The 55,700-nt window shown below is 65.2% G+C and carries 53 protein-coding genes and 1 tRNA gene (1 of these 54 running past the window's edge); 22 read left to right on the top strand and 32 right to left on the bottom strand.

Going from position 1 to position 55,700, the window contains the following annotated elements; all coding sequences use genetic code 11:
- From ACTJK0_RS08290 to ACTJK0_RS08275, 4 genes are all read left to right on the top strand, one after another.
- Positions 1-502, top strand: the 3' portion of a protein-coding gene (locus ACTJK0_RS08290) for an amino acid ABC transporter ATP-binding protein (protein WP_110541198.1). It extends 254 nt beyond the left edge of the window; 502 of the gene's 756 nt are visible here — the last part of the coding sequence; its start codon lies beyond the left edge, outside the window; the stop codon is at positions 500-502.
- Between the two features lie 54 nt (positions 503-556).
- Positions 557-1,459 (top strand): glutamate ABC transporter substrate-binding protein, encoded by a 903-nt coding sequence (locus ACTJK0_RS08285; protein ID WP_110541199.1) that lies wholly within the window; start codon positions 557-559, stop codon positions 1,457-1,459.
- A 63-nt stretch (positions 1,460-1,522) separates the two neighbouring features.
- Positions 1,523-2,170, top strand: coding sequence for an amino acid ABC transporter permease (locus ACTJK0_RS08280; protein WP_110541200.1), 648 nt, complete (start codon positions 1,523-1,525; stop codon positions 2,168-2,170).
- Positions 2,167-3,018 carry an amino acid ABC transporter permease gene (locus tag ACTJK0_RS08275; protein ID WP_110541201.1) on the top strand — a complete coding sequence of 284 codons (852 nt, stop codon included), beginning with the start codon at positions 2,167-2,169 and terminating at the stop codon, positions 3,016-3,018. The genes ACTJK0_RS08280 and ACTJK0_RS08275 overlap by 4 nt, the downstream gene beginning before the upstream one ends.
- Before the next feature lie 98 nt (positions 3,019-3,116).
- Here ACTJK0_RS08275 and dapE read toward each other — a convergent pair whose 3' ends face one another.
- Positions 3,117-4,253 (bottom strand): succinyl-diaminopimelate desuccinylase, encoded by a 1,137-nt coding sequence (gene dapE / locus ACTJK0_RS08270; RefSeq protein WP_440744859.1) that lies wholly within the window; start codon positions 4,251-4,253, stop codon positions 3,117-3,119.
- Between the two features lie 51 nt (positions 4,254-4,304).
- On the opposite strand from dapE, the gene dapD reads away from it, so the two are divergent.
- A complete protein-coding gene (dapD, locus tag ACTJK0_RS08265) occupies positions 4,305-5,333 on the top strand; it encodes a 2,3,4,5-tetrahydropyridine-2,6-dicarboxylate N-succinyltransferase (RefSeq protein ID WP_110541203.1) in 1,029 nt (342 codons plus the stop codon).
- Between the two features lie 22 nt (positions 5,334-5,355).
- A complete protein-coding gene (locus tag ACTJK0_RS08260; RefSeq protein ID WP_440744911.1) occupies positions 5,356-6,213 on the top strand; it encodes a hypothetical protein in 858 nt (285 codons plus the stop codon).
- Positions 6,214-6,242: 29 nt separating this feature from the next.
- On the opposite strand, the gene ACTJK0_RS08255 is transcribed toward ACTJK0_RS08260, so the two are convergent.
- Both ACTJK0_RS08255 and ACTJK0_RS08250 read right to left on the bottom strand, forming a co-directional pair.
- Entirely contained in the window at positions 6,243-6,854 is a 612-nt protein-coding gene (locus ACTJK0_RS08255) for a hypothetical protein (RefSeq protein ID WP_440744858.1), read from the bottom strand.
- 124 nt (positions 6,855-6,978) lie between these two features.
- The gene (locus tag ACTJK0_RS08250) at positions 6,979-7,587 is read right to left on the bottom strand and encodes a TetR/AcrR family transcriptional regulator (protein ID WP_440744857.1); all 609 of its coding nucleotides are present in this window, start codon (positions 7,585-7,587) and stop codon (positions 6,979-6,981) included.
- Between the two features lie 99 nt (positions 7,588-7,686).
- Between ACTJK0_RS08250 and galE the strand changes: the two genes are divergently transcribed.
- Positions 7,687-8,700, top strand: a complete 1,014-nt coding sequence (gene galE, locus ACTJK0_RS08245; protein ID WP_440744856.1) for a UDP-glucose 4-epimerase GalE — start codon at positions 7,687-7,689, stop codon at positions 8,698-8,700.
- A gap of 201 nt (positions 8,701-8,901) precedes the next feature.
- Here galE and ACTJK0_RS08240 read toward each other — a convergent pair whose 3' ends face one another.
- The 3 genes from ACTJK0_RS08240 to fdxA form a co-directional block, all read right to left on the bottom strand.
- On the bottom strand, positions 8,902-10,188 hold the full coding sequence (locus ACTJK0_RS08240; protein ID WP_018768605.1) for a citrate synthase: 1,287 nt from the start codon (positions 10,186-10,188) through the stop codon (positions 8,902-8,904).
- A 238-nt stretch (positions 10,189-10,426) separates the two neighbouring features.
- A complete protein-coding gene (gene dapC, locus ACTJK0_RS08235; protein WP_440744855.1) occupies positions 10,427-11,578 on the bottom strand; it encodes a succinyldiaminopimelate transaminase in 1,152 nt (383 codons plus the stop codon).
- 11 nt (positions 11,579-11,589) lie between these two features.
- A complete protein-coding gene (gene fdxA, locus ACTJK0_RS08230; protein ID WP_013601705.1) occupies positions 11,590-11,916 on the bottom strand; it encodes a ferredoxin in 327 nt (108 codons plus the stop codon).
- 136 nt (positions 11,917-12,052) lie between these two features.
- Here fdxA and ACTJK0_RS08225 point away from each other — a divergent pair, with 136 nt between their 5' ends.
- Complete coding sequence (locus ACTJK0_RS08225; RefSeq protein ID WP_110541208.1) at positions 12,053-12,292, top strand: putative acetyltransferase; 240 nt, start codon at positions 12,053-12,055, stop codon at positions 12,290-12,292.
- Between the two features lie 123 nt (positions 12,293-12,415).
- Here ACTJK0_RS08225 and typA read toward each other — a convergent pair whose 3' ends face one another.
- Entirely contained in the window at positions 12,416-14,344 is a 1,929-nt protein-coding gene (typA, locus tag ACTJK0_RS08220) for a translational GTPase TypA (RefSeq protein WP_440744854.1), read from the bottom strand.
- A 269-nt stretch (positions 14,345-14,613) separates the two neighbouring features.
- Here typA and ACTJK0_RS08215 point away from each other — a divergent pair, with 269 nt between their 5' ends.
- Positions 14,614-15,516 (top strand): SGNH/GDSL hydrolase family protein, encoded by a 903-nt coding sequence (locus ACTJK0_RS08215; RefSeq protein ID WP_440744853.1) that lies wholly within the window; start codon positions 14,614-14,616, stop codon positions 15,514-15,516.
- A 94-nt stretch (positions 15,517-15,610) separates the two neighbouring features.
- On the opposite strand, the gene ACTJK0_RS08210 is transcribed toward ACTJK0_RS08215, so the two are convergent.
- The 5 genes from ACTJK0_RS08210 to ACTJK0_RS08190 form a co-directional block, all read right to left on the bottom strand.
- Positions 15,611-17,317: a dipeptide ABC transporter ATP-binding protein gene (locus tag ACTJK0_RS08210; RefSeq protein WP_440744852.1), complete on the bottom strand. Its 1,707-nt coding sequence runs from the start codon at positions 17,315-17,317 to the stop codon at positions 15,611-15,613.
- An 11-nt stretch (positions 17,318-17,328) separates the two neighbouring features.
- Positions 17,329-18,273, bottom strand: coding sequence for an ABC transporter permease (locus ACTJK0_RS08205; protein ID WP_440744851.1), 945 nt, complete (start codon positions 18,271-18,273; stop codon positions 17,329-17,331).
- The gene (locus ACTJK0_RS08200; protein ID WP_440744850.1) at positions 18,263-19,192 is read right to left on the bottom strand and encodes an ABC transporter permease; all 930 of its coding nucleotides are present in this window, start codon (positions 19,190-19,192) and stop codon (positions 18,263-18,265) included. Before ACTJK0_RS08200 ends, ACTJK0_RS08205 begins: the two co-directional genes overlap by 11 nt.
- 121 nt (positions 19,193-19,313) lie before the next feature.
- Positions 19,314-20,999, bottom strand: coding sequence for a peptide ABC transporter substrate-binding protein (locus tag ACTJK0_RS08195; RefSeq protein ID WP_440744849.1), 1,686 nt, complete (start codon positions 20,997-20,999; stop codon positions 19,314-19,316).
- Between the two features lie 286 nt (positions 21,000-21,285).
- The gene (locus ACTJK0_RS08190; protein ID WP_440744848.1) at positions 21,286-23,046 is read right to left on the bottom strand and encodes an ABC transporter family substrate-binding protein; all 1,761 of its coding nucleotides are present in this window, start codon (positions 23,044-23,046) and stop codon (positions 21,286-21,288) included.
- Positions 23,047-23,190: 144 nt separating this feature from the next.
- On the opposite strand from ACTJK0_RS08190, the gene ACTJK0_RS08185 reads away from it, so the two are divergent.
- Positions 23,191-23,742: a DUF3090 domain-containing protein gene (locus tag ACTJK0_RS08185; RefSeq protein ID WP_440744847.1), complete on the top strand. Its 552-nt coding sequence runs from the start codon at positions 23,191-23,193 to the stop codon at positions 23,740-23,742.
- Positions 23,743-23,811: 69 nt separating this feature from the next.
- Here ACTJK0_RS08185 and ychF read toward each other — a convergent pair whose 3' ends face one another.
- Positions 23,812-24,897 (bottom strand): redox-regulated ATPase YchF, encoded by a 1,086-nt coding sequence (ychF, locus tag ACTJK0_RS08180; protein ID WP_440744846.1) that lies wholly within the window; start codon positions 24,895-24,897, stop codon positions 23,812-23,814.
- Positions 24,898-24,987: 90 nt separating this feature from the next.
- On the opposite strand from ychF, the gene ACTJK0_RS08175 reads away from it, so the two are divergent.
- Complete coding sequence (locus ACTJK0_RS08175; protein WP_440744845.1) at positions 24,988-26,220, top strand: DNA recombination protein RmuC; 1,233 nt, start codon at positions 24,988-24,990, stop codon at positions 26,218-26,220.
- A gap of 131 nt (positions 26,221-26,351) precedes the next feature.
- On the opposite strand, the gene ACTJK0_RS08170 is transcribed toward ACTJK0_RS08175, so the two are convergent.
- Positions 26,352-27,431, bottom strand: a complete 1,080-nt coding sequence (locus ACTJK0_RS08170; RefSeq protein WP_110541218.1) for a 4-hydroxy-3-methylbut-2-enyl diphosphate reductase — start codon at positions 27,429-27,431, stop codon at positions 26,352-26,354.
- Positions 27,432-27,440: 9 nt separating this feature from the next.
- Positions 27,441-28,292 (bottom strand): hypothetical protein, encoded by an 852-nt coding sequence (locus tag ACTJK0_RS08165; RefSeq protein WP_440744844.1) that lies wholly within the window; start codon positions 28,290-28,292, stop codon positions 27,441-27,443.
- A 160-nt stretch (positions 28,293-28,452) separates the two neighbouring features.
- Between ACTJK0_RS08165 and xseA the strand changes: the two genes are divergently transcribed.
- On the top strand, positions 28,453-29,799 hold the full coding sequence (gene xseA, locus ACTJK0_RS08160; RefSeq protein WP_440744843.1) for an exodeoxyribonuclease VII large subunit: 1,347 nt from the start codon (positions 28,453-28,455) through the stop codon (positions 29,797-29,799).
- Entirely contained in the window at positions 29,796-30,014 is a 219-nt protein-coding gene (locus ACTJK0_RS08155) for an exodeoxyribonuclease VII small subunit (protein ID WP_440744842.1), read from the top strand. Before xseA ends, ACTJK0_RS08155 begins: the two co-directional genes overlap by 4 nt.
- A gap of 64 nt (positions 30,015-30,078) precedes the next feature.
- On the opposite strand, the gene ACTJK0_RS08150 is transcribed toward ACTJK0_RS08155, so the two are convergent.
- The 6 genes from ACTJK0_RS08150 to ACTJK0_RS08125 all read right to left on the bottom strand — a co-directional run bounded on the left by ACTJK0_RS08150 (position 30,079) and on the right by ACTJK0_RS08125 (position 35,861).
- On the bottom strand, positions 30,079-30,933 hold the full coding sequence (locus ACTJK0_RS08150; RefSeq protein ID WP_110541222.1) for a polyphosphate kinase 2 family protein: 855 nt from the start codon (positions 30,931-30,933) through the stop codon (positions 30,079-30,081).
- 51 nt (positions 30,934-30,984) lie between these two features.
- The gene (locus ACTJK0_RS08145; protein ID WP_110541223.1) at positions 30,985-32,205 is read right to left on the bottom strand and encodes a pyridoxal phosphate-dependent aminotransferase; all 1,221 of its coding nucleotides are present in this window, start codon (positions 32,203-32,205) and stop codon (positions 30,985-30,987) included.
- Between the two features lie 140 nt (positions 32,206-32,345).
- Positions 32,346-33,308, bottom strand: coding sequence for an ABC transporter substrate-binding protein (locus tag ACTJK0_RS08140; RefSeq protein ID WP_110541224.1), 963 nt, complete (start codon positions 33,306-33,308; stop codon positions 32,346-32,348).
- On the bottom strand, positions 33,305-34,051 hold the full coding sequence (locus ACTJK0_RS08135) for an ABC transporter permease (RefSeq protein ID WP_110541225.1): 747 nt from the start codon (positions 34,049-34,051) through the stop codon (positions 33,305-33,307). Before ACTJK0_RS08135 ends, ACTJK0_RS08140 begins: the two co-directional genes overlap by 4 nt.
- Entirely contained in the window at positions 34,048-34,761 is a 714-nt protein-coding gene (locus ACTJK0_RS08130; protein ID WP_440744841.1) for an ABC transporter permease, read from the bottom strand. Before ACTJK0_RS08130 ends, ACTJK0_RS08135 begins: the two co-directional genes overlap by 4 nt.
- On the bottom strand, positions 34,761-35,861 hold the full coding sequence (locus ACTJK0_RS08125) for an ABC transporter ATP-binding protein (protein WP_440744840.1): 1,101 nt from the start codon (positions 35,859-35,861) through the stop codon (positions 34,761-34,763). Before ACTJK0_RS08125 ends, ACTJK0_RS08130 begins: the two co-directional genes overlap by 1 nt.
- Positions 35,862-36,081: 220 nt before the next feature.
- On the opposite strand from ACTJK0_RS08125, the gene ACTJK0_RS08120 reads away from it, so the two are divergent.
- Entirely contained in the window at positions 36,082-37,101 is a 1,020-nt protein-coding gene (locus tag ACTJK0_RS08120; protein WP_440744839.1) for a pirin family protein, read from the top strand.
- A 9-nt stretch (positions 37,102-37,110) separates the two neighbouring features.
- Here the strand turns inward: ACTJK0_RS08120 and ACTJK0_RS08115 are convergent, their stop codons facing one another.
- Both ACTJK0_RS08115 and ACTJK0_RS08110 read right to left on the bottom strand, forming a co-directional pair.
- A complete protein-coding gene (locus tag ACTJK0_RS08115; RefSeq protein WP_440744838.1) occupies positions 37,111-38,061 on the bottom strand; it encodes an N-acetylglucosamine kinase in 951 nt (316 codons plus the stop codon).
- Between the two features lie 121 nt (positions 38,062-38,182).
- Positions 38,183-39,157 carry a LysR family transcriptional regulator gene (locus ACTJK0_RS08110; RefSeq protein ID WP_440744837.1) on the bottom strand — a complete coding sequence of 325 codons (975 nt, stop codon included), beginning with the start codon at positions 39,155-39,157 and terminating at the stop codon, positions 38,183-38,185.
- 94 nt (positions 39,158-39,251) lie between these two features.
- Between ACTJK0_RS08110 and ACTJK0_RS08105 the strand changes: the two genes are divergently transcribed.
- Complete coding sequence (locus ACTJK0_RS08105) at positions 39,252-40,487, top strand: MFS transporter (protein WP_440744836.1); 1,236 nt, start codon at positions 39,252-39,254, stop codon at positions 40,485-40,487.
- 135 nt (positions 40,488-40,622) lie between these two features.
- Complete coding sequence (locus ACTJK0_RS08100) at positions 40,623-41,126, top strand: Lrp/AsnC family transcriptional regulator (RefSeq protein ID WP_043452765.1); 504 nt, start codon at positions 40,623-40,625, stop codon at positions 41,124-41,126.
- Positions 41,127-41,149: 23 nt separating this feature from the next.
- On the opposite strand, the gene ACTJK0_RS08095 is transcribed toward ACTJK0_RS08100, so the two are convergent.
- Positions 41,150-42,403: an MFS transporter gene (locus tag ACTJK0_RS08095; protein WP_440744835.1), complete on the bottom strand. Its 1,254-nt coding sequence runs from the start codon at positions 42,401-42,403 to the stop codon at positions 41,150-41,152.
- A 169-nt stretch (positions 42,404-42,572) separates the two neighbouring features.
- Between ACTJK0_RS08095 and ACTJK0_RS08090 the strand changes: the two genes are divergently transcribed.
- Complete coding sequence (locus ACTJK0_RS08090) at positions 42,573-43,064, top strand: Lrp/AsnC family transcriptional regulator (protein WP_440744834.1); 492 nt, start codon at positions 42,573-42,575, stop codon at positions 43,062-43,064.
- Positions 43,065-44,060, top strand: coding sequence for a magnesium/cobalt transporter CorA (gene corA, locus ACTJK0_RS08085; RefSeq protein ID WP_110541233.1), 996 nt, complete (start codon positions 43,065-43,067; stop codon positions 44,058-44,060). It abuts the gene before it with no gap.
- Positions 44,061-44,156: 96 nt separating this feature from the next.
- Here corA and ACTJK0_RS08080 read toward each other — a convergent pair whose 3' ends face one another.
- The 3 genes from ACTJK0_RS08080 to ACTJK0_RS08070 form a co-directional block, all read right to left on the bottom strand.
- Positions 44,157-44,309 carry an LPXTG cell wall anchor domain-containing protein gene (locus ACTJK0_RS08080; RefSeq protein WP_110541234.1) on the bottom strand — a complete coding sequence of 51 codons (153 nt, stop codon included), beginning with the start codon at positions 44,307-44,309 and terminating at the stop codon, positions 44,157-44,159.
- Between the two features lie 118 nt (positions 44,310-44,427).
- Positions 44,428-46,905: a PEP/pyruvate-binding domain-containing protein gene (locus ACTJK0_RS08075; protein WP_440744833.1), complete on the bottom strand. Its 2,478-nt coding sequence runs from the start codon at positions 46,903-46,905 to the stop codon at positions 44,428-44,430.
- Between the two features lie 763 nt (positions 46,906-47,668).
- A complete protein-coding gene (locus ACTJK0_RS08070; protein WP_440744832.1) occupies positions 47,669-47,941 on the bottom strand; it encodes a hypothetical protein in 273 nt (90 codons plus the stop codon).
- 289 nt (positions 47,942-48,230) lie between these two features.
- On the opposite strand from ACTJK0_RS08070, the gene ACTJK0_RS08065 reads away from it, so the two are divergent.
- Both ACTJK0_RS08065 and ACTJK0_RS08060 read left to right on the top strand, forming a co-directional pair.
- Positions 48,231-48,974, top strand: a complete 744-nt coding sequence (locus ACTJK0_RS08065; protein ID WP_440744831.1) for a hypothetical protein — start codon at positions 48,231-48,233, stop codon at positions 48,972-48,974.
- 346 nt (positions 48,975-49,320) lie between these two features.
- Positions 49,321-49,935: a carbonic anhydrase gene (locus tag ACTJK0_RS08060; protein WP_440744830.1), complete on the top strand. Its 615-nt coding sequence runs from the start codon at positions 49,321-49,323 to the stop codon at positions 49,933-49,935.
- 188 nt (positions 49,936-50,123) lie between these two features.
- Here the strand turns inward: ACTJK0_RS08060 and ACTJK0_RS08055 are convergent.
- The 4 genes from ACTJK0_RS08055 to galU form a co-directional block, all read right to left on the bottom strand.
- A tRNA-Ala gene (locus ACTJK0_RS08055) sits at positions 50,124-50,196 on the bottom strand.
- Between the two features lie 146 nt (positions 50,197-50,342).
- Positions 50,343-51,239, bottom strand: coding sequence for a hypothetical protein (locus ACTJK0_RS08050; protein WP_440744910.1), 897 nt, complete (start codon positions 51,237-51,239; stop codon positions 50,343-50,345).
- A 63-nt stretch (positions 51,240-51,302) separates the two neighbouring features.
- The gene (locus ACTJK0_RS08045; RefSeq protein WP_440744829.1) at positions 51,303-51,965 is read right to left on the bottom strand and encodes a GNAT family N-acetyltransferase; all 663 of its coding nucleotides are present in this window, start codon (positions 51,963-51,965) and stop codon (positions 51,303-51,305) included.
- Between the two features lie 4 nt (positions 51,966-51,969).
- Positions 51,970-52,875, bottom strand: coding sequence for a UTP--glucose-1-phosphate uridylyltransferase GalU (gene galU / locus ACTJK0_RS08040; protein ID WP_440744828.1), 906 nt, complete (start codon positions 52,873-52,875; stop codon positions 51,970-51,972).
- 103 nt (positions 52,876-52,978) lie between these two features.
- On the opposite strand from galU, the gene ACTJK0_RS08035 reads away from it, so the two are divergent.
- Both ACTJK0_RS08035 and ACTJK0_RS08030 read left to right on the top strand, forming a co-directional pair.
- Positions 52,979-53,599 carry a 5-formyltetrahydrofolate cyclo-ligase gene (locus ACTJK0_RS08035; protein WP_440744827.1) on the top strand — a complete coding sequence of 207 codons (621 nt, stop codon included), beginning with the start codon at positions 52,979-52,981 and terminating at the stop codon, positions 53,597-53,599.
- A gap of 113 nt (positions 53,600-53,712) precedes the next feature.
- On the top strand, positions 53,713-53,985 hold the full coding sequence (locus tag ACTJK0_RS08030; RefSeq protein ID WP_110541243.1) for an FmdB family zinc ribbon protein: 273 nt from the start codon (positions 53,713-53,715) through the stop codon (positions 53,983-53,985).
- A gap of 310 nt (positions 53,986-54,295) precedes the next feature.
- On the opposite strand, the gene ACTJK0_RS08025 is transcribed toward ACTJK0_RS08030, so the two are convergent.
- A complete protein-coding gene (locus tag ACTJK0_RS08025; RefSeq protein WP_223992154.1) occupies positions 54,296-55,402 on the bottom strand; it encodes an IS110 family transposase in 1,107 nt (368 codons plus the stop codon).
- Between the last annotated feature and the right edge of the window lie 298 nt (positions 55,403-55,700).

Here is a 55,700-nt window from a genome sequence, read left to right as displayed (position 1 = left end):
CGCCGACGTCGGAATGGTTTTCCAGTCCTTCAACCTGTTCGCGCACAAGTCCATCCTTGAAAACGTCACGCTTGGACCCATCAAGGTCAAAGGGACGTCGAAGGCGGAAGCTGAAAAGGAGGCCATGGCCCTGCTTGAGCGCGTGGGCGTCGGCCAGCAGGCGCCAAAGCTTCCCGCCCAGCTCTCCGGCGGCCAGCAGCAGCGCGTCGCGATTGCACGTGCCCTGGCAATGAAGCCAAAGGTCATGCTGTTCGACGAGCCCACCTCCGCGCTCGACCCCGAGATGATCAACGAGGTCCTGGACGTCATGGTGCAACTGGCGAAGGAAGGTATGACGATGATCGTGGTCACCCACGAGATGGGCTTCGCCCGCAAGGCCGCGGACCGGGTGGTCTTCATGGCCGACGGCCAGATTGTCGAGGATGAGACGCCCGAGGAGTTCTTCACCAACCCGAAGAGCGACCGCGCCAAGGACTTCCTGTCCAAGCTCCTCACCCACTAAGCACACCGCACCCCATCAGGCCGCCGCGGGCGGCCAACCAATGAAAGGTATCTGATGAAGAATTTCTTTACCCGGAAGAAGCCGCTGTTTGTCGCGGCAACCGCGGCGTTGGCTCTTTCCCTCAGCGCCTGTGGCGGTTCCGGCGGTGGCGGCACGGCTTCCTCCGGCACGGACGAAGCCCCCTACAAGGTGGCTGACAACGTGACCCTCACCGGCAGCCCCACCTACGACGCCATCAAGTCCAGCGGCAAAGTCCGCATCGGCGTCAAGCAGGACCAGCCGGGCCTTGGCTTCAAAGACGCGGCCACCGGCGAATACACGGGCTTCGACATTGAGATCGCCAAGTGGATGGCAGCATCGCTGGGCATGAGCAAGGACAAGATTGAGTTCAAGCCCATTCCGTCCGCCAACCGCGAGTCCGCCATCACCAACGGTGACATCGACTACTACGTGGGCACCTACTCCATCACGGACAAGCGCAAGCAGCTGATCGACTTTGCCGGACCCTACTTCGTCACCGGCCAGGGCCTGCTGGTGAAGAAGGACAACTCCAGCATCAATAGCGAGAAGGACCTCTCCGGCAAGAACGTTTGCTCGGCCACGGGTTCCACTCCGATCCAGAACATCAAGGCGAACTTCCCGGACACCAAGACCACCGAGTTTGATACCTACTCGCAGTGCGTTGAGGCGCTCAAGAGCGGCCAGGTTGACGCGGTCACCACCGACCAGGCCATCCTGCTCGGCTACGCGGCCCAGGAACCGGACAGCCTGAAGGTCGTCGGCCAGCCGTTCACCACTGAGAAGTACGGTGTCGGACTGAAGAAGGGCGACACCGCGCTGCGACAGTTCATGAACAAGACGTTCACGGACGGTAACTCTGTGTGGCAGAAGATCTACGACCAGACGCTGGGCCAGTCGGGCACGAAGGTTGAACAGCCCAAGGTAGAGAACTACTAAAACCAAAGTCGAGGGGGCGGCCATTCAGCCGCCCCCTCTTCCACTGTCGAAAGCGACGATTCTGTGAATACGCTGCTGAACAATTCGGATCTCTTCATTACGGGTTTCCGGAACACACTCATACTTTTCTTCTTCTCGGCGATCTTCGCCCTGGTCCTCGGTACCATCGTTGCCGCGCTTCGGGTCTCCCCCGTTCCGGCCATGCGCGCCACGGCGACCCTTTATGTCAACGTGGTACGCAATACCCCGCTGACGCTGGTTCTCTTCTTCTTCGCCCTCGGGTACCCGAAACTGGGCCTGGTACCGATCGACTTCACCACCGCCGCGATCATTGGCCTGAGCCTCTACACGGCCACGTACGTGGCGGAAGCGGTCCGCTCCGGCATTAACACCGTGCCGGTAGGCCAGGCCGAGGCTGCCCGCGCCATCGGCCTGCCGTTCACCCAAACCCTGACCCTTGTGATCCTGCCGCAGGCTTTCCGCGCCGTCATCCCGCCGATGTTCAGCGTGTTCATCGCCCTGCTCAAGAACACCACGGTCGCCGCCGGTTTCTCGGTCTTTGAAGCCGGCGCCATCCGGGCAAACCTCTCCGAGCGCGGCGAGCCGGCGATGATCGGCCTCCTGTGGGTGGCGCTGGTGTTCATCATCCTTGTCTTCATTCTTTCCGCGCTGCAGCGAAAGCTTGAACAGAAGTGGAAGGTTGCACGATGAGTTCAATCCTTTTTGACGCCCCCGGCCCAAAGGCCCGTGGCCGCTACCGGATCCTCGGCGTCGTCACCGCCCTCGTGATCCTGCTGATCGTTGGATTCGTGGTGCTCCGCTTCGCGGAGAGCGGTCAGTTCGAGGCCAAGAAGTGGCAGCTGTTCACCTTCCCGCTGGTGCAACAAACCATTGCCCAGTCCGTGGGTGCCACATTGGCCGCCTTCGGGACCGCGGCTGTTCTCAGCCTGGTCCTCGGCGTGCTCCTGGCGTTTGGCCGTTTGTCGGACCGCCGCTGGATCAGTGCCCCGTGCTACGGCTTCACTGAACTGTTCCGGGCAGTTCCGCTGCTGATCCTCATGATGATTTTCTACTACGGGCTGCCCACTATCGGCGTCCAGGGAATCACTCCTTTCACCGCAGTGGTTGCGGGCCTGGTGCTGTACAACGGGTCGGTCCTTGCTGAGGTGTTCCGGGCCGGCATCGAGTCCCTGCCGCGGGGCCAGAGTGAAGCCGGGTATGCCATCGGCCTTCCCAAGAGCCAAGTCATGACGAGCATCCTGCTTCCCCAAGCCGTCCGGTCCATGCTTCCGGTCATCATTTCCCAGCTGGTGGTCATCCTGAAGGACACCGCCCTCGGGTTCATCGTCACGTACAACGAGATCCTCTTCCAGGCGAAATACTTTGGCAGCCAGATCCAGTACGGTTCCCCCATTATCCCGGCAGCCATCGTTGCCGCCTTGCTCTACGTGGGGATGTGCCTGATCCTGGCAGCCTTCGCTAAATGGCTGGAGCGCCGGCTCTCCCGGAAGCCGGGCGCAGCCGTGATTCCCGCAGCTGTGGTTCCCGCGGAGGTCTAACCGCAGCCGCGAGCACCAACAACGGGAAGTGNGGGGCACTTCCCGTTGTTACGCGGCTGGGCCAGCGCCGTTCTTGGTCAACCAGCCTCTTAGCGGCCTTACAGAACCAGCCAGCTTTTGAGCGCGTCCAGGCATTTGCGGATGGCATCGGCGTGGACGTGCTCGTTGTCCTTGTGCGCCAGCAGCGCGTCGCCGGGACCAAAGTTCACGGCCGGGATGCCCAGCTCGCTGAAACGCGCGACGTCGGTCCAGCCATATTTGGGCTTGGGCTCGGCTCCGACTGCCGCAACAAAGGAGGCGGCGGCCGGGTGCTGCAGCCCGGGACGGGCTCCCGCGGCGGCATCGGTGCGGACCACGTCGAAGCCCTTCAGCAGCTCCCTGACGTGGGCTTCGGCCTGGTCCGGCGTCTTGTCGGGCGCGAACCGGTAGTTGATTTCCACCACGCAGCGGTCCGGGATGACGTTGCCGGCCGTGCCGCCGTTGATCTTCACCGCGTTCAGGCTCTCGCGGTAGTCCAGGCCGTCCACGTTGATGGTCCGCGGCTCGTAGGCCGCCAGGCGCGCCAGTATGGGCGCTGCGGCGTGGATGGCGTTGCTGCCCATCCACGCACGTGCTGAGTGTGCGGCCTCCCCCAGCGTGGTGGCCTCGAACCGGCTGGTGCCGTTGCAGCCGCCCTCCACGTTGCCGTCCGTCGGCTCCAACAGGATGGCGAAGCTGCCCTGCAGCAGATCCCCGTGGTTCCGGACCAGGCGGCCAAGGCCGCTCTTCACCGCCTCCACTTCCTCGTGGTCGTAGAACACGAAGGTGACGTCCCGCCGGGGCTGGGCGCCGCCGTCGAACAGGCCTGCCGCCAGGGCGAGCTGGACCGCCACGCCGCCCTTCATGTCCGTGGCGCCGCGCCCGTACACGATGCCTTCCCCGGGGACTCCGGACTCCCAGGTGGACGGCACGGTACCCTTGGCGCCCTCAGTCGTCGGCAGTGGAACGGTGTCCAGGTGTCCGGCCAGGATGACGCGCTCATCCAGGCCAAGCTCTGTACGGGCAATGATGGCATCCCCGTCCCGCACCACCGTGAGCTGGGGAACCTTCAGGAGGGCGGCTTCGACGGCGTCGGCAAGCTGTTGCTCATTGCCCGACACGCTGTTGATATCCATCAATGCTGCGGTCAACAACGCCACGTCCTGGCGGAGGTCGAGGGTGGTCACGGCGGGTTGGGGCGCGGTTTCGGCAGTCACGAAGCCAGTCTAGTTCGAACCGGCTGCCCCGCCCTCGATAGACTGGGGGACATGACTGAGACCGCTTCTTCCGCTGTGCCCGAAACCCTGACTTCCTCCGCTGACGACCGTTCCGCCTACGGCTTTGGCGTGGCCACCATCGCCACCTCCGGCGGCGAGGCCACCGTCCTGGACGCCTGGTTCCCCGCACCGGCACTCGGCGTGGCGGCCGAGAACCTCCGCTCCGTGGAGAACGCCGACGAAGCCCTGACCAGTATCGCCGAAAACGGCCGGGACGAAGACCGCGGCACCGAGCAGAAGGTGGTCTTTGTCCAGATCAACCTGGATGAAGCCCCCGCGGACACGGCCGACGCCTACCTCCGGCTGCACCTGCTCTCGCACCGCCTGGTCCGGCCCAACACCATCAACCTGGACGGCATCTTCGGCAAGCTTCCCAACGTCGTGTGGACCAACTTCGGGCCGGCCGCCGTCGAAGGCTTTGAACTGACGCGCGCCAAACTGCGCCGCCGCGGGGCGGTAACGGTCTACGGCATCGACAAGTTCCCGCGCATGGTGGACTACGTGGTCCCCAGCGGTGTCCGCATCGCCGACGCCGACCGGGTCCGCCTCGGCGCGCACCTCGCGGCCGGGACCACCGTCATGCATGAGGGCTTCGTCAACTTCAACGCCGGAACCCTGGGCACCTCCATGGTGGAAGGCCGCATTTCCGCAGGCGTCGTGACCGGCGACGGCAGCGACGTTGGCGGCGGCGCCTCCATCATGGGCACCCTCTCCGGCGGCGGCAAGGAAAAGATCACCATCGGCGAGCGTGTCCTGCTTGGCGCAAACTCAGGTGTGGGCATCAGCATCGGTGACGATTCGGTGGTGGAAGCCGGCCTCTACGTCACGGCCGGCACCCGCGTCCGCGTTCCGGGCCCGAAGGACGAGGTGGGCGAGGACACCACCAGGATCGTCAAGGCTGCCGAGCTTTCCGGCGTGCCCAACCTGCTGTTCCGCCGCAACTCCACCACGGGCGCCGTGGAGGCCCTCCCCCGCAAGGGGCAGACCGTGGAACTGAACGACGCCCTGCACGCCAACTGATTCCTTCGTGGCACCTCTGTCTGTGGCGCGCAGACGCGGCCTGCGCCGCCTGGCGGTGCTGCTGCTCACCCTTGCCCTGCTGGCAGGCGGGATCTACACGGCCGTGTACTTCGTGCAGCGTTCCGAGACACTCGTTTCGGAACGCTGCACGGCGGCAGCAGCAGGCCGGAGCGGGGAACTGGCACCGGATCAGGCAGCCAACGCGGCGCTGATCACCGCCGCAGCCGTCCGGCGTGGACTCCCTCCGCGGGCTGCCACCATCGCCCTGGCTACGGCGATGCAGGAATCCAAGCTGCGCAACATCGAGCACGGAGACCAGGCGGGCCCGGACTCGCGGGGCCTCTTCCAGCAGCGGCCGTCCCAGGGGTGGGGCACCGAGGCGCAGATCATGGATCCGTACTATGCCGTTAACGCCTTCTATGACGCGCTGGTGAAGATCCCGGACTATGAGACGCTGGACATTACCGAGGCCGCCCAGCGGGTCCAGCGGTCCGCCTACCCCAAGGCGTATGCCCAGCACGAGGACATGGGCCGCGCGTTCGCGTCCGGGCTTACCGGGCAGACCCCGGCCGGGGTCCAGTGCACCCTTCGCTCCGCCACGGCCGGCGGGAACTCCGCCACCGTTGCCACTGAGCTGGAGCAGGCGTACGGCGGCGTGGACGCGCAGGTGGACGGCGCGTCCCTGGTAGTGGATGCCGACGGAGCGTTTGCATGGTCGGTTGCCCAGTGGGCGGTGGCCAACGCCAAGGACCTCTCAGTGACCCAAGTGGAGGTTGCCGGCCATACCTGGCAGCGGAACGGCGCGGACGGCTGGAAGGAGTCGGGCGCCGCCGAAGGCCAGGTGCGCATCACCTTGCGCAAGGACGACGGCGGGAGCTGAGTGCCGCCGTCGTCCTGAGGGATGACGCGCTAGACCAGGATCTCGAGCACCGGCTGGACGTAGCTGCGGAACAGTTCCGGCTGCCCCATGAGCTCCTGGCTCATGATGATCTTGTCCGGCTCCAGGTACCAGGCGCGCTGTTCATCCAGCGGCAGCTCGATAATTGTCAGGGTGAAGTCGCGTGAGTTCCTGCCCACTTCCATCAACCTGTCGTCCACCATCTCGCCGAGCAGCTGGTCAGTTCCGGTTGCCACGCGTTCGGCTTCAAGTTCGGCGTACTCGCTCCGCCGTTCCCTGGCCCAGGTGAGGGCAGCGCCGAAGTGGGCGTGCAGCAGCCGCTGGAGGGCTGGCGAGTTGCCGAAGGCTTCAAAGCCGGGCGGCGAAAGTTCCGGCGCCATGTGCGGGTGGGCCTTGACCAGCTGCTCCCACCACGCCTCCCATTCAGTCTTCAGTGCGCTGAGGCCGCCGACGTCGGAGGTCAGGTGGGTGTGGTCGGCCGGCCTGATCTTGGGCGCCGCATGCGAAAGTACGGGGCGGCCAACACCATTGAGGCCGGCGGCGTCCCGGACGTAGAGCGCAATCATCATCGGTCCGGACGTATCGGTGGTGATCTGCCATCCTGAACCGCTTGCGTGCTGCATCCAAAGTCCTTCCCCTGGCCCACTTCTTCCGGGCGCCACGCGCCCGTCCGGCTTACCGGCTATCAGTCTATTCCCGCAGCCTATCCGCGGTAATGCCGGGACGGTGCGAGGATGCAGCAGGTGTTTACCGCACCAGGCCGTCCAGGTGCCGTTCCAGGACGTCCCGGCACATCCTGGCCGTCATCCAGCCCGGTTGCAGCAGGGCATGCATGCACAGGCCGTCCAGCATGGCCAGGAGCCGCTCGGCTTCCAGCACCAGGTTCTCCTGCGGTTCATCACCGGGCAGCACAGCGGCAACCACTGCACCCACGATGGCGGCGACTTCCCGGTGGCTGCGGTCTGCTTCCGCGGCAAGGAACGGCCTGATGCGTGCCGCGTTCTTGAAGGCCAGCCAGGCGCAGGCTTCCACGGCTGATTGCTCGTCGAGGGGCAGCATGCCGCCCAGGAGGGTTAATACCGCCTCCCGCTGCGCGTGGCTGTCGCGGACAGCCTCCCGGACAGGCGGCAGCAAAGCCTCCAGCCGGCCCACCACCCGGTCCACCACCATGCCGAACGTAAACGCCAGGAGTTCCTCGCTGCCCGCAAAGTAATGCCGCACCGAACCCACGGCCAGCCCGGCCTCATCCGCCACTTCCCGCAGGGAGGCCCGCTCCAGCCCATCGACGGCGATAATGCGGAGGACCGCCTGGACTACATCCTGCCGCCTGGCACCGGCGTCTACTATTTTGGGCACCATCCTTATTAGCACACTTGTGCTTCCACTGCCGCGCGCGGTCGCCCGCCATCCGGGACGCAGGGGCGGGGACCGCCTGCCGTGGGATAGCGTTGAGGCATGAAAATCTTGGTTACGGGGGGCACCGGGTATATCGGTTCCCACACTGTTCTTTCCCTGCAGGAAGCCGGCCACGACGTGGTCGTCATCGACAACCTGGTCAACTCCAGCGAGGAATCACTGCGCCGCGTGGCGGAACTCAGCGGCAAGACCGCGGACTTCCATCACGTGGACCTGGTGGACGAGGCCGCCGTCGAAAAGGTCTTTGCCGGCGCGGGCATCGACGCCGTCATCCACTTCGCCGGCCTCAAGGCCGTGGGCGAATCCGTGCAGGAACCGCTGAAGTACTACTACAACAACCTTGTAGGCACCCTGAACCTGATCCGCGTCATGGACCGGCACGACGTCCGGTCCATCGTCTTCAGCTCTTCCGCCACGGTCTATGGCGAGCACAACCCCATCCCTTATGTGGAAAAGATGGAGATCGGGGCCAACAACCCCTACGGCCGCACCAAGGAACAGATCGAAGACATCCTTGCAGACCTGGGCGCAGCCGATCCCCGCTGGCACATAGCACTGCTGCGCTACTTCAACCCGGTGGGCGCCCACCCCTCAGGACGGATCGGCGAAGACCCGCAGGGCATCCCCAACAACCTGGTGCCGTTCATCGCCCAGGTTGCCGTGGGCCGCCGCGAGAAGCTCATGGTGTTCGGCGGCGACTACGACACCCCGGACGGAACCTGCCTGCGCGACTACATCCACGTGGTGGATCTGGCCGAAGGGCATGTCGCGGCGCTGAACCACATCGCGGACCGGACCGGCGTGTTCCGGTGGAACCTTGGCTCGGGGAAGGGCTCCTCCGTCCTTGAGGTCCTGCGTTCCTTCGAGAAGGCCGTGGGCAAGCCCATCCCCTATGAGATCACCGGCCGGCGCGCCGGAGACCTCCCCGCGTTCTGGGCGGACGCCACCTCGGCCCTGGCGGACCTGAGCTGGTCCACCACCAAGACCGTCGACCAGATGTGCGAGGACCACTGGCGCTGGCAGAAGAACAACCCCCAGGGCTACGCCTCCTGACCCTGCCCTCCCCATCGATTGCTCCGTAACGGCCCTATTGAGCCCCAAAAGGGCCGTTATTCAGCAGTGGATGGTGAATAAAACGAAACGGCCGCCCACCTGTGGAAGGTGGGCGGCCGTCGTCGTAATGCCTGTCGGCGGGTGGGCCCGCATCGGCGAGGGACCCGGACCGAGCTTGCGAGGTCCGGGAGCCGGTGGGGATCAGCGGACGGGGTAGTCGCGCTCCGGTTCACCGATGTACAGCTGGCGCGGGCGGCCGATCTTGGTGTTCGGGTCGCTGATCATTTCGCGCCACTGGGCAATCCAACCCGGCAGGCGGCCGATGGCGAACAGCACGGTGAACATCTTCTCCGGGAAGCCCATGGCCTTGTAGATCAGGCCGGTGTAGAAGTCCACGTTCGGGTAGAGCTTGCGCTGGATGAAGTAGTCATCGCTGAGCGCCTTCTCTTCCAGGCGCATGGCGATATCCAGCAGTTCGTCGTTGCCGCCGAGCTTGCTGAGGATCTCGTGGGCCGTGGCCTTAACGATCTTGGCGCGCGGGTCGTAGTTCTTGTAGACCCGGTGTCCGAAGCCCATGAGGCGGACGCCGTCTTCCTTGTTCTTGACCTTCTCCATGTAGTCCTCGGGCTTGAGGCCCTCGGCCTGGATCTGGCGGAGCATCTTCAGCACGGCCTCGTTGGCGCCACCGTGCGCGGGGCCAAAGAGGGCGTTGATGCCGGCCGAGACGGAGGCGAAGAGGTTGGCGTTGGAGGAGCCCACCAGGCGGACGGTGGAGGTCGAGCAGTTCTGCTCGTGGTCTGCGTGCAGGATGAGCAGCAGGTCCAGGGCCTTGACGATGACCGGGTCCAGCTCGTACTGCTCGGCGGGCAGGCCGAAGCTCAGGCGCAGGAAGTTCTCCACCAGGTTCATGGAGTTGTCCGGGTACAGCATGGGCTGGCCGATGGACTTCTTGTGCGCGTAGGCGGCAATAACCGGCAGCTTGGCCATCAGGCGGATGGTGGAAACCTCCACCTGCTCGGCGTTGAACGGGTCCAGCGAGTCCTGGTAGAAGGTGGACAGCGCGGACACGGCCGAGGACAGCACCGGCATGGGGTGCGCGTCGCGCGGGAAGCCGCCGAAGAAGCCCTTGAGCTCCTCGTGCAGCAGGGTGTGGCGCCGGATCTTCTGGTCGAACTCGTCCAGCTCGGTGGGCGTGGGCAGGTTGCCGTAGATCAGCAGGTAGGACACCTCGAGGAAGCTGGAGTGCTGCGCCAGCTGCTCGATGGGATATCCGCGGTAGCGCAGGATGCCGGCATCGCCGTCGATGTAGGTGATCGCCGAGGTGGTTGCTGCGGTGTTCATGAAGCCGGGGTCGAACGTGACAGCGCCAGTCTGCTTCAGCAGCTTGGAGACGTCGTAACCTTCGTTCCCTTCAACAACCTGGATGCGCGGGAGCTTCAGCTCGCCACCTGCATGGAGCAGGGTCGCAGCATTGTTGGTCTCAGTCATGGAGTCCCCTTCATGAGGCGTCTTCGGCCTCTGTCGAAAGCTTGATCCAATATCAGGTGAGCCGCGCACGAAGCCTGAGGAGACAGGTTCCAACACCCGGGCTGCCTTCTTGTAGAAAGCCACCATTGATCGTCACTTAAAAAGTACCGCTCCTTGGCGGGTGTCACTAATCCGAAGGCTTCCAATCCGGCCCAAAACACGCCGGATGTGGGGCGAGTCACACTATTATTACGTGTCCTCAGGAAGAGGATCCGGCAAGCCGTTCAACCGCAGCGTCGATGCGCTCGTCGGATCCGGTCAGCGCCACCCGGACATAGCCGTTGCCGGCGTCACCGTAGAAGACACCGGGGCCCACGACGATGCCAAGGCCGGCCAGCCGCGACACCGTGTCCCAGGTATCCTCACCCGCCGTCGACCACAGGTAGAGGCCGGCGTCTGAATCCTTGATCTGCAGGCCGAAGTCCAGCAGCGCGGGGACCAGCCGTTCCCGCCGGCCCCGGTAGAGGTCCTTCTGGGCTTCCACGTGGGCGTCGTCACCCAGGGCAACCCGCATGGCCTCCTGGACCGGGTAGGGGACGATCATGCCGGCGTGCTTGCGGCTGTTGACCAGGTTTGGCATCAGGTCAGGGTCGCCGGCGACGAAGGCGGCCCGGTAGCCGGCAAGGTTCGACTGCTTGCTCAGGGAGTACACGGCAAGCAGGCCCTGGTGCGAGCCGCCGGCCACACGGGGATCAAGGATGCTGGGGACCCGCTGGCCGCCGCGCTGGATGTCCCAGCTGCCCCAGCCAAGCTCTGCGTAGCATTCGTCCGAGGCCACCACAGCGCCCAGGTCACGCGCCTGGTCAACCAGGGCCTTGAGCGATGCTGCATCGCGGACGCTGCCGGTGGGGTTGCCGGGCGAATTGACCCAGATAAGGCGCACGCGTGAACGCGTGGCATCATCGAGCTCGTCCAGGTTGTCGGTGGCAACGGACGTGACGCCGGCAAGGGTGGCACCGATGTCGTACGTCGGGTAGGCCACCTTGGGGCGGACGACGACGTCTCCGGGCTTGAGGCCCAGCAGCAGCGGCAGCCACGCAACGAGTTCCTTGGACCCCACTGTGGGCATGATGTTCCGGGGATCCAGGCCGGACACGCCGCGCCGGCGCTCGAACCAGCCTGCGATCGCCTTACGGAGCGCCGGAGTGCCGTGAACGGTGGGATAACCGGGAGCATCCGCAGCGGCTTTCAGCGCGTCCTGCACCAGTTGCGGCGTGGGATCAACGGGCGTCCCGATGGAGAGGTTTACGGCTCCCCCGGCATGCTCCGAGGCTTTGGCCAGGTAGGGCGCCATGGCCTCCCACGGGTAGTCGGGCAGGTCCAGGCCAAAGGAATTCACTGCTGCGGTCACTTTCCGTCCGGTCAGTGGTCTTGGTTCTGCGGCGGCAGGGCGGCGATCATGGGGTGGTCCTTGCCCGTGTTGCCGATCTTGGCCGCACCGCCCGGGGAACCGAGGTCGTCGAAGAATTCGACGTTTGCCTTGTAGTAGTCGGCCCATTCCTCCGGGGTGTCATCCTCGTAGTAGATGGCCTCCACGGGGCAGACCGGTTCGCACGCGCCGCAGTCGACGCATTCGTCCGGATGGATGTACAGCGAACGCTCGCCTTCATAGATGCAGTCGACGGGGCATTCCTCAATACATGCCTTGTCCTTAACATCCACACACGGCTGCGCGATTACGTACGTCACGTCCCTGGCCTCTCCACGTTGGGTTCCGGCGTCCCGCCGGCTCTTGCATCCGGCGGCACGGCCGGACTGTTGACATCTGAGCCTATTATCTCCCAGCCCGTTACCGCGAACCTAGCCGGGACCCTAGTATGAACTGGTGAGTCAGCCCGTCCCCGCGCCCGTCCGGTTCCTGTCCTCGGCTGCACCCGGAACCCGGGTAGTGGTGCGCTACCGCCTTGAAGAGGGCTTCACGGACGCCCTGGGCCACCTCCTGGCGTGCGACGCCGGCTCCTGCACCGTCCGGACCCGGCAGGCCGACGTCGTAATTCCGCTCGGGCGTGTTGTGGCCGCCAAGGAAGTCCCGCCCGCTCCCCCGCGCCGCGGGGCGGTGCGCTGACGGCGGTTCCAGCGTGCAGGGGCTGTCCCGGCACCTGGAGTCTCCGATTCATTGCGGAACCTGGAATTTAAACGCAGAATGCCACCGGCATGGGCCGGTGGCATTCTGCGTTATTCGGTGTATTTAGACCTTCGCGCGGGCGCGGTTGGCCTTGGAGCGCTCATTGGTGTCCAGGATGACCTTGCGGATGCGGATGGCCTCCGGGGTCACCTCGACGCACTCGTCCTCACGGGCGAATTCCAGCGATTCCTCGAGGGTGAGCTCGCGCGGCGGGGTGAGGTTCTCGAAGGTGTCCGAGGAAGCGGCACGCATGTTGGTGAGCTTCTTTTCCTTCGTGATGTTGACGTCCATGTCGTCAGCGCGGGAGTTCTCGCCCACGATCATGCCCTCGTACACCTCGGAGGTGGGCTTGACGAAGAAGGAGCCACGTTCCTGCAGGTTGATCATGGCGAACGGCGTCACAACACCGGCGCGGTCGGCGATCATGGAACCGTTGGTGCGGTATTCGATCGGACCGGCCCACGGCTCGTAGCCTTCGGAGATGGAGGCGGCGATGCCGGCACCGCGGGTGTCGGTGAGGAACCGGGTGCGGAAACCGATCAGGCCACGGGCCGGAACGATGAATTCCATCCGGCACCAGCCGGTGCCGTGGTTGGCCATGTTGGTCATCCGGCCCTTGCGGGCTGCCATCAGCTGGGTGACCGCGCCGAGGTATTCCTCGGGCACGTCGATGGTCATGTGCTCCATCGGCTCGTGGACCTTGCCGTCGACGATCCGGGTGACCACCTGAGGCTTGCCCACGGTCAGTTCGAAGCCTTCGCGGCGCATCTGCTCGACCAGGATGGCCAGCGCGAGCTCGCCACGGCCCTGGACTTCCCAGGCGTCCGGGCGCTCGGTGGGGAGCACCCTGATGGAGACGTTACCGATCAGTTCCTTGTCCAGGCGGTCCTTGACCTGGCGCGCGGTGACCTTGGCGCCCTTGACCTTGCCGGCCAGCGGCGAGGTGTTGATACCGATCGTCATGGAGATCGCGGGGTCGTCCACGGTGATCAGCGGCAGGGGCTGCGGGTTCTCGGCGTCGGTCAGGGTCTCACCGATGGTGATGTCCTCGATACCGGCGACGGCGACGATCTCACCGGGGCCGGCGGACTCGGCCGGAACACGGTCCAGGGCCTTGGTGGCCAGCAGTTCAGTGATCTTGACGTTCTTGAGCTCACCGTTGGCGCGCGCCCAGGCAACGGTCTGGCCCTTGCGGAGGGTGCCGTTGTAGATGCGCAGCAGTGCCAGTCGGCCGAGGAACGGGGAGGCATCCAGGTTGGTGACGTGTGCCTGCAGCACACCCTCCGGGTTGTAGGTCGGAGCCGGGATGTGCTCAATGATGGTCTGGAAGAGCGGCTCCAGGTCCTCGTTCTCCGGAGCAGTGCCGTCGGCGGGCTGCTCGAGGGACGCGCGGCCAACCTTGGCGGCGGCGTAGACAACGGGGACTTCGAGGATCTTGTCCAGGTCCAGGTCCGGAACTTCGTCGGCGAGGTCGGAGGCCAGGCCCAGGAGCAGGTCCATGGACTCGTGGACAACCTCTTCGATGCGGGCATCGGGGCGGTCGGTCTTGTTGACCAGCAGGATCACGGGCAGGTGCGCGGCGAGGGCCTTGCGGAGCACGAAGCGGGTTTGCGGCAGCGGACCTTCGGAAGCGTCCACGAGCAGCACGACGCCGTCCACCATGGACAGGCCGCGCTCCACCTCGCCGCCGAAATCGGCGTGGCCGGGGGTGTCGATCACGTTGATGGTGATGGTCTCACCATTGGAGGACGGACCGTTGTAGGCCACCGTGGTGTTCTTGGCCAGGATGGTGATGCCCTTTTCGCGCTCCAGGTCACCGGAGTCCATCACGCGGTCTTCGAGGTGGTTGTGCTCGGCAAAAGAGTTGGTCTGCTTGAGCATGGCGTCGACCAGGGTGGTCTTGCCGTGGTCAACGTGGGCCACAATCGCGACGTTGCGCAGGTCACTGCGCGATGCAGTGGCTACCGCGGTGTTGGTGGTGGTTTCAGACATGCGTAAAGGCTCGATTCAGTGGAGTCAGCTGTTGTATCGCGACATTTCCAACTGGAACGCACGACGGATCCGGCCCTTTGCACAGGGCGCCTTCCATCATTCTAGCCGCTGTGCCATTTATAGGCCTAAAATCCGGCGGCATGGGCGGCAGGCCAGGCCCGGCGATCAGGGGCGGGTGGTCTGCCATGTGACGAATTTCACTCTTTGCCCTGCGTGCGTGGCATGATTGCGGGACACAGCGTCCACCCCTGAGCAAGCCGGAGCCAACAATGCCCCCAGCCAAGGCGAGTCCCCGGGCCTCCGCCCGGATTGCCGCCGCAGCACTGACGGGTCTCCTTGGAGCATCGGCAGTGCTGGGAGTATCAGGGTGCGCGGTTGGCGGCGGGACTTCCACGAACGGAAACCCGTGGACCGGCGGACCGGCCGGCAATGCGCAGGCGGCAGCCGGGCAACCGGGCGGCGCGGGGGCGGTGACTGCCGCAGCGGCCACGTCCCGCGTCCGGAACCCCGGCAACGGCAGGATGGAAGCAGTGGTTCCGGACATCAGCCGTACCGTGCTGCTGATTGGTGATTCACAGTCGGAACCCACGGACGGCTGGCCTCGCCTGGGCCTGGCTTCAGCGGGCTACAACGTGTACTTCTGCGGCCGCGGCGGGACGGGCTACGTCGCAGCGAACGGTGCCACGGGCAACTACATCGATGCCCTGCAGCGCGGCGACTGGCTGCTTCCCTCCGGTGCGCCGGCACTGATCGTCATCGAGGGCGGCGGCAACGATGCCGCCAGCGGCGCAAGCAACGCCAGCATCGCAGAAAACGCGGCACGGCTCTTCGCCGAACTGAAGGCCCGCTATCCCGGAACGCGGATGGCAATGATCGGCACTCTAGCTCGCGGAGCAGACAACGGCGGCGGCCGCCGGAGCGAGGTGGACACCTTGCTGGGGTCGGTGGCCGGCGTTCACGGACTGCCCTTTATTTCGGTGGGCGACTGGCTCACCAGATACGGATTGGCGAAAGACCTTGCCGATTCGGTGCATATGAACACGGCCGGGCGGGCAGCCCTCGGCGGGATACTCGCCGGAAGGCTGCGTGAACTCGGACTGGACCGGAAGCCTTCGGTTGAGCAGGGTCCCCTTGCCGCGGTGGCCGGAAGCAGCAGCGCCCTCCAGGACTGATCCAACCCCTGGTGCACCGCAGTACAGGCAGCACTTAAACGGCTGGAGCCGGGACCCGCGGTCCCGGCTCCAGCCGTTTGTCATGCGATTACCGCTACGCCACTTCGGGCGGAAGCATCAGCTTGGCGCCGGGGATGGCGTTGAGCAGCGCCTTCGTGTAATCCTGCCGGGGCGATTCGAAGACCTTGTCCGTGGACCCGGTCTCCACCAGACGGCCCTTCTCCATCACGCACACGTGGTCGGCGATCTGCCGCACCACGGCAAGGTCGTGGGTGATGAAGAGGTAGGTCAGTCCAAGGTTGGCCTGCAGGTCGGCGAGCAGGTTCAGCACCTGGGCCTGCACAAGCACATCCAGGGCTGACACAGCCTCGTCACAGATGATGACCTCGGGGTCCAGTGCCAGCGCACGCGCAATGGCAACACGCTGCCGCTGACCGCCCGACAATTCATTCGGGTACCGCTGCATGGCGGACTGGGGCAACGCCACCTGGTCCAGCAGGGTCCTGACCTTCTTCTCCCGGCTGGCCTGGTCTCCGATCTTGTGGACCCGGAGCGGCTCCTCGATGGTCCGGTAGATGTTGTACATCGGATCGAGGGAACCGTACGGGTCCTGGAAGATCGGCTGGACGCGCCGGCGGAACTTGAACAGTTCGGCAGGCTTGAGCGCAGAGGTGTCGACGCCGTCGAACAGGATCCTGCCCTCCGTCGGCTTTTCCAGCTGCAGCACCATCTTGGCCACTGTGGACTTGCCGGACCCGGACTCCCCCACGATCGCCGTCGTGGTTCCCCGCCGGACATCGAAGCTCACGCCGTCGACGGCCGCGAAATCCGTGGCTTTGCCCAGCCCCTGGCGGAGCTTGTACACCTTCCGCAGGTCCTGGATCTGCAGGAAGGTTTCGGACTTCACTGCCTCGGCGGCAGGCGCGAGCAGGTCCGCCGTCTCCACGCCCTGCTCCTTGGCGACCTGGATGCGGCGGCTGGCCAGGGACGGGGCAGACTCGACGAGCCGCTTGGTGTACGGGTGCTGGGGATTGCGGAGCAGTTCCAGTGACGGTCCCGCTTCGACAACCCGGCCCTGGTACATCACCACGACCTTGTCCGCCCGCTCCGCAGCGAGGCCCAGGTCGTGGGTGATCAGCAGGACCGAGGTGCCCAGTTCGTCCGTCATCTTTTCCAGGTGGTCCAGGATCTGCCGCTGCACGGTGACGTCAAGGGCCGACGTCGGCTCGTCCGCGATCAGCAGGCGCGGCTGGCAGGACAGGCCAATGGCGATCAGCGCGCGCTGGCGCATGCCCCCAGAGAACTCGTGCGGGTACTGGTTCGCCCGGCGCTTGGCGTCCGGCAGTCCAGCTTCGGACAGCACCTTGGCGATGTCATCCGGTCCGCTGGGCCGCCCGTTGGCGCGCAGCGTCTCCTTGACCTGGTAACCGATCTTCCACACGGGATTCAGGTTGGACATCGGGTCCTGCGGCACCATGCCGATAGTGTTGCCGCGCAGTTCAATCATCCGATGCTCGCTCGCGTGGGCGATGTCCTCGCCATCGAGCAGGATCTGTCCGCCGGACACCCTGCCGTTGTTGGGCAGGAGGCCGATGGCGGCCAGCGCGGTGGTGGACTTGCCCGAACCCGACTCCCCCACAATCGCCACCGTTTCACCAGGCATGATGGTCAGGTGTGCGTTTCGCACCGCCTGGACATCACCGCCGCCGGTCTTGAAGGTGATGGCGAGGTCGCGGATTTCGAGCAGCGGCCTGACGCCGGTGGTGCCGAGTTCATCAATGCGGACGTCTGGAGTTGTCATCTCTTTATCTCTCATCGCTGACGGCTCTTCGGGTCGAGGGCGTCGCGCACGGCGTCGCCCAGCATGATGAAGCTCAACACCGTGATGGAAAGCGCGGCGGCCGGGTAGAGCAAAATCTCCGGCTTGGTGCGGATTGACGACTGAGCCGCGGCAATGTCGTGGCCCCAGGACATGATGCCCTCCGGTAAACCAATTCCGAGGAAGGACAGCGTCGCTTCGGCCACGATAAAGACGCCCAGCTCCAGCGTTGCGAGCACGATCACAGGCGCCAGGGCGTTGGGCAGGACATGCCGCACCAGGGCACCGAACTTCGAAACGCCCAGAGCACGCGCAGCGGTGACGAAGTCCGCGTTGCGTACCTCTATCACTGCACCCCTGGTAATGCGCGCCATTTGTGGCCAGGCCAACACAGCGATGACGAACACAACTGTCCACACGCTTTTGTTCTGGCGGAATACCGGTAGCTGCGTGATGACCAAGGCGCCCAGAATCAGGGGCAGGGCGAAGAAGATGTCACCGAGTCGGGCAAGGACAATGTCGAGCCAGCCACCGTAGAAGCCTGCGAGTGCGCCGAACGTCACGCCCACGATCAGGACGCAAAGCACGGAGAGCAGGCCGACGGAGAGTGAGGCCTGTGTGCCGTGGATGACCCTGGAGTAGACGTCGCAGCCCTGGAAGGTGAAACCGAACGGGTGTCCCGCGGTGGGGCCGCCCTCCGAGTTGGCAAGTTCACAGCCGGCGTTGGGCGGGGTTGAGGTGAAGAGGCCCGGGAACAGCGCAATCACGATCAGGGCAAGGATCAGCAGGGCCGAGATGATGAACAGCGGACGACGGCGGAGCTTGCGCCAGGCGTCTGCCCAGAGGCTGAGCGGCGCCTGGTCAGTCTTGACGGCGTCGGTTGCCTGCAGGGGTGTCTCGTCGATGGGGGCCACGAAGTGGCTGTTATTACTGGTCATAGCGGATCCTCGGGTCAAGCCAGGCGTACAGGAGATCGACAAGCAGGTTGGCCACCACGAACACCAGCACCAGCACGCTGACGATGGAAACGATGGTGGGGCCTTCACTGCGGAGGACAGCCTGGTAGAGCTTGTTGCCTACGCCGGGAACGTTGAAGATGCCCTCTGTAACAATGGCACCGCCCATGAGGCCGCCAAGGTTGGCGCCCAGGTAAGTCACCACCGGGATCAGCGAGTTGCGCAGGATGTGCGCCAGGACCACCCGCGGCCGGGAAAGGCCCTTGGCGGTTGCCGTCCGCACAAAGTCGGCATTCATACTCTCGCTCACTGATGCACGCGTCAGGCGGAGCACGTAGGCAAACGACACCAGACCAAGGACGACCGCCGGCAGCAGCAGGTTGACCCAGTCTGCGTTCGCGCCCACAGTCGGTTTTGCCCAGCCAAGCTGCACACCGAAGACAAGTTGGAAGACGAAGCCGAGAACAAAAGTCGGCACCGCGATAACCACCAGGGACGCGACAAGGACCGTCGAGTCAAACCAGCTGCCGCGGCGGAGGCCGGCAAAGACGCCGAAGGCAACCCCGAAGACCGCCTGGATAATGAGAGCTTCCACGGCGAGCATCGCCGTTACGGGGAAGACACGGGCCAACGTCGCCGCAATCGGCTGGCCGGTAAAGTCGTTCCCCAGATTGAAAGTGAAAAGGTTCTGCAGGAAAATCCCATACTGGACCCAGAAGGGCTGATCCAGATGGTACTGGCTTCGCAGTGTGTCAATCACCGACTGCGGCGGCTGGCGGTCTCCGAAGAGAGCCGCAATGGGGTCACCTGGGAGGGCGAACACCATGTAGTAGACCAAAAGCGTGGTGCCGAGGAAGACGGGGATCACCTGGAGAAGTCGACGCAGGATATAGCGGACCACGAGATCACCGGCCTTCGGGGCAAGAAGAGAGGGGTTTCATATGTGCCTTCCTACCGTGCAAGCGAATGGGGGCCCGGCCAAAAACCGGACCCCCATCCTGACGGTAAGTTAGATCCTGGGATTACTTAGCCGTGATGTTGTAGTAGAGAATGGCGCCATTCCAGCCGGTTTCGGCCTTGACAACGTTGTTGCTCCACACGATCGGCACTGTGTAGTCCCAGAGAGGCAGGCCTGGAAGATCCTGGAAGAGGATCTCCTGCGCCTTGTTGAACTTGTCGTTCGCATCAGCTGTGGACTTGGCGGCCAGCCCTTCCTTGAGGAGTTTGTCGAACTCAGGGTTCGAGTACTTCTCATAGTTCGAGGATGCGCCGGTCGCCCAGACCGGTCCGAGGAAGTTGTAGAGCGACGGGTAGTCTGCCTGCCAGCCGGCCCGAGTCAGCCCGGGCAGCTGCTGCGACTTGCGCAGGTTCAGGACTTCAGCGAACTTGGCGAAGGGCTGGATTTCAGCCTGGATCCCCAGGTTGTTCTTGAAGCCGTTGGCGACGGCATCGATCCACTCCTTGTGGCCGCCGTCGGTGTTGGAGGCAATCTGAAGCGGCTTGGAACCGTCGTATGGCTTGATCTTCTCCGCTTGCGCCCAGAGGTCCTTGGCCTTGGCGGGATCAAAGTTCAGGACCTCGCTGCCCGGAATGTTGTCCTTGAAGCCTTCGATGACGGGCGGGGCGAATGCCTTCGCAGGCTTGCGCGTGCCGTTGAAAACAACCTTGGTGATTTCCTCGCGGTTGATGGCGTAGGAAAGGGCCTGGCGCCTAAGCTTGCCGGCCTCACCCTGGAAGTTCGGGTTGTAGGAAGGAATGTTAAGAGTGGCGTCCGTCGCAACAGGCTTGGCAGCATTCCGGTCCTGGAAATCTGTGGTGTAAGTCTTCAAGGCGTTGGACGGCAGGACATCCGTGACGTCCAGGTTGTCGGACTGCAGGTCGGTGTAGGCGGGACCCGGATCAGTGTAGAACTTGAAGGTCACGCCGCCGTTCTTTGCCTCGCGGGGTCCGCTGTAGTCCGGGTTCTTCACGAGCGAGATGGACTGGTCGTGAACCCAGGCACCGGTCTTGGCGAACTTGTAGGGACCGTTGCCCACCGGGTTCTCGCCGTACGTCTTGGGATCAGCAAGCGCGGCGGAGGGAAGCGGGAAGTAGGCCGAGTAGCCCAGGCGCAGGGACCAGTCAGCCTCCGGCTGGGCCAGCTTGACGGTGATGGTCGAGTCGTCCGTAGCCGCTAGGCCCGACATGGTGTCGGCTTTGGGAGCGGGTGTGGTGGTTGTCTTGCCGTCAGCACCCGTAGTCGATGTAACGGCGGAGACATCGTCATAGCCCGCAATGGACTCGAAGAAGAAGCCATTAGCCTGGAGGTTTTTGGAATTCGCCGCGAAGTTCCAGGAGTCCACGAAGGTTTTTGCGGTTACTGCTTCGCCGTTGGTGAACTTTGAACCCTGCTTGACCTTGATGGTCCAGTTCTGGCCATCAGTCGAGTCAATGGAATCAGCAAGGGCGTTAACCGGCTTGCCGCTGGGATCGTAAGTACGAAGGCCCTCGAAGAGCAGTTCGACAACGTGGCTGCCGTATGCCTCGTTGGTGTTGGCCGGGAGCAGCGGGTGCTGCGGTTCATTGTTGTACGCCGTGATGACCTTATTCGGGTCGCCGGCCGCGTTGCTGGACCCGTTGGTGCTGCCGCCGCCGCTGCCGCATCCGGTTAGGGCGAGCGCGGCGATTGCCACGATGCCCAGTGCTTTGGAAGTGCGCGTAAAACGCATTCCGCCTCCTATGAGTTGTGGGAGAGATATATAGGGGATTCTTGTGCTTCCCCGCAGGCCGGACGCAGCTCACAGCTGTGACGAAACCTACATATACGGGTTAGCCTAACCGCACGAAGTCCAAATACTGGTACTCCGTTGCCAAACCGTGACCGGCGCAGTCAAATACCCCGGACTGCGGTGGGCAGTTACGCACGTCACATGCTACTCGCCAGTAAGCCCGACGGCGAATCGGCGGAGGAAAGCCTCCGCAAGGGCCAAAGGACCCTCAAAAGATCCCGGTGCGCTAGGACAGCCGCCACTCCCAGACGTTCCACCACACGCCGAGCGGACCGGGACTGGTTTTCACGCCGGCCACCCGGGAGTTGAAGGCTGTTGTCCCCAGTGTTTGGTAGAGCGGGAGGCCGTATGCGTCCTCCCAGACATGTTTGTCGATTTCGGCCAGGAGTTCGTCCTGTTTGCCCAGGTCCGTGGTGACAACCAGTTGCTCCATGACCTTGTCCGCGTCGCCGTCGGAATATCCGGTGAAGTTGCTGCCTGCGCCGGTGCGGAAAATCTGGGGCACCCGGCTGACGCCTTCCTCTGTGCCGATCCATCCGGACAGGGATGCGTCATAACCGCCCCGGCTCAGCGTTGCTGCCCAGTCCCCGCTTGCCTGCCCGCCGTCGACCACTTTGAAGCCGGCCAGGCCGGCGGAATCCCGAATGAGCGCAAATGCCTTGGCCCGGTTGGGGTTGTCCCGGTTGTAGAGGATCCGGACAGTGGGAGTGGCACCTTTCAGGAGCTTCTTCGCCACATCGATGTCCACTTCCGCGTAGTCAGAGGATCCGTTGTTCTTCACCGTGTCCGCGTACTTTGGCTGACCGGGCAGGAACACGTGGGAATCCAGCGGCTTGTTGTCAGGTCCCTGCGTACCCAGCACGGCATCCACGATTGCCTGCCGCGGAACCGTTTTGAGGAAGGCCTCCCGGACGTCCTTCTCCGCAAACGGTCCGGAGAAGTTCAGGTCCAGATGGTCGTAGCCGGATTGCTTGTACCGCTCGACGGTGATGCCTTGGCTGGACAGGCCGGTGAGGAGGCTGTCCGTGGCCGCAGAGGGCTGGGGCGAGATGATGTCCGCCTGGCCGTTCCTGAGTGCATCAACGGCCGGAGGCACTGCACCCGTGAACCTCACATTGATTTCGTCGAGCCACGGCTCGGCGCCCCAGACGTAGTCGCGGTTCCGGACAAGCTTCATGGACACTTCGGGGACGATGTCACGCACAATGTACGGGCCGCTGGAAAGGTAGAGGGCTGGATCGTCCGGAAGGGCTTTCGTGTCGAATCCGGTGTTCCAGAAGTCGCTGATCTTCTTCAAGGCAGGATGGGAGGCCGGTTTCTCCGGGTTGCCGCGCGGCGTGTCCTTGAGCAGTTCAACAAGGTCCTCTTCGTCCGTGAGGCCGCTCTTGGCAGCGACCACATGGGCCGGGAGTCCGACGTCGAACGCCACTTCCCAGTCAGCGTAGGGTTCGGCGTATTCGATGGTGATGGAACGGTTGTCCTCGCCGATCTCCGGAAACTTCGTGCCCGCCAGGCCTGTGGTGCCGGAGGCCGCCGCAAAGTATTTTGTGCCTTTCCCGGCGGCCGGATCGACGTCGTCGAAGTACCCGGATCCTGCCGCCCAGCTCAGGAGGAGGTCGGCGGCGCCGATGGGAGCGCCGTCCGACCACTTGACGCCCTCGTTGACCGTGTACTTCACCTTCAGCGGCTGGTCGGAGACCTTTTCGAAGTGGCCGAACTTGTCGTTCCGGACCACCTTCGAACTGTCATCGAGGTAGAAGAAGCCGGAGTGCGTAATGGCGCCGATTTTTGAATTGATGTCGGTGTTGCCGTTGGCGCTGTAAGGGTTGAAGGAGGAAAAGGCGTTGACCTCCGCGACCGTGACGCTTCCGCCGCGTTTTGCCTCGCCGACCACCACGGAGGGCGCACTGCCGCCGGAACAGCCGGCCAGGACAAGGGCAGCCGACAACGCCGCGGTGAGCAATTGCAACAGGCGCCGGACCGGCATGCCGCCTCCTTGTGATTTCCCTCAGGGGACCCGGCCGCCGGAATGGCGCCCTACAGATTCAGGATAAGCCGTGCCGGCGTCCGGCTGCGGACCCGGCGGACTCATCCTGTCCAGCGGTGAACCTCATGTGCCTAGAATACTGAGATGTCCACACGTGTTCACGAGTTTGACTGGCCTGACCGGGTTGTCGTTGGCACCATCGGCCTCCCGGGGGCGCGTACCTTCTACCTGCAGGTACGCGCAGGGACGCAGGTGGTGAGCATTGCCCTGGAGAAACAGCAATCGGCTCTGCTCGCGGAGAAGATCGACGAAATCCTCGACCAGCTCATGACCGTCGAGGGCAACCCCTTCAGCGTTCCCGCGGGTACTCCCCTTGAACTTGTTGACAATGACCAGCTTGAGGCCGTCCAGGAGCAGTTCCGCACCGGCGCAATGAGCTTGGGCTGGGACCCAGCCACGGCCCAGGTGATTATTGAGGCCCGCCCCATCGCGGATGCGGAGGCGGATGACGACGAACCGCTTACTGGGGACGGAACCGGCGAGCACGAAATGCTGCTGGTGCGGATGCCGGTCGGCACCGCCCGCGCCTTCGCCAAGCGCACACGGGAGATCGTGGGTGCCGGTCGTCCGACGTGCCCCCTCTGTGGCTACCCCATCGACCCCGACGGGCACACCTGCACTCTCCCGGAGTCCTGATGCACAAAGGAGTTAGCCGCTAAGAACACTGTTCGCAGCGGCTAACTCCTTTTGTGTGCGCGTCGGGTACTAGACGTTGAAGCGGAACTCCACCACGTCGCCGTCGGCCATGACGTATTCCTTGCCTTCGATCCGGACCTTGCCGCGGGACTTTGCCTCAGCCATGGATCCGGCGTCGACGAGGTCCTCGAAGGAGACCACTTCCGCCTTGATGAAGCCTCGCTGGAAGTCGGAGTGGATGACGCCGGCGGCCTGCGGTGCGGTGTCACCCTGCCGGATGGTCCAGGCACGGGCTTCCTTGGGGCCGGCCGTCAGATAGGTCTGCAGCCCCAGGGTGTGGAATCCGACGCGCGCCAGCTGGTCCAGCCCGGATTCTTCCTGGCCGTTCATTTCGAGCATTTCCCGCGCTTCTTCCTCGTCCAGTTCAACGAGGTCCGCCTCGAGCTTGGCATCGAGGAAGATGCAGTCTGCCGGGGCCACCATGGCGCGCAGCTCTTCCTGTTTTTCGGGGCTGCCCAGGATGCCTTCGTCGGCATTGAACACGTAGATGAACGGCTTGGCCGTCAGCAGGCCGAGCTCCTTGAGGTGTTCCATCTCCAGCTTGTCGCTCTTGATCGAGGAGTAGATGGTGTCGCCGCGCTCCAGCACCGCCTGGGCAGCCTTGATCGCTGCCAGTTCAGCGGCTTCCCGCTTCTTGATCTTGACCTCTTTTTCGATCCGGGGGATCGCCTTTTCGATGGTCTGCAGGTCGGCGAGGATCAGCTCGGTGTTGATGGTTTCCATGTCCGAGCGCGGATCTACCTTGCCGTCAACGTGCACGACGTCGGGGTCGTCAAAAACACGGACGACTTCCGCGATGGCCTCAGCCTCGCGGATGTTGGCCAGGAACTGGTTGCCCAGGCCCTCCCCTTCGGATGCGCCCTTGACGATGCCGGCGATGTCGACGAAGGACACGGCTGCGGGCAGGATCCGCTGCGAGCCGAAGATTCCGGCGAGCTGCTGCAGGCGGGAGTCCGGGAGGTTCACGACGCCCACGTTGGGTTCGATGGTGGCGAACGGATAGTTCGCGGCCAGGACCTGGTTGCGGGTGAGCGCGTTGAAGAGGGTTGATTTGCCGACGTTGGGCAGTCCGACGATGCCAATAGTAAGAGCCACGAGCATTGATTCTACCCGCAGGGCCCCGGCGGCCAGTACCGGCGGATGTCACTGCCCGGGATTGTCAGAGGCCCGTGCAACAGTGAAGCCATGGATGCTTTTGCCTTGATTCTGGCCCTACTCATGTTGCTGCTCGGTGCGCTTGCCGGCGCGGCAGCCACCTATTTTTCGCTGCGGCGGAACACGCACGCAGTGGAAGCGGACTTCGACGCCGTCTCGTCCCGGCTTTCGGAGGTCACGGCCCAGTTGGCAGCGGCCGACGCCGAACGGCGGCTTTTGGCGGCACAGAACCGGGAGCTTGGTGAGGCAAGGAACCAGGACGGCAGCGTCCTGCGTGCACTGGCCCCCGTGGCGGAAAAGCTTTCCGCGGTCCAGCACCAGGTGGCATTGCTGGAGCGGGACCGGGTGGAACAATACGGCCAGCTGGCCCAGCAGCTTCAGGAGGCCCGGCTTTCGGATGAACAGCTGATCAGGTCCACGCACGCCCTTGAGTCAGCGCTGCGCTCCAACAGCGCCAGGGGCCAGTGGGGTGAGGTGCAGTTGCGGCGCGTGGTGGAAGCTGCGGGGATGCTGCGGCACGTGGATTTCGTGGAGCAAGTTCACAGCGCCGGCCACGAATCGGCCGTCCGCCCCGACCTTGTGGTGCAGCTGCCGGGCCAGAAACAACTGGTGGTGGATGCAAAGGTCCCCTTGTCGTCCTATCTTGAGGCCCAGGAACTGGGCGCCCTTGATCCGCGCGCGGGGGGCCTGCAGCCGGGATCGCAGGCAGCTGCCGACGGACGGAACCGGCAGGCGCTGCTGGCTGCCCATGCCAAGGCGCTCCGGGCCCACGTGGACGCGCTCGGCAACAAGAAATACTGGGACATCCCCGGCAACTCCCCCGAACTGGTGGTTTGCTTCATTCCCGCCGAGTCGATCCTTGCAGCCGCCCTGGAGGCGGACGCCGGGCTCCTGGACCATGCATTGTCCAGGAACGTGGTCCTTGCGTCGCCGGGTACCCTGCTGGCCGTGCTGAAATCCGTGGCGTTCACGTGGCGCCAGGACGTGCTGACGGACAATGCCCGCGAGCTGTTCGAGCTGGCGCGGCAGCTGTACGACCGCATGGGAACCCTGGGTGAGAACGTCAGCAAGCTGGGTTCCTCGCTGAAGACGTCTGTGGACCGCTACAACGCCATGGTGGGCACCCTGGAGGCCCGTGTCCTGCCCACGGCGCGGAAGCTCAACAGCCTTGAGGAGTCCGGCCTGGTGACACCCCCCGTTGTCGAGGTGACACCCCGCGCCCTGGCGGCGCCTGAGCTCCAGGGCAACGACGAGGCAGCCTGACAAGGGTTATGAATGCGGTAAGGGCCGGGCAGTTGTTAGCTGCCCGGCCCTTCGTGGCTTACGCCGCGACCGCCGGTTTGACCGCGGAACCGGCGTCGGCCGCGGAACCGGTGTCGGCCGCGGGAGCGCTGTCAGCTGCGGGAGCGGCGCCCGCCGAGGGCCCGGCTCACGTCCCCGGCCTGCTTCAGCGTTGCACGGAGTTCCTTGGGCAGCGAGAACAGGAGATCTTCTTCAGCCGTGACGACTTCTTCCACGGTCCCGTAGCCGTAATCGGCCAGGAGCCTCAGCACATCCTGCACCAGCACTTCCGGCACGGAAGCGCCGGACGTGACTCCCACGGTGGCAACGCCTTCGAACCATGCTTCGTCGACCTCATTGGCGAAGTCCACGCGGTAGGAGGCCTTGGCGCCGTATTCCAGGGCCACCTCCACCAGCCGCACGGAGTTGGAGGAGTTTGCCGAGCCCACGACAATCACGAGGTCGGCCTTGGGGGCGATCTTCTTGATGGCCACCTGGCGGTTGGTGGTGGCGTAGCAGATGTCATCGCTGGGCGGATCCTGCAGGGTTGGGAACCGCTCCTTGAGCAACCGGACCGTCTCCATGGTCTCGTCAACGCTCAGCGTGGTCTGGGACAGCCAGATGACCTTCTCGGGATCGCGGACGGTTACCTTGTCCACCTCGTGGGGTCCGTTGATGATCTGGATGTGTTCCGGCGCCTCACCGGCGGTGCCTTCCACTTCTTCGTGCCCGTCGTGGCCAATAAGGAGGATGTCGAAATCATCCTTGGCGAAGCGGACGGCCTCCTTGTGGACCTTGGTGACAAGAGGACAAGTGGCGTCGATGGTGCGCAGGCCGCGGTCTTCCGCGGACTCAACCACAGCCGGGGACACGCCGTGGGCGGAGAAGATCACCAGCGCGCCTTCGGGTACTTCGTCAGTCTCGTCGACGAAGATGGCGCCCTTTTCCTCCAAGGAGGTGACCACGTGGACGTTGTGGACAATCTGCTTGCGGACATACACCGGCGGCCCATAGTGTTCCAGGGCCTTTTCGACGGCGATCACCGCCCGGTCGACGCCGGCGCAGTAGCCGCGGGGGGCAGCCAGGAGCACCTTCTTGGTGCCGTTCACCGGGGCTGCAGCTGCTACTTCCTCAGGCGAACGGCGCCTGCGCGGAATGGTGGGCATCGAAAGGGATACGGCCGAGGTGGTCATCCCTCCATGTTAGCGGCTGGTCCGCGGCCGTTTCCGGGATGCGAACAACGTCACAACGCCTGCTGCCACCAGGACACCGCCGGCCACAGCGGCGGCGGTGATCCACGTTTGGAAGTCCGCTCCTGCCGCACCGAGGAATTCGTCCCGGAACATGTTGGCCACCGCGTTGCCGGTGTCTGCGGCCTGCGCCCGGGCAGTGCCAAGCTGCAGGCCCACGGCCCACACCGCCGCCAATACCAGCCCGCCAAAACCTGCGGCCAGCAACACTGTCCAGCGGCGGCGTGATGCCACGAGCGCCAGCAGGAACGCTACGGCTGAGCCGATGGCAATCACGTAGCCCATGGGCGCGTACATGGCCAGCCGCTCCGTCCATTCCTTCTGCACCGGCTGGCCCACGTTGATCAGGGTCTGTCCCGGCGGGTCGAGCGGCAGCCGGGTGGTGCGCGAGATTTCCTCGGAGCCGAGGGCAACCAACGGCGCGACGTCGAGGGTGAGCGTGGAGGCCGACGCACCTCCCTGCGACCCGGCAGCGGGATTGGCGAAGCTCAAGCGGTGGCTTCTGCGCAGCGTCTCCTCCCACGCGGCCGGATATCCGGGAAGCCCCGTCAACGACTCTGCCGCCTGCTCAATCATGGGCTGGATCAGCCCGGAGAGGAACCCGGGAACGGATCCGGTATCAATTGTCCCCACCGCCGCAGCGGCCAACCTTTTCTGGAAGTCCGGATCCTTGCCAAGCGGAGCCGCGAGGCGGACGAACCCATCTTCCTGGACGATGTTCCGGTCCACCCAGATGGCGGGAACGGCAACGGCGGCCAGGAGGATGCCGAGCACGGTAGCAACGGCAGAGACAAAAGTACGCACAACAGGTCCTTCGGGTTGGGGGCCTTATCCCATCCTAGGCAGGGTCCGCGGACTGCCGCTGTCAGTGCCCGGTGATACTGCTTACGGATATGGTTGATTGACCGTCCATAACAACTGAAGGACCGCATGCCCGCAGCACCAGCTCCCCAACGGCGTCCGCATGTCTGACCAGGCGTCTCTTCCTGGTACTGCCTCCACGACGCTGCCCGCCACCGCCGCGGAAACCAGTCCGGACAACCCATGGCCGCTGCAGCTGCTGTCGCAGAAGCTGAAAGCCCATATCGACCGCACACCGTCGGCGTGGGTGGAAGGCCAGGTCATTGAGCTGAACCGGCGCGGCACCAACGCCTATCTCACCCTCCGCGACGTCGACGCGGAGGTATCCCTCCCTGCATCAGTGTGGACCAAGGTGCTGGAACGGCAGAACCTTCCGCTGGAGCGCGGTTCGCGTGTGGTGGCCCTGCTGAAACCGGAGTTCTGGCTGAAGACCGGCAGGCTCAACATGCTGGTGCGGGACATCCGGCCAGTGGGGCTGGGCGATCTGCTGGCGAGGATCGAGCGGCTCCGTCAGGCCCTGGCAGCAGAGGGCCTGTTCGCCGATTCCCGAAAGAAGCCGCTCCCCCTGCTGCCGCACCGTATCGGCCTGATCACGGGGCGCGACTCCGACGCCAAGAAGGACATTCTCCGCAACTCGGCCCTGAGGTGGCCTGCAGTTGAGTTCGAGATCCGCGAGGTTGCTGTCCAGGGGAACACCGCCGTAGCCCAGGTGGTCCGCGCCCTGCGTGAGCTGGACGAACGGCCGGACGTGGATGTCATTGTCATCGCCCGGGGCGGCGGCGCGCTGGAGGATCTCTTGCCCTTCAACAGCGAGGACCTCATCCGTGCCGTGGCCGCTGCAGCCACGCCCGTGGTGAGTGCGATCGGCCATGAGGCCGACCGGCCCCTGCTGGACTACGTGGCGGACCTGCGTGCCTCCACCCCTACCGATGCCGCCAAGCGGATCGTCCCCGAGGTCTCCGAGGAACTCGCCGGTGTGCGCCAGGCGCGGGAACAGCTGCGGCGCTCTATGGAACGGTTGGTGGACCGGGAATCGGACCGGCTGGCGGCACTGCACTCGCGGCCCGTGATGGCGGCGCCGGAGGGCATGGTGTCGGGCCGGGCCGAGGAAATCGAGCGGCTGCTGCGCCGTTCCTCTGCTGCCGTGAGCTCCACGGTGGTGCGGGCCGCAGACCAGCTGGAGCACCTCAAAGCACAGGTGCGCGCACTGTCACCACAAAAGACCCTGGACCGGGGGTACGCCGTCGTCGAACTGGCGGGAGACCAGGCGGCCCGGATCGCCCAGGCCGGCCATGCCGTTGTCCGTCGCCCCGCCGAGGCACCGGCCGGCGCGGCCCTGTCCATCCGGGTGGCGGAGGGACGCTTCGGCGCCACCTCCACCGGCCCGGCGCAGTCCACAGGTGCAATGCAACCAGGAAACCCGAACCACGAATTGGAAGAGAAGGCATGAGCGAACAGAAACAAGAATCGGAAGTCGCAGCCCTCAGCTACGAGGAAGCGCGGGAACAGCTCATCGCCGTAGTGGGCCGGTTGGAGGCCGGAGGGGCAAGCCTCGAGGAGTCCTTGGCCCTGTGGGAGCGCGGTGAGGCACTGGCCGCGCGCTGCGAGGAGTGGCTGGAAGGCGCACGGAAGCGGTTGGCCGCCGCCCGGGACCAACCGCTGTAACGGACCAAACGCTGCAGGCGGTGATTATCCCCTGCAACGTGCCCGACCACGGTTAACGCGGGCGTCAGGAACGCGCCACGAGTTCGCGCTCGGCTGCGACATCGAACTCAGCCTTGGGCCACTTCAGGTTCATGCCGGAGAGCGCACCCAGCAGGAGCTGTTGGACGGCGATCCGGGCGAACCACTTCTTGTTGGCGGGAACCACGTGCCAGGGTGCGGCAGCCGTGCTGGTTTCCTCGATCGCTGCCTGGTAGGCATCCATGTAGTCATCCCAGAAAGCACGTTCGTCCAGGTCACCATGGCTGTATTTCCAGTGCTTGGCCGGGTTGTCCAGCCGGGCCAGCAGCCGTTTCTTCTGCTCCTCCCCGCTGATGTGGAGCATCACCTTAACGATCTTCGTGCCGGAGTCGGTCAGCCTGGACTCAAACTCGTTGATGGCCACGTACCGCCGCTTGATTTCGTCCGGGCTGGCCCAGCCGTGGACACGGTGGATCAGGACGTCCTCGTAATGCGACCGGTCGAAGACACCCACCATCCCGGCAGCCGGCACTTCCTTCTCGATGCGCCACAGGAAGTCGTAGGACTTTTCCTCATCCGTGGGGGCCTTGAACGCCTTGAACTGGACGCCCTGAGGGTTCATGGCCGCCATCACGTGACTGACGATGCCGCCCTTGCCCGCGGTGTCCATTGCCTGTAGGACCAACAGGATCCGTTTGGTCCCGCCGAAGCGGGATTCGGCAAAGAGCTTTTCCTGCAACCCGGAGAGCTCGTCGTCCATCCCGGCCAGCAGGAGCTTGCCGTCGTCCTTGTTGCCGCTGTAGCCGGGTGTCGCACCGGGGTCCACGTCCGCCAGGGAAAACGCCTCCCCTGCCCGCAGGGTTTTAGAAGGGTGCTGGTCGAAATCGACGACGCGGGCCATGGGGTTCCTTTCCGCAAGCGCTGCACGGACCGGCAGGCCCGTGTGCACAGGCTAGTTCCCCTGGTACCTGCTTAGGAAGTCCCCCATCCTGCCGATGGCTTCCTCAATGTCCTTGACGTTGGGCAGGGTAACCATTCGGAAGTGGTCCGGGCGCACCCAGTTGAATGCCCTGCCGTGCGACACCAGGATCTTCTCTTCCTTCAGCAGATCCAGGACGAACTTCTCGTCATCCCGGATGTGGTACACCTCAGGGTCGAGCTTCGGGAACAGGTACAGGGCACCACGGGCCTGTTGCGTACTGACACCGGGAATGGCGTTCAGCATGTCGTAGGCCTTGTTGCGCTGCTCCAGGAGCCGGCCACCGGGAAGGATCAAGTCAGTGATGCTCTGGTAGCCGCCCAGCGCCGTCTGGATGGCGTGCTGGGCCGGAACGTTCGCGCACAACCGCATGTTCGCGAGCAGGTTGATGCCTTCAAGGTAGTCCGCGGCGTCCTTCTTTGGACCGGAAATCGCCATCCACCCGGCCCGGTAGCCGCAGACCCGGTAGGCCTTGGACAGTCCGCTGAAGGTCAGGCACAGGACGTGGTCCCCGGTGAGCTTGGCGAGGTTCACATGGACGGCGTCTTCGTACAGGATCTTCTCGTAGATCTCGTCGGCGAAAATCACCAGGCCGTGCTTTTCCGCAAGCGCAACAATGCGCTGGAGCGTTTCCTCCGGGTAGACGGCACCGGTGGGATTGTTGGGGTTGATCACCACGATCCCCTTGGTGCGGGGCGTGATCTTGGCTTCCATGTCCTCCAGGTCAGGCTGCCAGCCGGAGTCCTCGTCGCAGAGGTAGTGGACAGGTTTCCCGCCGGCCAGAGCCACGGAGGCGGTCCACAGCGGGTAGTCCGGGGTGGGAATCAGGACTTCGTCGCCCGAATCCAGCAGTGCCATCAGGGACATGGTGATCAGCTCACTGACGCCGTTGCCCAGGTAGATGTCGTCGACATGGATGTTCTGGATGTCGCGGGTCTGGTAGTACTGCGACACGGCGGTGCGCGCGGAAAAAATGCCGCGGGAATCACTGTAGCCCTGCGCATGCGGCAGGTGGCGGATCATGTCCACCAGGATGGCGTCCGGCGCTTCAAAGCCGAACGGGGCCGGGTTGCCGATGTTCAGCTTGAGGATCCGGTGGCCCTCCGCCTCCATCTGCTGGGCGGCCTGCAGGATCGGTCCACGGATGTCATAGAGAACGTTGTGAAGCTTCGTGGACTGCCTGAATTCTGCCATCCCTCAAATATGCCACAGGAAGGATGCATCACTGTTGAGACGTCCACCACACGCCGACGGCGGCTGCCGGACCTTCGCAAGTCCGGCACCCGCCGTCGTAATCACCGGTCAGCCGCCCGCCTTAGCGGGTAGGGACCGTCCTACTTGACGATGCCCTTTTCCTTGAGCCAGGCAGTCGCTGCCGTCTTGGCATCCTGTTTCTGGCTGCCGCTGACGGAGCGGTTAAGGTTGATCAGGTCATCCGTGGTGAGGACGCTCGACACGGAGTTCAGTGCCTGCTGGGCCTTGTCAGTCATCTTGGACTTGTTGTACAGCGGCAGCACCTGCTGGGCGATGAAGTTGTTCTTGGGGTCGTCCAGCACCACCAGGTCGTTGTCCGCGATGGACGGCGTGGTGGTGTAGATATCGGCCACCTGAACCTGGTCCTCGAGGAGGGCCTTGAGCGTTACCGGGCCGCCGCCGTCGCTGAACGGTTCCAGCTTCTTGGGCACGCAGTTGTAGTTCTTCTTCAGCCCCGGAAGGCCGTACGCGCGCTCGCCGAAGGTGGCCGGGGCCCCCACGACAATGTCGCTGCAGACCTTGGCGAGGTCCTCAATGGACTTCAGCTGGTACTTCTCGGCGGTTGCCTTGGTGACCACCATGGCGTCCTTGTCTTCGGCCTTGGACACGTCCAGTACACCGAGGCCGTCCGGGAGCTTGCCCGGCAATGCCTTGGCGATGTCGCCTGCCGAGACCTCTTTGGCTTCCTTGTCCACGTACAGCAGCAGGTTGCCGCTGTAGTCCGGCACAACGTCCACGGAACCGTCCTGGACGGCCTTGAAGTAGACCTCGCGGGACCCGATGTTCGGCTTGGTGGTGGCGGTGATTCCGTTGGCATTCAGGGCACCGGCGTACAGTTCGGCGATGATCTGGCTTTCGGGGAAGTCAGCGGAGCCCACCACCAGGGAGGTCGCTCCGCCGGATGCGCCGCTGCTGGAGGCAGGCGCGTTCTTCAAGGGATCGGACGATCCTCCACAGGCGGACAGTGCCACTGCCAGGCCAAGCCCGGCGGCCAGGCCGCTGAATGCCCGCCTGCCGAGGCGCTGGGGACGGCTATCTTTCATGACTTACCTCCTTGTACAACAGTCTCCGCAACTACGGGGTCTGTGAGATCAACCGCGGCCTGCTGGCCGTGGTAGGACAGCTTCGAGGCCCCCTGGGTCAGGAACAGCCTCTGGAACAGGGACAGGACGAGGTCGACGGCGATCGCCAGCACTGCGATGAGGAGGGAGCCTCCCAGCATCTGGGGGAAGTCGCTGAGGACAAGTCCGTCGAAGAGGTAGCGGCCGAGGCCGCCCAGGTTGATGTACGCCACCACGGAGACGGTGGCGATGACCTGCAGCACACCGGTCCGGAAGCCGCCGAACATGACGGTGAGCGCATTGGGCAGTTCGGCCCGGAACAGGACCTGCAGTTCGGTCATCCCCATGGCGCGGGCGGCGTCCACGACGTTCCTGTCGACGCTGGAAATACCGGCGTAGGTGCCCGCAAGCAGCGGGGGCACTGTGAGGATCACCAGGGCCCAGATAGGCGGCATCAGCCCGATGCCGGCGAGCAGCACGAACAGGATCAGCAGGCCCAGGGTGGGCAAAGCCCGCAGGGCCCCGGCCAAGGCCACCACCGCCACGCGGCCCCGTCCCGTGTGGCCGACAAACAACCCGACCGGAACGGCGATGGCGGTGGCAATGAGCATGACCAGCCCGGTGTACTGCAGGTGCTCCGCAAGCCGTACGGGAATGCCCATGCTCCCGGACCAGTGGAGCGGATCGGCGAGCCAGGCGAACGTGTCGGAGAAAACGTTGCTCATGCCGCCTCCCCTGCCATGGACGTGGCGGGCTCACCGGCAGGATGCGGTCCGTGGTCCGCTGCATGGTCCCGCCGTCCTCCGGCCCGCTCCCATGGGGTGAGGACGCGTTCCAGCAGAACCAGGATGGCGTCCATCACCAGGGCCAGGACCAGGATGGCGACGATCCCCACCACTACCTCGGTGACGAAGTCGCGCTGCAGGCCGTCGGTGAAAAGCATGCCCAGGTTGCCAACGCCCAGCAGCGCCGCAACGCTGACCAGCGAGATGTTGCTGACGGACACAACCCGCAGGCCGGCGAACATGACCGGCAGAGAGAGCGGCAGGTCCACCTGCAGGAACCGGGCCAGCGGCTTGAAGCCCATGGCCTGGGCAGCCTGGCTGACGTCCGCGTCAACGGAATCGAAGGCGTCGAGGGCGGCGCGGACCAGGAGCGCCACGGCGTAGATGGTCAGGGCCACCACCACGTTGAGGGGGTCCAGGATCCGGGTGCCCAGGATGGTGGGCAGGATGATGAACAGCGCGAGGGACGGGATGGTGTACAGGAGGGAAGAAGCTGTCAGCACTGCTGAACGCAGCGCTCCGTTCCGCCGCGCCAGCTGCGCCAGCGGGATGGATATCACCAGGCCCAGGACCATGGGTACCAGCGCCAGGACCAGGTGCTGTCCGCCGCGTTCCAGGATCATGCCCGTGTTGGCCAGGAACCATTCCATCAGAGGGCAGCCTGCCGCATCTGGCGCGCTTCCTCGATCAGTGCCAGGACTTCCCCGCCGCGGACCACGCCCAGGACTTTGCCGTCGGGATCCACCGCCACGCCAAGGCCCGACGGCGAGGACAAGGCGGCGTCCAGGGCACGCCTGAGGCTTTCTCCCGCGCGGAACAGGGAACCGCCGGGGACGAGTTCGGTTTCGGTGCCCGGGGCCGACCAGCCCAGCGGACGCAAGTCTCCGTCCACCACCAGCTGCCAGCCTCCGGCTGCGCTGGAGTCCGACTGGTACCCTCCGGCCGAGCGAACAATCGTGGGCACGGTATGGATCGCCACGCCGTCGGCCGCAGTGAACCCCAAATGGCGGAAGCCGCGGTCCCGGCCGACAAACGATGCCACGAAGTTGTTCGCCGGCGCCCGCAGGATTTCCTCCGGCGTAGCGTACTGCGCCAGTTTGCCGCCGGTGGCGAAAACGGCCACCTTGTCACCGAGAATGGTGGCTTCGTCGATGTCATGGGTTACGAACACGATGGTTTTGGCCAGGTCTTTTTGCAGGCGCAGGAGTTCCTGCTGCAGTTCATCGCGGACCACCGGGTCCACGGCGCTGAAGGGCTCATCCATGAGGAGCACGGGCGGGTCAGCGGCGAGTGCGCGGGCCACACCCACGCGCTGCTGCTGGCCGCCGGAGAGCTGTGAGGGGTAGCGCCTGCCCAGGGAGTGCGCCAGGCCCACCACGTCCAGGAGTTCCTCCGCCCGCCGGCGGGCATCCGCTTTCGACACGCCGTTCAGCCGGGGAACAGTGGCGATGTTGTCCAGGACCGACCGGTGCGGCAGCAAACCTGCGGACTGCATGACGTAGCCCATGGACCGGCGCAGTTCGGCTGCCGGCACCGAGGTAACAACGCGGCCATCGACGGTGATGGTGCCGGACGTGGGCTCCACCATCCGGTTGATCATCCTGAGGGATGTTGTTTTTCCGCAGCCTGAAGGGCCAACAAATACGGTGACAGTGCCTTTGGTGATGGACATGGACAATCCGTCAACCGCCGGCTGGCCGCCCGGGTACTGCTTGGTAACGCTCTGGAACTCGATCATCGCCTGGTCCATGGTGCGGACTTACCTGTTCTCTCGGACGGGCTGCTGCCAGCACCGCGATATTGCCATCAGCAAGCTGTTAGTTACGCTAGCCCAAACGGGGCCCGGCTTCACCAGATCGGGCCCTAATCCCCGCAAAAGGAATCCCTACTGTGACCATTCGGCACCCTCCCCCACGCGGATGGGCCACAACCGCACGGACATCGGAACGGCAGGCGCTTAAAGTGGAGGCGTGACCAACTTGGAAGTTTCACCACAGCAGGAAGTCTGCCCGCCCGCCACTGCCGGAGGGACGCCCGGGCCCTGCCTGCAGCTGTGGCCCGAACGCGAGGTTCCGCTGGGCGGGGTCCGGGCCATGAACGTCAAGCGCACGCTGCCCCAGCGGGGACTGCCGACGATCGGGGCCTGGTGCTTCCTGGACAGCTTCGGCCCGGACCGCACGGCCATGTCCGTGCTTCCCCATCCGCATATCGGGCTGCAGACAGTGACGTGGCCGCTGGCGGGGCACATCCGGCACCGTGACAGCGTGGGCAGCGACGTGGTGGTGCGTCCCGGGGAGCTGAACATCATGACCGCAGGGCACGGGGTGTCGCACTCCGAGTTCGCGGTGCTTCCCGCTGGCGGCGGGGAGCTGCCGCTCCAGCGTGGCCTCCAGCTCTGGGTTGCCCTTCCCGACGGGGACCGCCACCGGGAACCTTCGTTCGAGCAGCACCGGGAACTGCCCCGTGCCGCAGGGCACGGCTTCACCGCCACAGTGATGGTGGGTGAACTTGCCGGAGTGCAGTCGCCGGCAACGATGTATTCGCCCATTGTCGGTGCAGAGGTCTCCTGCGAAGGAGAGGCGGTGCTGCCGCTGGACCCCGCCTTTGAGCACGGCATTTTGGTGCTCGACGGCGGCCTGGCGGTGGATGGGCAGGACCTTCCGGCGGGACCGCTGGGCTACCTGGGCACCGGCCGCAGCGAGCTGCGGCTCCAGGCGCAGCCCGGAACGCGGTTCCTGCTCATCGGCGGCGAACCGTTCGGCGAGGAACTGTTGATGTGGTGGAACTTCGTGGGCCGCACGCATGACGAAGTGGAACAGGCCCGGGAAGACTGGGAAGCCCAGGCCGGGCTGCCGGACGCCGCAACCGCAGCCTCACGCTATGGACTGGTACCCGGACACGGCCCGGATGCCGGGCCGGAAGCCGGACGCATCCCCGCTCCCCCGCTTCCCGGCGTCCGCCTGACGCCCCGGAAGCGCTCCGTCGGGTAGCGCCTTTCGTCAGGCGGGCTCGGCCAGGAGCTGCAGGACGCCGAACACCGGTTCCTGGTCCAGCACCCGGACATCCGTAATTCCCTTGGCTTCAAGGTTCCGGCGGAATGACTCCTGAACGGGTGCCACGTTCGTGCCCAGGCCGCCGCCCAGGATCACGGGGCCTTGGATGTCCAGCTGGCCCAGGACCTGCCCGGCAAGATCGGCCAGGTCCTTCCCGGCCTGGTCCAGCAGGGCCCCGCTGTCCCGGTGTCCCGACGCCGCCGCCTCCACGACGTGCCGTGCCTGCTGGGCCCAGAACCGCCGTCCCATGTCGGGCGAATGGAACAGCGCGATCAGCTTGTTGGGGTGGTCGAGGCCGCATGATGCCAGGAGTGCCGCCGTGAGCTGGTCGATGGGGAGGCCCTGGTTCATCCTTCGCAGGCTGTGCCGTACCGCTTCCCTGCCCAGCCAATAACCGCTGCCTTCATCCCCCAGGAGGTATCCCCACCCGCCGGCCCTGGCCTCGCCGCCGTCGGAATTGCGTCCCCAGGCTGCCGAGCCGGTCCCGGCGATGACCGCCACTCCGGTATTCGCGCGGCCGGCGGCGAGCAGCAGGCGGGAATCATGGACAACGGTGACGCTGGCCTCCGGCACCAGCGGCTGGATCAAGGCAGCCAGTGCGGCGGCGTCCTCGTCGGTATCGATCCCGCCGGACCCCGCGTACACCCTGTCCACGCGGCCCCCGCCGATCCTCGCGAAAAGATCTGCCAGGTTGTGGGCGGCCTGCTCCCGGGTGACGTTCTGGACGTTGGAACTCCCTGACGAGTCGTCGGCAACCGGCAGGCCGTCCTCAAAACGAACACCATGGGTCTTGGTGCCGCCGATATCCAGCCCGATCGTGACCCCCTGCAGTGCATCGGACGGCGGGTCTGCCGGTTGGCGGACAGGGTTGGCGGAGGGGTTCTGCGTGTTGGTCACGTCACAAGGGTACTTGGGGGTGGTGGGGACGGACGCATACATCCTCCGGCCGCCCCTTCTGCAGTTGCATCCCGTCAGAAGGCCTGCCCGCGCCCTGCGCCCGGTGGCTGGCAGCCTGCGGTCAGGCACCTGCCTTCCTGGCCAGCCCCGCGACCAGGGCCGGCCCCTGGCCCACCACCAGTTCCCGGAACAGCCGAGCGGGAAGGGGCTCGCTTTCGGGTTTCCGCCGCCGCCAGCTGACTCCGACTTCCCGGAATGCCAGCGGGGAGTCCAGCCGCACTTCCACCCACCCCAGGTCCCCCGTTTCGGGGCGGAGGGTCCGTCCCGGCGCGTCGCCCCCGGGTGGCAGGATGCTGACGCCGAGGCCCGCCGAAACCAGGCCGCGCACCGTATGCGAATCCTGGCTTTCGAAGGCGATCCGGGGCCGGTACCCCGCCTCACGGAACAAGGAGTCAGTCAAGGACCGCAACCCGTATCCGGGACCGAGCGCAACGAACGGCTCGCCCCGGATGTCTGTCACCCGGGCCGACTGCCGCCGCGCAAGGGGGTGGGCATGATGCACCACCAGCCGGAGCGGCTCACGGTAGAGAGGCGCCGAATCGAGGTTCCTGCCGGCTGGAGCCACCGGCGCCGTCAGGGCCAGGTCCGCTTCTCCCGCAGCCAGTTCATCCAGGCACTGGCTGCGGGCGCCCTGGCTGAGCCGGAACCCGGCGCCGGGGTGGCGGGCGCGGAAGGCACTGATGAGCAGGGGCAGGGTGGCCTCGCCGAAGGTGTGCTGGAACGACACGGAAACAGAGCCCCGGACCACCTCGGATTGGTTGCGGACCACATCCAGCCCGGCCTGGAACTCCGCGAGCGCCTGCTCAATGTAGGGCAGCAGGATGCGCGCAGCAGGCGTCAGGCGGACACCGCGGCCGTCCCTGACCACAAGTTCGGTACCGACAGCGGCGCTTGCCCGTGCCAGCGCCCTGCTCACCGAAGATTGGGGTACTCCCAGGATTTCCGCGGTCTCCGTGACGTGCTCGGTGCGGCCCAGCTCGGCCAGCACCGGCAGGAGGGGCAGCAACTGCGCCAGCTGTCTCCGGTCCGGTTCCATGCTCCGCCCCTCTCGGTAACCAATCCGATCCTGCTATTACTTTGCCACGAAAGATGCATTGGAGGCATTCATTTGCAACGGCTACGCTGGCTTGATGCCACAGAGTCGCGGCGCGGGCGTCGACGAGAACCGAAACTGGAACGGCCACGTGAAGGGATCCAGGGCGTATGGTCGGATCCTCGCCGGCCTGTCCTGCGCCGGGGTGGCGACGTTTGCCCAGCTCTACTCCACACAGGCGGTCCTTCCCCTCCTGGCGGCCGACCTGCACATCACGGCGGCGGAGGCGGCACTCACCATATCCCTGGCCACCGTCGGCCTGGCTGCCACCGTGATCCCCTGGTCCTTCCTGGCGGACAGGATCGGCCGGGTCAAGGCCATGATGTGGGGCATCACCGCTGCCACAGTCCTGGGACTCTTGGTGCCGTTGTCCGCCAACTTCGCTATGCTGCTGGTCCTGCGGCTGCTGGAAGGCATGGCCCTGGGCGGTATACCTGCCATCGCCATTGCCTACCTCAACGAGGAAGTCAGCAGAGCACATGCGGCCCTTGCAGCCGGAAGCTACGTCGCTGGCACCACCCTTGGAGGACTGTCCGGACGGCTCGTGGCCGGCCCGGCTGGGGAACTGTGGGGCTGGCGGTCGGCTGCCCTGGCCGTTTCCCTGCTGGCGACCGTTGCCGCCGTCGTGTTCCTTGTCCTGGTGCCCCGGGCCCGCGGGTTTGTGCCGGCGCCGGCCGCAGGCCTCCGCAACGCCCTGCGGACACTTGCCGGCCACCTGCGCAATGTCCGGCTGCTGGCCCTGTACGCCCAGGCCTTCCTGATGATGGGCGGGTTCGTGGCCGTCTACAACTATCTGGGCTTCCGGCTGTCCGCAGCCCCGTTCGGACTGCCGGCCACCGTGATCAGCCTGATTTTCCTGGCCTACCTGTCCGGAACGTTTTCCTCCCGGTGGGCGGCAGGCATGACGGCCAGGTACGGGCGCCGGAATGTCCTCCTGGCCGGACTCGGCCTCGCCCTGACCGGACTGGCACTCACCCTCACCCCGTCGCTGGTGCTGATCCTGGCCGGGCTGGTGGTGTTCACTGGAGGCTTCTTCGCCGCCCACAGCATCGGCTCAGGCTGGACGGGTGCCATAGCGAGCACCGGCAGGGCGCAAGCCGCCTCACTGTACAACCTGGCCTACTACCTGGGCTCCAGCCTGCTGGGCTGGGCCGGCGGCCTGGTGTTCCAGGCGTGGGGCTGGACGGCACTCGCCGGAGCCGTCATGGCCCTGGCGTGCCTAACGGCCGCTACTGTCGCCGTCGTCCATCCCCGGCAAGGCGCCCCCGCCTGAGACCGGGGCTTCGAATTAAGCGTCCGCCGGGGACTACAGGATGGTGCGGATGTTCGGCAGTCCCTGCGCTGGAAGCACCGGTTGCGGCGATTCTGCGGTCTAGGATGAACTGAGGAACGCGTGGAAGGAACCGCAGTGAGTACGAATCCCAGGAACATCCGGGCCGGGGCACACCTTGAACCATTGGATGCCATTGATGAGCGGCTCCTGGCGGCCCTGGTGGCAGACGCCAGGATTTCCAACAAGCAGCTCGCCGAAATGGTGGGGATCGCACCGTCCACGGCCCTCATGCGGACGCGTGCGTTGTCGGAACGCGGGATTGTGCAGGGCTACGAGGCCAAGCTCAGCCTGTCCGCCATCGGCAGGTCCGTGCAGGCGCTGGTGGCGGTCCGGCTCCGGGCCCACGACCGGGACCAGATCGACCGCTTCACAGCCCGCGTGCCGCACCTGCCGGCCGTGCTTTCGACATTCCACACCTCAGGTTCCGTGGACTACCTGCTGCACATCGCCGTCGGAAGCACCGAGGACCTGCGTGACTGGGTGCTGGACAACCTGGCCACCGACCCCGTGGTGGGGCACACCGAAACCACGCTCGTCTTCGAACACATCCAGGGCAACCACGGGCCTCTTCCCGAGTAGCCCAGCCACGGGCCACCCCCGCCTTAGGCGGACGGGTGCGCCGAGCTTTTGATGAACGTGGCGAGCGTGGCGGCCGACAGGAGCAGCGCCGCCGAGCCGCACAGCAGGACGAAGCCCTGCACGGCTTCCGCCATTCCGAACACGGCGCTGGCCCAGCCCAGGCCCAGGACCGGAACGGCGCTCCCCAGGTAGGTGATGACGTACACGGTGCTGATGATCTGTGCGTGGCGTGCCGGCTCCACCTTGCCCGCCACCTCGTTGAAGACCGTCCGGAATGCGGGCCCCTGCCCCAGGCCGGCGGTGACGGCGGCGCCGACCAACAGGAGGGGGCTGTGCCAGGCACCTGCGGCGCCCAGCAACATCACGGAAATGCCCAGGACGGCCAGCCCCGCAGGTACGGTCAGGCGCCCGCGCACGCTCACCAGCTGGCTCAGGGCTGACGCCGCCAGCGGGAGGCCCGCCAGCACGCCGATGAGCGGACGGGAATCGGTGCCCAGGACCTGCGCGAAGTAGCCGGGGGCCAGCGAAAGCGAGAATCCGAACACGGCGAAACTCAGGAATCCGACGCCGGACGCCAGCCAGAAAGCGCCCCTCGCCTGGCTGGACACGGAGGGGCGGCGCGGGGCAAGGGCGTGGAGTGGCCGGGAGACGGACGGAACCATGATCGCGGGTCGGGCGCGGATCAAGTACAGGGGCACCAGGAGACCGGCAAGCAGCAGCGAATGGACCACGTACGGCGCCGTGGTGGCACCGGGAAGCAGCGACAGCAGCCCGCCGACGGCCGGCCCGGCAGCAACTCCCCCCGAGGACGCCAGCAGGGTGAAGCGTGACGCCCACTCCGGCCGGGAGGGCAGCAGTTCGCGAAGTGCGGCAGCGCTGGCTCCCGTGGCGAGCGCGACCGCCATTCCCTGCAGCGCCCGGCCCGCGCAGAGGGAGGCCAATGTTGCTGCCTCGGCGAAGATCCAGCCGCCCGCCAACCCGGTCAGGACGGCGACCAGGAGGGCCGCCCGACGGCCGATGTGGTCGGACCAGTGGCCAGCCAGCAGGAGTGTCCCCACCAAGGCCAGGACATAGCTGGCGAAAGCTGCTGTCACTTCGAGGCTGGACAATCCCAGGTTGGCCTGAAGCAGCGGGTACAGCGGCGTGGCAAGGTTGGCGCCCACCAGGAGCATGAAGATGACCGTCCCGGATATTACAAGGCGCGCCGTGGTGGACGCGTTCCACCCGCTGGGCGCAGCCGTTGCCGGGCGCATGCGCAGTTCGCTGAAGACCGTCAAATGTGCCGCCTTAGGATCGCCGCGGCAGGTGGTCCTTGTGGGAGCCCGGCGCGGATACAACTGTGATGGTTCAAGAATGCGGCACGTCTGCGCTATCGATCGCTTTCCACATAGATAATTGAGCAAAAGCATCAATTTTTGATGGGCAACATGATGGAGAGTGACGATCATGAATAAGTTGGACCCCACGGACCTGAAGATCCTGCTGGCCCTTATCAGGGATCCCCGTATCCAGATTGGCGAGCTCAGCGAGGCCCTGGGCATTGCGAGGAATACGGCGCAATCGCGTGTCCGGCGTCTGTTGCGTGCCGGAGTGCTGCGTCCGGGCGGCCGGGAGGTCGACCTGGAGGCGGTCGGGTATGACGTGGTGGCCTTCGTGACCATCGAGGTTTCACACCGCGAGCTCGACGGCGTCGTGGCGGCGCTGCGGCTCATCCCGCAGGTCCTGGAAGTCCACGAAATCTCCGGCCGGGGCGACGTCTGGTGCCGGGTGGTTGCCACGGACACCCATAATCTCCAGTCCTCCCTGCGGCAGGTCTTGAGGATCAAGGGAGTCATCCGGACCGAGACCGTGCTGGCCCTGCACACCCATATCCCCTACCGGACCGAGCCCCTCATCAGCGGCCTCAGCAGTACTGCTCCGACGGCTAGGATTTCCTGAATGACCATCATCGATAACGCCGTCTACGTCAACGGCGTCCGGCACGCCGAGCCGGAGAGCCTGGAACAGACCTTTGAGACCCTGGCGGAGCACGGCGGCATGGCGTGGATCGGGCTTTACCGGCCAACCGCTGAGGAAATGGCGGCCGTGGCCAGCGAGTTCGGGCTCCATGCCCTTGCCGTGGAAGATGCCGTCTCTGCCCACCAGCGGCCGAAGCTGGAGCGTTACGATGACAACCTGTTCACCGTCCTCCGGCCTGCCCGGTACATGGATGCGGACGAAACCGTGGAATTCGGCGAACTGCACGTCTTCACGGGCAGGAACTTCGTGGTGACGGTACGGCATGCCGAGACGGCAGGCGTGGCCCGGGTGCGGCAGCGGCTGGAGGCACGGCCGGACCTTCTCAAGCATGGGCCCGAAGCCGTGCTGTATGCGCTGCTGGACCGGGTGGTGGATGACTACGCGCCCGTGGTGGCCGGTCTTGAGAACGACATTGACGAAATTGAGGACCAGCTGTTCAGCGGCGATTCCTCCGTGTCACGCCGTATCTACGAACTGGCACGCGAAGTCATCCAGTTCCAGCGCGCCATCCACCCCCTCCCGGAGATGCTGGACCAGCTGAAGCGGGGATTCGAGAAATACCAGGTGGAAACGGAACTGCAGCACAGCCTGCGTGACGTGGAGGACCATGTTGAGCGGGTGATCTCCCGGGCGGACTCATTCCGCGACCTGCTGCAGAACGCCCTCACGCTGGACGGAACGCTGACCGCAAACCGTCAAAATGAAGCCAGCGCCGAGCAGAACGAGCAGGTCAAGAAGATCTCTTCGTGGGCGGCGATCCTGTTCGCACCGTCATTCGTGGCCGGCATTTACGGTATGAACTTCGACAACATGCCCGAACTCCACTGGCTGTTCGGGTATCCGTTCGCGCTGCTCCTCATGGTGGCTGCCGGAGCCTTGATGTACGGCATCTTCAAGAAGAAGGGCTGGCTGTAGGCTCCGCCGGGAGGCGTGAAGGATAGGGGCCGATGGAGGCATGAAGCCGAACGCCCGCCGGGTTCACGACGAGCGGTCCGGCATGCTCTGTTTGGGTCAGGCGTTGGTTCTGCGCTTCAGCCAGCCCCAGACGCCCGTGGCGACAAAGAGGACCAGGCCAATAATGGCGAGCCAGATAAGACCCTTCACAACAAAGCCAACGATGGACAGGATGAGCCAGATGACAAGAAGTCCGATGATGATTCCCATGGGCCCACTCTAGGCCCCACCAGGTTGACGAGACGGAGCCTGCCGCTGCGTTTTGCCGGAATATATTCCTGTTCCACGCGGCAATACGGTCTGCCCCCCGCAGCGCTGCTGCCCTGGATCAAGCAGCGGAGACCATGCCTGCGGTGCCGTCCACCACCACCATTTGCCCATCCACCAGGGTCCTTGTACCGGAGCCCGTGCCCATGACGGCAGGGATGCCGTACTCCCGGGCAACAATGGCCGCGTGGGAACCGAGACCGCCGAGGTCCACCACCACGGCGGCAGCCCGCTGGAACAACGGGGTCCAGGATGGGTTGGTATACGGGCAAACGAGGATCTCGCCGCTGCACAGCAAGCCAAACTCATCCGGGCCGCGGATGATGCGCACTGCTCCCTTGGCCTGGCCGCGGCTGGCCGGCGTGCCGGTCACCAGGGCGCCTTTTGTACCTTTGGGCCTGGGAAACAAGGTACTGGGCTCGAGCAGCGGAATTCCCTCCAGCTCTCTCCGCTTGGCTGCCCTGGCCCCCACTGTCCGGCGGTACCTTTCCCTGTCGGCTGCGGAAAGCGCGTCGCCGTCCTCAATCCCGTCCAGCTCTTCGAAACGCAGGTGGTAAACGTCTGCCGGCCCGGCCAGGACCCCTGCCTGCGTGAGGCGCCTGCCGAGGTCCAGCAGTGACCGGCGCAGCGGCGGAAGGACCATGGTGGCATAGAAGTGGCTGTCTTCCCGGAATGCCATGCCCGCCTTTGCGGACTCGACAGCGGCCATCACCCGCCGGCGCAGCCAGCGGACCCGCATGGCCGGATGCCGCATCAGGTCTTCAAGTGCATCACCGGTCTGGTCGGGTGCCGGGGGCCGTTGGCCGGTCATGGATTTCACCAGTCCCAGCACGACCTCCGGGGCATCGGACCACGTTGGCGAACTGCTGAGGACCACGCTGAAGGTCTCGCGGTGGCCATATTCTGCGAGGAATGCCTTGAATGCCGCATAAAAGTCTGCGAACTCCTCCCGCTGCATCAGGGTGGCCAGCAGTTCGTCCGGGTTCAGGCGGGTGACGTTTCCAGCCAGGTCCGGGTTGGACCGGACCTGGGCGGCCAGCTCTTCAAGTGCTTTGTTGGCCTGGCTGGTGCGGGTTTGCGCGCCCGCGATCAGCGCCGGTGCAAGCCTACGCCTGCCCAGCAGCAGAAGCATCAACCGCAACTTCAGCTGGGAGAGAAGCACCCCGGGAAGGTAGGAGATCCTGAGTTGCGTGATCCCGCGCATGGTGGCGAAGGCCTCTTCCGCGTGGGAAACCACCCCCTTCCAGGGCATAGAACGGGGTTCCTGCCTGTTGAGCCGGTCAACGTCAGCAAGGAAACTACTGAACCGGGGGTCGCCTGTCCACCGGGCCGGGTTATAGCGTTTGGCACGCCGGACCAGTGAATACGGCGCGGCCAGCGTACGAAACGTGGGCTTTGGTACCGGCGGCACCAGCCGAACCACCACCCCATCCTCTTCCGGCAACAGGTTCTGCAGTGGCGGGAACGCAATGCCGACGCTGCCGGCCATGCCGTGGAGCATGGCAAGGATTCCGCGCTGCATCCAGCCGGACACATCGAGGGGATAGGGACGGACCTGGAACATCTCCAGGAAGAACGGACCTACCAGCCGTTGGAACCGGTTGAGCGGCATTGGCTGCGGCGGAAGGGCCGTTATGGGCCTGGCCTGCACGAGGCAGACATGCCCGCGAGCTATTGCCCACTCCACATCCTGCGGGCAGCCGAAATGGTCCTGTGCCCGAACGGCCAACCGCACCAGCTCCGCCAACTGCTCCTGGCTGAGTCCCGGCCTGGACTGCGCCGTCCCGCTGGCCGTTGCCTCCACACCGTCCATGCCTGCGCTACCGGCGGCCATCCCGTTTCCGCCGGGGCTGAAGGAGCGTAATGCGCCGGTTGGGTCCAGGACATAACGGTCGGGAGTGACCTCACCCGAAACGACTGCCTCCCCCAGGCCCTGCCCGGCATCGATGACAACCTCGTGGCGTTCCCCTGTCACGGGATTGGCGCTGAACATGACACCGGCCGTATCTGCCTGGACCATCTCCTGCACCACGACGGCCATGGCCACGCCCGCGGGGTCGATGCCCTGGCGCCGCCGGTACGAGATGGCGCGTTCCGTCCACAGGGAGGCCCAGCAATCAACCACAGCCTGCATCACGGCGCTCTCGCCAACAACATTGAGGTACGTGTCCTGCTGGCCCGCGAACGCTGCGCCCGGCAGGTCTTCCGCCGTGGCACTGGAACGCACCGCCACGGGGCCACTGCCAAGTGCAGCGTATGCGGCGGCGATATCTCCGCGGAGCTGTCCGGGGATCCTGGTTGCGCTGAACAGGTGCCGCATCTCAGATCCGGGCGCATCGGCCTCAACCAATGCCGCCAAAGACTCACCCACGCCAGATTCCCCCAGCACTGCACGGTAGGCCGCCGTCGTCACGACAAACCCCGGCGGAACCGGGAAACCTGCCCGCACCAGTTCGCCGAGGTTGGCGCCCTTGCCGCCGGCCAGATTGCGGTCGCGGACCCCGAATTCCGCCAGGTTGCCTACGGTCTTATCGTCCATCCAGGCTCCTGACGTTTCCCGTCCAATACTTCCTTCAAGCTAGGCCTTGGAGCGTCGGCACACAACAGGAGGTATGAGAGCAGATGGTGCCAGGGCGGGACGCCAACGCGCTGGGACGATGACGGAGCCATTGAATGCCTCCCCCCACACCTGGTCACGATGCTGAAAATAGGGGGTTAAAACGGGGATCGGCAACCCTTATGCGGCGCTGCGCGGGGGCGTATTTTGGGGCTCACGGGTCAGGCTCTTTGAATTGAATCGCAGGCTTCCATGTCGACCCAGGAAAGCACCAATAGTTTAGTCCGGCATTCCCGATACATTCTGGCCGGTCTTTTTTGCACCGGATTGCTGGGCATGCCGCAAATTCCCGAACATGCGGCTCGCAGCGACGACTCGGGTTTCGTACCCGTTTCGCAACACGGGCCGGAAATCTCGCCGGACACTACCTGGAGCCAGATTCCACTGGAATCACGCGAGCTCTGGAAGTTCCGGCTCACCAGGACCCGTTGAAGGCTTTCGGCGAGCACATGGTTGGGGTCGCCACCCCTCTGCGGAGGAACCGGCCCGCTCCCCCGGACCGCCTGCCGTTCGGCGCTTTCCTCATGGGAGGCAGGGAGAGCCTGGGCTGACATCCGTGGAGGAAACCGATAACGGCATCTTTGCTCCGGCATTTGATAGGAGGGTCTCCCCCACTTCCTCCGGGGCCGATGGGCAGGCACAAGAAAGCCCCGGACCAGCGGGGTCCGGGGCTTCGCGGAACTGCTTACCGTTCGATGGTGACGCAGAGGTTCATGTGGATGTTCTCGCGGGCGAGACGGTCCTCCAGATAGCGGGCGAGGCTCGCATCGGTTGCGGTGTGCGGGCCCTTCGGGACGGCTCCGCGGAACACTGCCTGGTCGTTCGTTGACCTGAGTACGTCCAGCGGCGTCGAACCGAGATGTCCGTGGCTCATCCGCTCAATGTCGGTGCGGAAGGTGCGGCCGTTGTCGGCGCGGACGGAGGCGTGCATGGTGAATGGGATAAAAGCTATGGGCAAGAGGATCCTTTCGAGGGAGGCAGCCAGTCGTCGACGCCTCAGTAGGAACAAGGCGAAATGCGGCCCTGGTATTCCCTCCCGGCTCCAAAGGCGGGTCCGCTTGCGGGAAATCCTGCGTGAGACGGAGCCCGACAACGCGGCAAGGTCTGGCATTCACGTGGGCTGACCGGCGCGGCGCGGATCTGCACAGTGGGCTCGCAAGATAGAACTGTGGAGGGGATGCTTCCGCGCCCCCTCCGCTGTTGGCCTACCGGGCATGTTCTTCTGACCCGCCGTACACATGTGAGTCATGACGTTCTCCCGCTCCCGCCTCGCCCTCCTCGCCGCCGCACTGATCGCCGCCCTGGTTGTCGTCGGCTTCCTCTACACCAACGCGCAGAAGCACCAGTCCGCGGCACCTGGACCTAACGCCTCATCCGCCCCGGCGGCGCAGGGTGATGACGAGGACAGCACCGAGGGCGAGGACACCGCCGACGGATCAGCCCCCACCGTCCAGGCAATCCCCGCAGGCCCGCTGCCCGGCAACGCCACCGCTGTGAAGACCGTTCACTCTCCCAACAGTGTCGCCATCGACCTGAACCTGGCCCCCGGCCAGTGCAAGGCACGCACCATTGATACTGCCGCAGGGCTGTACCTGCCGGACCCGGCCTGCACCCCCGGTGCCGTGGACCCGGCCGTCACCCAGGACAACTTGGCCTCCACCATCTGCAAGTCCGGCTACACCACCACGGTGCGCGCACCTGCTTCGGACACCGATAAGACCAAGGCACTGAGCCTGACCCAGTACGGCCAGAGCGGCGCTTCGACGACCGAGTATGACCATCTGATCTCGCTCCAGCTGGGCGGCACCAACGCCGTCTCCAACCTCTGGCCCGAACCCAACCGCGCCGGAGCACCCGGCACCACCAACCCCAAGGACGCGATCGAGACCCGGCTGAACAAGGCCGTCTGCGCCCACAAGGTCACCCTCGCCGCCGCCCAGAAGGCGATCGCCACCAACTGGGTCACCGCCGAAAAGGACGTCGGCCTCTAGGCACCGCCACACCCTGCGACGCTGCCCTGCCTCTTCCAGCGGGGCAGTGTCGTCGTTTCAGCAGGCCTTAACCAGCCTTTGTGTGAGGATCACGGCCAGCGGTGGGCGCCGCGGGTTTGACGGCCGCCGAAAGGAAGGAGGCGGCGTTCGGGTTGAAGTGGGAAGTGCCGGCGAAGCATGTCATGAGAGCTTGGCCCGCTGATTGTCCTCGGTGAGCCGGATCCCGGCCTGCTGGGCGTAGGCGGCCACGCCGACGTTCGGCCGCAGCTTTCATGTCGCGGCTGATGCGGTCCCCGCCAAGCCCACTGTGCACCCGGTGCGGGAAGCGTCCCCTAAAGTAAGCAGGGTGACCACTAGCCTCAGCCCCTCCGAAGCCTGGCAGCGACTGTCTGAAGGAAACGCCCGGTTCGTTTCCGGAGACGCGCGGCACCCGAATCAGGGGGCATCCCGGCGCCACCAACTACTAAGCAACCAGAACCCCTTCGCGGTCATCTTCGGCTGCTCCGACTCACGTCTCGCCGCCGAGATCATCTTCGACCTCGGGCTTGGCGATGCCTTCGTGGTGCGCACGGCCGGCCACGTGCTCGACGACGCCGTTCTCGGGTCCCTGGAGTACAGCGTTTCTGTCCTTCACGTCCCATTGATCGTCGTCCTCGGGCACGACAACTGCGGCGCCGTCACCGCGACCAAGGAAGCACTGGAAACCGGGGAGATGCCCCAGCGCTTCATCCGTGACCTGGTCGAACGCATCACGCCGTCGGTGCTCACGTCCCTGCGGGAGGGCAGGACCGAGATCAACGACATGGTCGTCGACCATGCCAAGCTGACAGCGGAGCGGCTGCTGGAAAGCTCCCCGGTGATCGCCGCGGCCGTGCACGACTCTTCCACCGCGGTGGTCGGAGTCGCCTACAGGCTCGAAGAAGGACGGGCCCAACTCGTATCGGATTCAGGTCTCTCGTAAAACCTTCCCGGCGGTGCGGGACCGAACCGGTTCAGAACGAAGCGAAGCGCTCAACCCCGGGACGCAGAAGAGCCCCGCCGCACCGTGAGGCGTGACGGGGCTTCCAGGCCCTTGCAGGGGCTTCCAAAGTCCTAGTCCACGATGTCTTCCTCAAGGCATCGTCAGGGGACCAAATCCCCTGCAAACTGTGGAGCTAAGGAGATTCGAACTCCTGACCTCTTCGATGCGAACGAAGCGCTCTACCAACTGAGCTATAGCCCCCGATATTGGCCGTTCCTGCGGGCAACACCCGCTGGTGCGGAACCGGTGTCCCTAGGCTACAAATAATCCCCGCACAACGCCAAATTGCGCCGCGTGTTTGCGCCTTCTGGACGTTCGCGCCTAAGTCCGTGTGCCGCCGTCGGACCTTATGCCCGGCGGCGCTGCAGCACGTCGTCCAGGTTACTCAGGGCCTTCTGGGCTTTGGACAGCTGCTGGGCTTCCGCTGCAGCCGCCTCCGCCGGTGCAGTGGCCCCCTTCTTCAGCGAGGGTTTGCCAACCGCTTTCGGCGCCTCGGGAAGCTCCAGCGGCTCCGGGTCGGGACGTTCAGCCTTGGCTGCTTCCACGTAGACGGGCTTGGGGACTTCGACAGGCTCCCAGGGGGTGCCGGACGCTGGCGCAGCAGCACTCGCGTCGCCCGCAGCAACAGCAACGGCGAGGGCTGCTTCACGCAGTTCCACGGCAGTCAGCGGCTTGACCTTGGCCTGCCCGGCCTCGGCGTCGAAGAGCGGGCTTTCCGGCCGGGCCGGTGCTGCCTCGGGCTTGGGCGGAACGGCGACCGCTGTGTCACGTCGGGGTGCCGGCGCGCTCATGGCGGAGCGGAATGCCGCATTGACTTTTGCTTTGCGGTCCCGGACCGCGAGCCAGCGCAGCAGTGCCACGGACGCGACGGTCAACAGGGTGCACGTGAGCGGAAGGGCGGCTGAACCGACGCCGAAGGGCAGCAGCACACCGGAGATGAAAGCGGTGAGAAGGGACAACAGCCCCACCAGCGCCAGGGCGGTCCGGCCGTAACGGATGCGGAGTTTTGCCGGAGCCGGCGTGCTTGCAGTTCCGGCAGCGGGTCCTGCACTCTTCCTGGGTTCCATGGCTTTCTCCTGCTGGGCGGCGACGTTCAGTACCAGGCCGGCGGGCGGGTCCGGCCTCTCATCGGCGGGGGCGTCTGCCAGGAAGTCGACGGCGGGCTGGAACTGCTGCCGACGGTTCCGGAGGACGTAAGGGGCAACCCATACAATCCAGAGCGCGACGGCAACCACGAGGATCACTGAGCTGCTAAGGGGGAAGTCCACACTCAAAACCGTATGAGCATCATGCCTGCTCAGGCCGCATTACCAAGGGTGTGTCGTGCCCCCGGAGGCAAACGGCGGGTTTTGTGAACGACGTGATGCCAACCATGGGCCCAGGAGGCCCTCCGGGACCTCTTCCGATGTAAGGGCGAAGGAGCGGTGGTCCGCCCATTTACCGTTGATGTGCAGGAACCGCGGCCGGTACCCCTCGTCCCGGAATCCCAGCTTCTCCACCACCCGGAGGCTCGGCCCGTTCTCTGGCCGGATGTTGATTTCCATCCGGTGCAGGCCGAGGGTCCGGAAGCAATGGTCCGTCACCAGGGCCACGGAGGTGGGGGCGATCCCCCGCCCGGCACGCGCCTGGTCCACCCAATACCCCAGGGTGGCCATCATGGCTGAACCCCAGACAATCGAGGACACCGTCAGCTGCCCCACGATCGCGGGGCTCCTGAGGCCCGGCGTCCACTCGGTGATCAGAAACGGAAGCGCCGTGGCCTGGGCGGCCTGCATCTTCAGTGACCGCACCATGTGCCGGTAATCGGGCAGCCCGCCGCCCGGATCCGGGTTGGAGGCCTCCCACGGCGCCAGCCACTCACTGTTCCGCGACCGGACCTCCGTCCACTCCTTCTTGTCCCGGTAACGGATAGGCCGCAGGACCAGGTCGCCGCATTCCAGGGTGACCGGCCAAATGGGACCGCTCTGCATGGCGTTACCGGGAGAGACCGGCAGTGAAGCCCGGCAGCCATTCCCGCAGGCCGGGACCCAGGTCTTCGCTGTCGATGGCCAGTTGGACGCAGGCTTTGAGGTAGCTGAGCTTGTCGCCTGTGTCATAACGGCGGCCGCGGAACACAACCCCGTACACGCCGTGGCCCTCGGCGTCGCCGGATGCCAGTTCCTGCAGGGCGTCCGTCAACTGGATTTCGCCGCCGCGTCCGGGCTCGGTGTGCTCGAGGACGTCGAAGACGGCGGGGTGCAGGACGTAGCGCCCGATCAGGGCCAGATTGGAGGGCGCTTCCTCCTGCGAAGGTTTTTCGACGAGCCGGTTGACGCGGACGTAGTCCTCGCCGTCAATGGCCTGGACGTCGGCGCAGCCGTAGGCGCTGATCTGCTCTGGTTCAACCTCAATGAGCGCGACGACGGAGCCTCCGGTTTTCGCCTGCACGTCAATCATGGTGCTGAGCAGTTCGTCACGGGCATCAATGAGGTCATCCCCCAGCAGGACCGCGAAGGCTTCTTTGCCCACATGCTGCTTTGCCCGGAGCACGGCGTGGCCCAGGCCATGCGGGTCGCCCTGCCGGACGTAGTGGATGTCGCCCAGCTGGCTTGCCGCCTGGATGGCTGCGAGCTTCTCCGTGTCCCCCTTGTCCTCAAGGGTCGATTCAAGGGAAGGCACCCGGTCGAAGTGGTCTTCCAGGGCGCGTTTGTTACGCCCGGTAATCATCAGTACGTCATTGAGGCCCACATGGACGGCTTCCTCCACCACATACTGGATGGCAGGCTTGTCCACGACAGGGAGCATTTCCTTGGGCATGGCCTTGGTGGCGGGCAGGAACCTGGTGCCCAGGCCCGCTGCGGGAATGACGGCTTTGCGGACTCTGGGGTTACTGGTGTTCACCGGTCTAATCTAGCGTCAGTCAGGCATTTCAGTAACCACCGGCGCGGCGGCCCCGCCCCGGACCGCGAAGGCGCGGTATCAAGGGCCATCCAGGAAGGACACCATGCTTCAGGAGACAAACGCAGTCAAGGACGATATCCGCGCTGCCCACCGGCGGCGGCGGGCAGGCTTCTCCCCGGAGCAGCTGGAGGCCGCGGGTTCGGCCCTGGCCGTCCACGGGGCAGCCTGGGCGGGAACGGTCACCGGCGGCAGCCCGGGGACCGCCTGCGTGTACCTTGGCGTGGGACAGGAACCGCCCACCTTGCCATTGATTGCTGCGTTGCACCGAAGCGGCCACAGCGTGCTGCTCCCCGTGTGCGAACCGGGGCGGGAACTGAGCTGGGTGTACTGGACCCCGGAGACCGGATTCGAGCGCAGCAAATATGCGCCGATCCTGGAACCCGCGGGGGTCCGGCACGGCCCCGAGACGGCCGGGGGTGCGGCGGTGCTTTTTATTCCGGCCACAGCGGTGGACCTCGCCGGCAACAGGATTGGCCAGGGCGGCGGCTACTACGACAAATTCCTGGGGCATCTTGCTACGGCAGGGAAGGAAATCCCTCTCGCCGCCGTTATATACGACGAAGAATTGCTGCCCGCCGGCCGGATTCCTGCTGAGGAGTTCGACCGGCCGGTCCCGGGGGTGCTCATGCCCTCCGGATACCGGTCCCTGGCGGGCGGCGCCTGAGCCACGGAAGTGCCGGACCCAGGTGATAGAATTAGCACTCAGGCCCTGCGACTGCTAATGGTTTACCAGTTGGCAGCACGGGACCTCTCGTTTGCCCAAGAGGAGGAGCACCAGTGCCTACATATGCTTACGCCTGCAAGGATTGCGGCCACGCCTTCGACATCGTCCAGTCGTTCTCGGACAGCAGCCTGACGGCCTGCCCCGAATGCGGCGGAACGCTGCGCAAGAAGTTCAACAGCGTCGGCGTCGTCTTCAAGGGCTCGGGCTTCTACCGCACTGATTCCCGCGACTCCAAGGGCAGCTCCGTCTCCCCCGCACCTTCCGCGGCTCCGGCTGCACCGGCGCCGGCCCCTGCCGCTTCCGCGCCGGCAGCTGCCGCCAGCTGATATGTAGATCTCGTTGTCAAGAGTGCATGGATGAGCGGCTCCTGGGTTTGGTTCCCGGGGGCCGCTCATCGTGTGCCGGCCGGTTGTGATGCTGTGGGGGGCGTGGCGAGTCTTTTTCGACTGGGGCAGTGTCAGGCTGACATTCGCGGGTTGGTTACCGCATGACGATTTGTTCGGCTGGAGCGTATCGGTGTCTAGGATCGAGCGTCGATGGTGGTTTGGACCGTCTGCTCATAGCTGAAGCCCGAGTTGGCTCCGGGTGCTGTCATCGCCCCCCGCAACTGCTCACTGTCGGCGGGCAGGTTCCGGGTCAGGCCGCTTTCATGTGTTGTCCTTCCTGGAGCGGGGCGGCCAGTGACCAGCACCAAGCGGCGAGTTCGCGGGCGATCGCCGTGTTGGCCTTCACTGACATTTTGTGGCGTTCATCGAAGTGTTCCCATTTGCGGTGCAGCCGGTGGTTTCCTTCGAGGGCCCGGATGCGGGTTGCCGGCGCGACCAGGTCAAGTTGGCGCAGCAGCCGTTCTCCGGGCCGGGCGTAGGGGCGGCGGTGCTGCCAAGCCGCTTCGATGAGGAGTTTCCGGGCATAGGTGTTGCCGGCTTTGGTGATCGGGCCCTGGTGCCGGGACTGGCCGGAGGATTCTTCGCTGGGGACCAGACCGAGATAGGAGCCGATGGATGAGCCGGTGAAGCGGGTCCAGTCACCGATTTCCACGGCCAGACCGAACGCGGTCGTGAGCTGGATGCCGCGTAAGCACATCAGCGCGTCAATCACTGTTGCGTAGCGGCACGCCGCCGCTGTGATGGTGATCTGTTTGTCGATGCGAGCCAGATGCGCTGCAAGCAGCTCGGCCTGCTCGACATCGGCGTCGTAGGTGAACTGCAGCGCCGGGTCGTGAAAGCTCTGGCGGTGCAGCCACCGACTGTGTTCTGTAGTCCACCTGCTGTCCTTGGGGTAGCGGATCCCGTGCCGGAGCAGGACGGCGTTCACGTGCTGCCGGGCATGCGCGAGGTCTTTGGCGGTGCCCGAGCGCAGCCGGGACAGGTCCCGCAACGCCTCTTCGTCCGGCTCCGGGATGCGGACTTCGGTGACCGAGCCGACCGCGAGCATCTCAGCCAAAACCCGGGCATCCCGCCTGTCGGTTTTTACCCGGTCCCCGGGAGCGCGCAGCAGCTTCGAGGACGCCGCCACCACACAGTTGATGCCCGCGGCCCGCAGGTGCCGGGCCAGTACAAACCCTGTCGGGCCTGACTCATAAACGACCTTGACGGGCGGCTCGAATCGCCGGACCCACTCCAGGATCAGGGCCGGGTCAGCGGCCATCGTGTGGAGACTGATTTCACCAGTGCCTGGGTTCAGCGCATGGCCGACGACATTGACCGCGTGAACATCCAGACCAATGAAAGTATGCTCAAACATAGCCGGGACCTCCCAAACCTCACATGTGGCACTACCATTGCACCCCCAATGAGCCTCGCAGGCCACGGGAGCCGCCAATGGCAACCCACGGACCCTGTGAAACAGAAGGCCCCGGCCCCCCATGCTCCCGCCAGAACCTGCCCTTCCGGGATAAGGGACATCACTGCCGGGAACAGGTCCTGCAGCGGCCAGATCCCTCTCAGGGCCGCCGATCACATCAAGCCGGCGCTGCAGGACCGCCCGGCGATAATGGACCGACCCCGGACGGGCAGGTTCTGTTCCTCTTCATATCGTCTAG

It is taken from the genome of Paenarthrobacter sp. 22069, assembly GCF_052046035.1.
In the GTDB taxonomy this organism is placed as follows: Bacteria; Actinomycetota; Actinomycetes; order Actinomycetales; family Micrococcaceae; genus Arthrobacter.
This window is presented reverse-complemented; position numbering and strand designations above follow the sequence as displayed.

Excerpts from the sequence above, each read along its gene's own strand:
- ACTJK0_RS08285 (WP_110541199.1), top strand. The coding sequence starts at position 557 with ATGAAGAATTTCTTTACCCGGAAGAAGCCGCTGTTTGTCGCGGCAACC.
- ACTJK0_RS08275 (WP_110541201.1), top strand. The coding sequence starts at position 2,167 with ATGAGTTCAATCCTTTTTGACGCCCCCGGCCCAAAGGCCCGTGGCCGC.
- dapD (WP_110541203.1), top strand. The coding sequence starts at position 4,305 with ATGACTGAGACCGCTTCTTCCGCTGTGCCCGAAACCCTGACTTCCTCC.
- ACTJK0_RS08255 (WP_440744858.1), bottom strand. The coding sequence starts at position 6,854 with ATGCAGCACGCAAGCGGTTCAGGATGGCAGATCACCACCGATACGTCC.
- galE (WP_440744856.1), top strand. The coding sequence starts at position 7,687 with ATGAAAATCTTGGTTACGGGGGGCACCGGGTATATCGGTTCCCACACT.
- ACTJK0_RS08240 (WP_018768605.1), bottom strand. The coding sequence starts at position 10,188 with ATGACTGAGACCAACAATGCTGCGACCCTGCTCCATGCAGGTGGCGAG.
- typA (WP_440744854.1), bottom strand. The coding sequence starts at position 14,344 with ATGTCTGAAACCACCACCAACACCGCGGTAGCCACTGCATCGCGCAGT.
- ACTJK0_RS08215 (WP_440744853.1), top strand. The coding sequence starts at position 14,614 with ATGCCCCCAGCCAAGGCGAGTCCCCGGGCCTCCGCCCGGATTGCCGCC.
- ACTJK0_RS08210 (WP_440744852.1), bottom strand. The coding sequence starts at position 17,317 with ATGACAACTCCAGACGTCCGCATTGATGAACTCGGCACCACCGGCGTC.
- ACTJK0_RS08205 (WP_440744851.1), bottom strand. The coding sequence starts at position 18,273 with ATGACCAGTAATAACAGCCACTTCGTGGCCCCCATCGACGAGACACCC.
- ACTJK0_RS08195 (WP_440744849.1), bottom strand. The coding sequence starts at position 20,999 with ATGCGTTTTACGCGCACTTCCAAAGCACTGGGCATCGTGGCAATCGCC.
- ACTJK0_RS08190 (WP_440744848.1), bottom strand. The coding sequence starts at position 23,046 with ATGCCGGTCCGGCGCCTGTTGCAATTGCTCACCGCGGCGTTGTCGGCT.
- ACTJK0_RS08185 (WP_440744847.1), top strand. The coding sequence starts at position 23,191 with ATGTCCACACGTGTTCACGAGTTTGACTGGCCTGACCGGGTTGTCGTT.
- ACTJK0_RS08175 (WP_440744845.1), top strand. The coding sequence starts at position 24,988 with ATGGATGCTTTTGCCTTGATTCTGGCCCTACTCATGTTGCTGCTCGGT.
- ACTJK0_RS08170 (WP_110541218.1), bottom strand. The coding sequence starts at position 27,431 with ATGACCACCTCGGCCGTATCCCTTTCGATGCCCACCATTCCGCGCAGG.
- xseA (WP_440744843.1), top strand. The coding sequence starts at position 28,453 with ATGTCTGACCAGGCGTCTCTTCCTGGTACTGCCTCCACGACGCTGCCC.
- ACTJK0_RS08155 (WP_440744842.1), top strand. The coding sequence starts at position 29,796 with ATGAGCGAACAGAAACAAGAATCGGAAGTCGCAGCCCTCAGCTACGAG.
- ACTJK0_RS08150 (WP_110541222.1), bottom strand. The coding sequence starts at position 30,933 with ATGGCCCGCGTCGTCGATTTCGACCAGCACCCTTCTAAAACCCTGCGG.
- ACTJK0_RS08145 (WP_110541223.1), bottom strand. The coding sequence starts at position 32,205 with ATGGCAGAATTCAGGCAGTCCACGAAGCTTCACAACGTTCTCTATGAC.
- ACTJK0_RS08140 (WP_110541224.1), bottom strand. The coding sequence starts at position 33,308 with ATGAAAGATAGCCGTCCCCAGCGCCTCGGCAGGCGGGCATTCAGCGGC.
- ACTJK0_RS08135 (WP_110541225.1), bottom strand. The coding sequence starts at position 34,051 with ATGAGCAACGTTTTCTCCGACACGTTCGCCTGGCTCGCCGATCCGCTC.
- ACTJK0_RS08130 (WP_440744841.1), bottom strand. The coding sequence starts at position 34,761 with ATGGAATGGTTCCTGGCCAACACGGGCATGATCCTGGAACGCGGCGGA.
- ACTJK0_RS08125 (WP_440744840.1), bottom strand. The coding sequence starts at position 35,861 with ATGGACCAGGCGATGATCGAGTTCCAGAGCGTTACCAAGCAGTACCCG.
- ACTJK0_RS08110 (WP_440744837.1), bottom strand. The coding sequence starts at position 39,157 with ATGGAACCGGACCGGAGACAGCTGGCGCAGTTGCTGCCCCTCCTGCCG.
- ACTJK0_RS08105 (WP_440744836.1), top strand. The coding sequence starts at position 39,252 with ATGCCACAGAGTCGCGGCGCGGGCGTCGACGAGAACCGAAACTGGAAC.
- ACTJK0_RS08090 (WP_440744834.1), top strand. The coding sequence starts at position 42,573 with ATGAATAAGTTGGACCCCACGGACCTGAAGATCCTGCTGGCCCTTATC.
- corA (WP_110541233.1), top strand. The coding sequence starts at position 43,065 with ATGACCATCATCGATAACGCCGTCTACGTCAACGGCGTCCGGCACGCC.
- ACTJK0_RS08080 (WP_110541234.1), bottom strand. The coding sequence starts at position 44,309 with ATGGGAATCATCATCGGACTTCTTGTCATCTGGCTCATCCTGTCCATC.
- ACTJK0_RS08075 (WP_440744833.1), bottom strand. The coding sequence starts at position 46,905 with ATGGACGATAAGACCGTAGGCAACCTGGCGGAATTCGGGGTCCGCGAC.
- ACTJK0_RS08065 (WP_440744831.1), top strand. The coding sequence starts at position 48,231 with ATGACGTTCTCCCGCTCCCGCCTCGCCCTCCTCGCCGCCGCACTGATC.
- ACTJK0_RS08045 (WP_440744829.1), bottom strand. The coding sequence starts at position 51,965 with ATGCAGAGCGGTCCCATTTGGCCGGTCACCCTGGAATGCGGCGACCTG.
- ACTJK0_RS08035 (WP_440744827.1), top strand. The coding sequence starts at position 52,979 with ATGCTTCAGGAGACAAACGCAGTCAAGGACGATATCCGCGCTGCCCAC.
- ACTJK0_RS08025 (WP_223992154.1), bottom strand. The coding sequence starts at position 55,402 with ATGTTTGAGCATACTTTCATTGGTCTGGATGTTCACGCGGTCAATGTC.